Annotated in this window: 53 protein-coding genes, 1 other RNA gene and 1 other annotated feature (1 of these 55 running past the window's edge); of the genes, 31 read left to right on the top strand and 23 right to left on the bottom strand. The window is 54.1% G+C overall.

Features of this window, described 5'->3' with window-relative positions; translation table 11 throughout:
* Positions 1–165: 165 nt before the first annotated feature.
* The 8 genes from ACMV5I_RS20860 to ACMV5I_RS20895 all read right to left on the bottom strand — a co-directional run bounded on the left by ACMV5I_RS20860 (position 166) and on the right by ACMV5I_RS20895 (position 9,089).
* Entirely contained in the window at positions 166–1,530 is a 1,365-nt protein-coding gene (locus ACMV5I_RS20860) for an MFS transporter (protein ID WP_121606041.1), read from the bottom strand.
* Positions 1,531–1,732: 202 nt separating this feature from the next.
* Positions 1,733–2,623 carry a heme o synthase gene (gene cyoE, locus ACMV5I_RS20865; RefSeq protein ID WP_121606042.1) on the bottom strand — a complete coding sequence of 297 codons (891 nt, stop codon included), beginning with the start codon at positions 2,621–2,623 and terminating at the stop codon, positions 1,733–1,735.
* A 17-nt stretch (positions 2,624–2,640) separates the two neighbouring features.
* Entirely contained in the window at positions 2,641–2,979 is a 339-nt protein-coding gene (locus ACMV5I_RS20870; RefSeq protein ID WP_021180176.1) for a cytochrome o ubiquinol oxidase subunit IV, read from the bottom strand.
* A complete protein-coding gene (locus tag ACMV5I_RS20875) occupies positions 2,980–3,594 on the bottom strand; it encodes a cytochrome o ubiquinol oxidase subunit III (protein ID WP_024483940.1) in 615 nt (204 codons plus the stop codon).
* Positions 3,584–5,575 carry a cytochrome o ubiquinol oxidase subunit I gene (cyoB, locus tag ACMV5I_RS20880; RefSeq protein WP_021180174.1) on the bottom strand — a complete coding sequence of 664 codons (1,992 nt, stop codon included), beginning with the start codon at positions 5,573–5,575 and terminating at the stop codon, positions 3,584–3,586. The genes ACMV5I_RS20875 and cyoB overlap by 11 nt, the downstream gene beginning before the upstream one ends.
* A 4-nt stretch (positions 5,576–5,579) precedes the next feature.
* The gene (cyoA, locus tag ACMV5I_RS20885; protein ID WP_024483941.1) at positions 5,580–6,533 is read right to left on the bottom strand and encodes a cytochrome o ubiquinol oxidase subunit II; all 954 of its coding nucleotides are present in this window, start codon (positions 6,531–6,533) and stop codon (positions 5,580–5,582) included.
* 445 nt (positions 6,534–6,978) lie between these two features.
* On the bottom strand, positions 6,979–8,457 hold the full coding sequence (gene ampG, locus ACMV5I_RS20890; protein WP_284121134.1) for a muropeptide MFS transporter AmpG: 1,479 nt from the start codon (positions 8,455–8,457) through the stop codon (positions 6,979–6,981).
* 53 nt (positions 8,458–8,510) lie between these two features.
* Positions 8,511–9,089 carry a lipoprotein gene (locus tag ACMV5I_RS20895; protein ID WP_024483943.1) on the bottom strand — a complete coding sequence of 193 codons (579 nt, stop codon included), beginning with the start codon at positions 9,087–9,089 and terminating at the stop codon, positions 8,511–8,513.
* Between the two features lie 352 nt (positions 9,090–9,441).
* Between ACMV5I_RS20895 and bolA the strand changes: the two genes are divergently transcribed.
* From bolA to ACMV5I_RS20940, 9 genes are all read left to right on the top strand, one after another.
* Positions 9,442–9,756 carry a transcriptional regulator BolA gene (gene bolA / locus ACMV5I_RS20900; RefSeq protein WP_021805484.1) on the top strand — a complete coding sequence of 105 codons (315 nt, stop codon included), beginning with the start codon at positions 9,442–9,444 and terminating at the stop codon, positions 9,754–9,756.
* 364 nt (positions 9,757–10,120) lie between these two features.
* Positions 10,121–11,425: a trigger factor gene (gene tig / locus ACMV5I_RS20905; RefSeq protein WP_024483944.1), complete on the top strand. Its 1,305-nt coding sequence runs from the start codon at positions 10,121–10,123 to the stop codon at positions 11,423–11,425.
* Between the two features lie 421 nt (positions 11,426–11,846).
* Positions 11,847–12,470, top strand: coding sequence for an ATP-dependent Clp endopeptidase proteolytic subunit ClpP (gene clpP, locus ACMV5I_RS20910; protein ID WP_021180167.1), 624 nt, complete (start codon positions 11,847–11,849; stop codon positions 12,468–12,470).
* Between the two features lie 207 nt (positions 12,471–12,677).
* On the top strand, positions 12,678–13,949 hold the full coding sequence (gene clpX / locus ACMV5I_RS20915; RefSeq protein ID WP_021180166.1) for an ATP-dependent protease ATP-binding subunit ClpX: 1,272 nt from the start codon (positions 12,678–12,680) through the stop codon (positions 13,947–13,949).
* Positions 13,950–14,142: 193 nt separating this feature from the next.
* A complete protein-coding gene (gene lon, locus ACMV5I_RS20920) occupies positions 14,143–16,497 on the top strand; it encodes an endopeptidase La (protein WP_021805482.1) in 2,355 nt (784 codons plus the stop codon).
* Positions 16,498–16,714: 217 nt separating this feature from the next.
* Positions 16,715–16,987 carry a nucleoid-associated protein HU-beta gene (gene hupB / locus ACMV5I_RS20925; RefSeq protein WP_004954599.1) on the top strand — a complete coding sequence of 91 codons (273 nt, stop codon included), beginning with the start codon at positions 16,715–16,717 and terminating at the stop codon, positions 16,985–16,987.
* Positions 16,988–17,157: 170 nt separating this feature from the next.
* A complete protein-coding gene (gene ppiD / locus ACMV5I_RS20930; RefSeq protein WP_414825193.1) occupies positions 17,158–19,038 on the top strand; it encodes a peptidylprolyl isomerase in 1,881 nt (626 codons plus the stop codon).
* Between the two features lie 211 nt (positions 19,039–19,249).
* Positions 19,250–19,627 carry a ComEA family DNA-binding protein gene (locus ACMV5I_RS20935; protein WP_414825194.1) on the top strand — a complete coding sequence of 126 codons (378 nt, stop codon included), beginning with the start codon at positions 19,250–19,252 and terminating at the stop codon, positions 19,625–19,627.
* A gap of 196 nt (positions 19,628–19,823) precedes the next feature.
* A complete protein-coding gene (locus ACMV5I_RS20940) occupies positions 19,824–20,237 on the top strand; it encodes an acyl-CoA thioesterase (RefSeq protein ID WP_024483947.1) in 414 nt (137 codons plus the stop codon).
* 509 nt (positions 20,238–20,746) lie between these two features.
* On the opposite strand, the gene queC is transcribed toward ACMV5I_RS20940, so the two are convergent.
* Together queC and ACMV5I_RS20950 are read right to left on the bottom strand one after the other, a co-directional pair.
* Positions 20,747–21,445: a 7-cyano-7-deazaguanine synthase QueC gene (gene queC / locus ACMV5I_RS20945; protein ID WP_024483948.1), complete on the bottom strand. Its 699-nt coding sequence runs from the start codon at positions 21,443–21,445 to the stop codon at positions 20,747–20,749.
* Between the two features lie 162 nt (positions 21,446–21,607).
* Complete coding sequence (locus tag ACMV5I_RS20950) at positions 21,608–23,314, bottom strand: SgrR family transcriptional regulator (RefSeq protein ID WP_414825195.1); 1,707 nt, start codon at positions 23,312–23,314, stop codon at positions 21,608–21,610.
* 132 nt (positions 23,315–23,446) lie between these two features.
* Here ACMV5I_RS20950 and cof point away from each other — a divergent pair, with 132 nt between their 5' ends.
* Positions 23,447–24,268, top strand: coding sequence for an HMP-PP phosphatase (cof, locus tag ACMV5I_RS20955; RefSeq protein ID WP_414825196.1), 822 nt, complete (start codon positions 23,447–23,449; stop codon positions 24,266–24,268).
* An 87-nt stretch (positions 24,269–24,355) separates the two neighbouring features.
* Here the strand turns inward: cof and ACMV5I_RS20960 are convergent, their stop codons facing one another.
* Entirely contained in the window at positions 24,356–25,405 is a 1,050-nt protein-coding gene (locus ACMV5I_RS20960; RefSeq protein ID WP_414825197.1) for a PLP-dependent cysteine synthase family protein, read from the bottom strand.
* Between the two features lie 166 nt (positions 25,406–25,571).
* Between ACMV5I_RS20960 and ACMV5I_RS20965 the strand changes: the two genes are divergently transcribed.
* The 5 genes from ACMV5I_RS20965 (at position 25,572) to amtB (ending at position 31,596) form a co-directional block, all read left to right on the top strand.
* Positions 25,572–26,033, top strand: a complete 462-nt coding sequence (locus tag ACMV5I_RS20965; RefSeq protein WP_021180156.1) for an Lrp/AsnC family transcriptional regulator — start codon at positions 25,572–25,574, stop codon at positions 26,031–26,033.
* An 80-nt stretch (positions 26,034–26,113) separates the two neighbouring features.
* On the top strand, positions 26,114–27,889 hold the full coding sequence (locus ACMV5I_RS20970) for a SmdA family multidrug ABC transporter permease/ATP-binding protein (protein ID WP_414825198.1): 1,776 nt from the start codon (positions 26,114–26,116) through the stop codon (positions 27,887–27,889).
* On the top strand, positions 27,882–29,660 hold the full coding sequence (locus ACMV5I_RS20975) for a SmdB family multidrug efflux ABC transporter permease/ATP-binding protein (protein WP_202811459.1): 1,779 nt from the start codon (positions 27,882–27,884) through the stop codon (positions 29,658–29,660). Before ACMV5I_RS20970 ends, ACMV5I_RS20975 begins: the two co-directional genes overlap by 8 nt.
* Before the next feature lie 273 nt (positions 29,661–29,933).
* Entirely contained in the window at positions 29,934–30,272 is a 339-nt protein-coding gene (gene glnK / locus ACMV5I_RS20980) for a P-II family nitrogen regulator (RefSeq protein WP_004949337.1), read from the top strand.
* Positions 30,273–30,309: 37 nt separating this feature from the next.
* Positions 30,310–31,596 (top strand): ammonium transporter AmtB, encoded by a 1,287-nt coding sequence (gene amtB, locus ACMV5I_RS20985; RefSeq protein WP_121606053.1) that lies wholly within the window; start codon positions 30,310–30,312, stop codon positions 31,594–31,596.
* A 53-nt stretch (positions 31,597–31,649) separates the two neighbouring features.
* Here the strand turns inward: amtB and tesB are convergent, their stop codons facing one another.
* The gene (gene tesB / locus ACMV5I_RS20990) at positions 31,650–32,513 is read right to left on the bottom strand and encodes an acyl-CoA thioesterase II (RefSeq protein ID WP_024484389.1); all 864 of its coding nucleotides are present in this window, start codon (positions 32,511–32,513) and stop codon (positions 31,650–31,652) included.
* Positions 32,514–32,747: 234 nt separating this feature from the next.
* On the opposite strand from tesB, the gene ACMV5I_RS20995 reads away from it, so the two are divergent.
* Positions 32,748–33,236: a YbaY family lipoprotein gene (locus ACMV5I_RS20995; RefSeq protein WP_121606054.1), complete on the top strand. Its 489-nt coding sequence runs from the start codon at positions 32,748–32,750 to the stop codon at positions 33,234–33,236.
* Positions 33,237–33,287: 51 nt separating this feature from the next.
* Here ACMV5I_RS20995 and ACMV5I_RS21000 read toward each other — a convergent pair whose 3' ends face one another.
* Positions 33,288–33,602 (bottom strand): MGMT family protein, encoded by a 315-nt coding sequence (locus ACMV5I_RS21000; RefSeq protein WP_141131408.1) that lies wholly within the window; start codon positions 33,600–33,602, stop codon positions 33,288–33,290.
* 231 nt (positions 33,603–33,833) lie between these two features.
* On the opposite strand from ACMV5I_RS21000, the gene ffs reads away from it, so the two are divergent.
* Positions 33,834–33,930, top strand: an RNA gene (gene ffs, locus ACMV5I_RS21005) — signal recognition particle sRNA small type.
* Positions 33,931–34,003: 73 nt separating this feature from the next.
* Here ffs and ACMV5I_RS21010 read toward each other — a convergent pair.
* Positions 34,004–35,791, bottom strand: coding sequence for an adenine deaminase (locus ACMV5I_RS21010; protein WP_414825199.1), 1,788 nt, complete (start codon positions 35,789–35,791; stop codon positions 34,004–34,006).
* Between the two features lie 135 nt (positions 35,792–35,926).
* Between ACMV5I_RS21010 and ACMV5I_RS21015 the strand changes: the two genes are divergently transcribed.
* Complete coding sequence (locus ACMV5I_RS21015; RefSeq protein ID WP_024484393.1) at positions 35,927–36,853, top strand: LysR family transcriptional regulator; 927 nt, start codon at positions 35,927–35,929, stop codon at positions 36,851–36,853.
* Between the two features lie 81 nt (positions 36,854–36,934).
* Here the strand turns inward: ACMV5I_RS21015 and ACMV5I_RS21020 are convergent, their stop codons facing one another.
* The 3 genes from ACMV5I_RS21020 to ACMV5I_RS21030 all read right to left on the bottom strand — a co-directional run bounded on the left by ACMV5I_RS21020 (position 36,935) and on the right by ACMV5I_RS21030 (position 38,068).
* A complete protein-coding gene (locus ACMV5I_RS21020; RefSeq protein ID WP_021180142.1) occupies positions 36,935–37,138 on the bottom strand; it encodes an HHA domain-containing protein in 204 nt (67 codons plus the stop codon).
* A gap of 50 nt (positions 37,139–37,188) precedes the next feature.
* Complete coding sequence (tomB, locus tag ACMV5I_RS21025; protein WP_021180141.1) at positions 37,189–37,557, bottom strand: Hha toxicity modulator TomB; 369 nt, start codon at positions 37,555–37,557, stop codon at positions 37,189–37,191.
* 157 nt (positions 37,558–37,714) lie between these two features.
* A complete protein-coding gene (locus ACMV5I_RS21030; protein ID WP_024484394.1) occupies positions 37,715–38,068 on the bottom strand; it encodes a hypothetical protein in 354 nt (117 codons plus the stop codon).
* A gap of 379 nt (positions 38,069–38,447) precedes the next feature.
* Here ACMV5I_RS21030 and ACMV5I_RS21035 point away from each other — a divergent pair, with 379 nt between their 5' ends.
* The 3 genes from ACMV5I_RS21035 to ACMV5I_RS21045 are packed head-to-tail and all read left to right on the top strand — an operon-like array spanning position 38,448 to position 40,901.
* Positions 38,448–39,140: a metal ABC transporter ATP-binding protein gene (locus ACMV5I_RS21035; protein ID WP_414825200.1), complete on the top strand. Its 693-nt coding sequence runs from the start codon at positions 38,448–38,450 to the stop codon at positions 39,138–39,140.
* Positions 39,140–39,997: a metal ABC transporter permease gene (locus ACMV5I_RS21040; protein ID WP_260512603.1), complete on the top strand. Its 858-nt coding sequence runs from the start codon at positions 39,140–39,142 to the stop codon at positions 39,995–39,997. The genes ACMV5I_RS21035 and ACMV5I_RS21040 overlap by 1 nt, the downstream gene beginning before the upstream one ends.
* 25 nt (positions 39,998–40,022) lie before the next feature.
* Complete coding sequence (locus tag ACMV5I_RS21045) at positions 40,023–40,901, top strand: metal ABC transporter substrate-binding protein (protein ID WP_121606058.1); 879 nt, start codon at positions 40,023–40,025, stop codon at positions 40,899–40,901.
* 109 nt (positions 40,902–41,010) lie between these two features.
* Here the strand turns inward: ACMV5I_RS21045 and ykgO are convergent, their stop codons facing one another.
* The 4 genes from ykgO to sdeX all read right to left on the bottom strand — a co-directional run bounded on the left by ykgO (position 41,011) and on the right by sdeX (position 45,926).
* Positions 41,011–41,151: a type B 50S ribosomal protein L36 gene (gene ykgO / locus ACMV5I_RS21050; RefSeq protein WP_071784952.1), complete on the bottom strand. Its 141-nt coding sequence runs from the start codon at positions 41,149–41,151 to the stop codon at positions 41,011–41,013.
* Positions 41,152–41,163: 12 nt separating this feature from the next.
* Positions 41,164–41,421, bottom strand: coding sequence for a type B 50S ribosomal protein L31 (locus tag ACMV5I_RS21055; protein ID WP_024484398.1), 258 nt, complete (start codon positions 41,419–41,421; stop codon positions 41,164–41,166).
* A gap of 159 nt (positions 41,422–41,580) precedes the next feature.
* Positions 41,581–44,727, bottom strand: a complete 3,147-nt coding sequence (gene acrB / locus ACMV5I_RS21060) for a multidrug efflux RND transporter permease subunit AcrB (protein ID WP_121606059.1) — start codon at positions 44,725–44,727, stop codon at positions 41,581–41,583.
* A gap of 17 nt (positions 44,728–44,744) precedes the next feature.
* Positions 44,745–45,926 carry a multidrug efflux RND transporter periplasmic adaptor subunit SdeX gene (gene sdeX / locus ACMV5I_RS21065; protein WP_121606060.1) on the bottom strand — a complete coding sequence of 394 codons (1,182 nt, stop codon included), beginning with the start codon at positions 45,924–45,926 and terminating at the stop codon, positions 44,745–44,747.
* A 142-nt stretch (positions 45,927–46,068) separates the two neighbouring features.
* Between sdeX and acrR the strand changes: the two genes are divergently transcribed.
* From acrR to mscK, 3 genes are all read left to right on the top strand, one after another.
* Complete coding sequence (gene acrR, locus ACMV5I_RS21070; protein WP_024484401.1) at positions 46,069–46,716, top strand: multidrug efflux transporter transcriptional repressor AcrR; 648 nt, start codon at positions 46,069–46,071, stop codon at positions 46,714–46,716.
* A gap of 21 nt (positions 46,717–46,737) precedes the next feature.
* Positions 46,738–47,091 carry a DsrE/DsrF/TusD sulfur relay family protein gene (locus ACMV5I_RS21075; protein WP_024484402.1) on the top strand — a complete coding sequence of 118 codons (354 nt, stop codon included), beginning with the start codon at positions 46,738–46,740 and terminating at the stop codon, positions 47,089–47,091.
* A 97-nt stretch (positions 47,092–47,188) separates the two neighbouring features.
* Entirely contained in the window at positions 47,189–50,581 is a 3,393-nt protein-coding gene (gene mscK, locus ACMV5I_RS21080) for a mechanosensitive channel MscK (RefSeq protein ID WP_121606061.1), read from the top strand.
* Positions 50,582–50,611: 30 nt separating this feature from the next.
* Here mscK and rsmS read toward each other — a convergent pair whose 3' ends face one another.
* Entirely contained in the window at positions 50,612–50,791 is a 180-nt protein-coding gene (gene rsmS / locus ACMV5I_RS21085; protein ID WP_021180129.1) for a pleiotropic regulatory protein RsmS, read from the bottom strand.
* A 132-nt stretch (positions 50,792–50,923) separates the two neighbouring features.
* Entirely contained in the window at positions 50,924–51,460 is a 537-nt protein-coding gene (gene priC, locus ACMV5I_RS21090; RefSeq protein WP_024484404.1) for a primosomal replication protein PriC, read from the bottom strand.
* 147 nt (positions 51,461–51,607) lie between these two features.
* Between priC and ACMV5I_RS21095 the strand changes: the two genes are divergently transcribed.
* From ACMV5I_RS21095 to htpG, 7 genes are all read left to right on the top strand, one after another.
* Complete coding sequence (locus ACMV5I_RS21095) at positions 51,608–51,988, top strand: DUF454 family protein (protein ID WP_414825201.1); 381 nt, start codon at positions 51,608–51,610, stop codon at positions 51,986–51,988.
* Between the two features lie 147 nt (positions 51,989–52,135).
* Complete coding sequence (gene apt, locus ACMV5I_RS21100) at positions 52,136–52,687, top strand: adenine phosphoribosyltransferase (protein WP_021180126.1); 552 nt, start codon at positions 52,136–52,138, stop codon at positions 52,685–52,687.
* A 190-nt stretch (positions 52,688–52,877) separates the two neighbouring features.
* A complete protein-coding gene (locus ACMV5I_RS21105; protein ID WP_414825202.1) occupies positions 52,878–53,828 on the top strand; it encodes an Rpn family recombination-promoting nuclease/putative transposase in 951 nt (316 codons plus the stop codon).
* Between the two features lie 325 nt (positions 53,829–54,153).
* Complete coding sequence (gene dnaX, locus ACMV5I_RS21110; RefSeq protein WP_284121123.1) at positions 54,154–56,106, top strand: DNA polymerase III subunit gamma/tau; 1,953 nt, start codon at positions 54,154–54,156, stop codon at positions 56,104–56,106.
* Positions 55,439–55,503: a sequence feature (DnaX frameshifting element), on the top strand. It overlaps the preceding gene by 65 nt.
* A 40-nt stretch (positions 56,107–56,146) precedes the next feature.
* Positions 56,147–56,476: a YbaB/EbfC family nucleoid-associated protein gene (locus tag ACMV5I_RS21115; RefSeq protein ID WP_021180123.1), complete on the top strand. Its 330-nt coding sequence runs from the start codon at positions 56,147–56,149 to the stop codon at positions 56,474–56,476.
* Complete coding sequence (gene recR, locus ACMV5I_RS21120) at positions 56,476–57,081, top strand: recombination mediator RecR (RefSeq protein ID WP_024484410.1); 606 nt, start codon at positions 56,476–56,478, stop codon at positions 57,079–57,081. The genes ACMV5I_RS21115 and recR overlap by 1 nt, the downstream gene beginning before the upstream one ends.
* Positions 57,082–57,225: 144 nt before the next feature.
* A protein-coding gene (gene htpG, locus ACMV5I_RS21125; protein ID WP_037375256.1) for a molecular chaperone HtpG crosses the window boundary here: on the top strand, positions 57,226–57,671 show its beginning. The gene runs 1,420 nt beyond the window's last position; 446 of the gene's 1,866 nt are visible here — the first part of the coding sequence; its start codon is at positions 57,226–57,228; the stop codon falls past the right edge of the window.

Raw genomic sequence — 57,671 nt, forward strand, 5'->3', positions numbered from 1 at the left:
AACTGTTTGTAAAGGCACGATGAGGTCTCTTCTGTTTTGTTAGCGCAACCAGTAGATCACACTTCATCGTGCCTTTCATTTTTTTCTGGGGATTCCTCAGCCCTGTGGGAGAGGGTTGGGGTGAGGGGGAACAACAGACGATCAAGCCAAAGTAGATGGGCATCCTTAAAGCGCTGCGATCAGGGCTTCCAACTGACCGCGATTGGTCTGTTTGGTATCTACCTTCACGTAAGCGCTGCGCTCCTCGGGAACCACAACCGCTTCCGCTACGCCCGGCTGAGCCAGCAAACGGCTTTGTAACGCCGAATCTTTTACCGCCAGTTCAGACAACGTGATACGCAGGCTGCTGACGTAAGGCGGCTCTTTCATGGTGCTGCTGACCACAAACCAGACAGCGGCAAGTACCGCACCGGCGATAAACACCAACCCTGCTCCCTGAAAACCATATAACCAGCCGCCCACGCTGCCACCGATGGCCACGCCAATAAACTGGCTGGTGGAGTAAACCCCCATCGCCGTGCCTTTATAACCCGCTGGGGCCTCTTTGCTGATCAGCGAAGGCAGAATGGCTTCCATGACGTTAAACGCCATAAAGAACAACTGCACTCCGGCAATGATGCCCCATAGATTCTGGCCAGAAAACCATAGCACTACCTCGGCGCAAAACAGCACTGCCACGCAACCCATAAAGACCTGCTTCATACGGCGGTATTTCTCCGCATAAATGATAAACGGCACTACGGCAATGAAGGAAACCAGCATGGTGACCAGATAGACTTTCCAGTGGTCCGCAGCGGCTAGCCCGGCCTTTTCCATCGCCAACGGTAAGGCAACGAAGCTGGACATCAACAAGATATGCAGGCACAGGATGCCAAAGTTGAGTTTCAACAGCCGCGAATTGTTCAGCACCTTGCTAAAACTGCCCCGCACGATGCTCGATTCCCGGTTCAGCACGTGTTCGTCGGCAGAAGGGACGACCAGCAAGGTAATCGCGATACCGGCTAGTGACAGCACGGCAATCATCCAGAACAGCGCATGCAAACCGAAAGCATGGGTCACTATCGGGCCCACCACCATGGCGATAGCAAAGGTGATACCGAAGCTGATACCGATAAACGCCATCGCCTTGGTTCGGTTCTGTTCGCGGGTTAAATCCGACAGCAGCGCCATTACCGCAGCGGCTATCGCCCCGGAACCCTGCAATGCACGGCCCAGAATGATGCCCCAGATAGAGTCGCTTAAGGCTGCGATCACGCTGCCAAGGGCGAATATCAACAGCCCACCGACGATCAGCGGCTTACGGCCAACGCGGTCCGAAATCAGGCCGAAGGGGATCTGAAATACCGCCTGCGCCAGGCCGTAAATACCGATAGCCAGGCCAATCAGCGCCTCACTGGCACCGTGCAGCGCCATCCCATAGGTGGTCAGTACCGGTAACACCATAAACATGCCAAGCATGCGCAGTGAGAATACGGTTCCCAAGCCCCAGGTCGCACGGCGTTCTTGGGGCGTCATTATATTGTCGTTCATTTTGACCTCAGTAAAGCCTATTCCAACGGGGTAAGTAGGAGGACTTAGCCCGTTGGAATAGCCTCGGCAAAGTTGCGTCATTCTAGTGCGTAGGGCAGGGGGGGTAAATCGAATGTTGTTTAACAGATATTACAGTTGGCGTGCTTTTCTCCGAAACAAATAAAATGGGCCGCTAAGCGGCCCATTCGCAGATTACCGCTGTTTACCAAGCGTAGGTTAACAGGGTTTCTGGTGTAGCACTGGCACTGAAATCGATCGACATCATTACGCTGAGTGAAGTAATGGCCACGATTGAGAACACAAACAGTTTGCGCGCCCAGACGCTGTCATTTTCCGCTTTGTAACCGCGTAACGCCATGCCTAGCCACCACACGCTCACCGCCGCTGCGACGATCAGGTATTTGTAGCCAGCATAACCGCCCAGGGTCAGCATCAGCGTGGCGATCATAAACGCCAGGATGTAGAGCGTGATGTGGTTTTTGGCAACGGAGATGCCTTTCACCACCGGCAGTACCGGGATATTGGCTGCCTGGTAATCTTTAAAGCGGAAGATGGCAATCGCATAGGAATGCGGCATCTGCCACAGGCTGAAGATAGCCAGCAGGATCAATGCACCAGCATCAAACTCGTTGGTGACTGCGCAGTAGCCAATCACCGGCGGCGCGGCCCCAGACAGGCTGCCGATCAGCGTGCCGTATACCGAGTGGCGTTTCATGTACAGGCTGTAAACGCCGACATAAACTACAAAGCCCATCACCGCCAGCCACATGGCCAGCGGGTTGGCCACGATATACAGCAGTGCAAAACCAGCAATACCCAGCAAGGTAGCGTAAACCAGGCTCACACTCGGCGCGATCAGGCCTTTTACCAGCACCCGGTTCTTCGTTCTCTCCATTTTCTTGTCGATGTCGCGGTCAATGTAGTTGTTAAATACACAGCCCGAGGCAACCACCAACGAGACCCCTAACAGGGTGGCGAGAAACAGGGGATAGTCGATGCTCCCTTTGGAAGCGAGCAGGAATCCCCCGACGACAGAAATTAAATTACCGAAAATAATTCCTGGTTTAGTTACTTGCAGGTATTGCTTAATCATCACGTCCAGCTCTGCTCTTAATCGACCATCATGTTGATGTTTAGGTTGTACATAATCCAGAGTGAACCCACAACAACGATACCGATGATCATAACGGTGAACAGCAATGCCACCAGGTTCCAGCGCTCTTCCGATGAGGTGTTCATATGCAGGAAGTAAACCAGGTGAACGATCACCTGGATAACCGCCATGCCGACCACAACCGCCAGGATGGTTGAGTGAGAGGCGCTGCCGCTCATCACCATCGCAAATGGAATTACCGTCAGGATGACCGACAGAATAAAGCCGGTCAGATATGACTTCACGCTACCGTGGCTTGCGCCGCCGTGAGAGGTATCATGGGATGAATGGCTCATTTACATTACCCCCAGCAGGTAGACAACGGTAAATACGCAGATCCAGACCACGTCCAGGAAGTGCCAGAACAGGCTCAGACACATCAGACGGGTTTTATTGGTTGGGTTCAGGCCACGCTTGCTCACCTGAATCATCATGATGATGATCCAGATCAGACCGGTGGTTACGTGCAGACCGTGAGTACCTACCAGCGCAAAGAAGCTGGAGAGGAACGCACTGCGGTCTGGGCCGTAACCTTCGGCGATCAGGTGATGGAATTCATAGATCTCCATCGCCACGAAGCCGACGCCAAACAGGAAGGTCAGGAACAGCCAGGTGTTAACGCTGCTTACCTTGCCCTTGTTCATGCCGATCATCGCCATACCGTAGGTGATGGAGCTGAACAGCAGGAGGAAAGTTTCAACCAGTACAAAATTCAGGTCGAAGATATCTTTCCCAGTGGGACCGCCAGCGGTCCCGTTCACCAGTACTGCATAGGTTGCGAACAAGCTCGCAAACAAAATACAGTCGCTCATCAGGTAAACCCAGAATCCGAAGACCTTGGTTTCTCCTGCGTCGTGGTGCCCATGCTCGGCATGGGCTGCGCTATGGTTGGTCAGAGTATCAGTTGACATGTTTCACGCCTGCTTTGCTGATTTGTTCATAGTGTTGGTTTTCAATGCGCTCGATCTCATCAACCGGCACATAGTAATCAACATCTTCATCGAAGCTCTTGACGATCCAGGTCACGATCATGCCGACGAAGCCAGCAATCGCCATCCACCAGATATCCCAGATCATCGCGAAACCAAATACCAGGCTGAAGCCAGCAATAATCACACCGGCACCGGTATTCTTCGGCATATGAATCGGCTCGTACTTCGCGGGTTTCTTATAGGCTTCGCCTTTTTCTTTCATGTCCCAGAACGCATCACGATCGTGAATTTCTGGCACTACGGCGAAGTTATAGAACGGAGGTGGTGAAGAAGTTGACCACTCCAGCGTACGTGCACCCCATGGGTCACCGGTCAGATCGCGGTTTTGCTCGCGGTCGCGGATACTGACGTAAACCTGGATCACTTGGCACAGGATACCGCAGGCAATCAGCGCTGCACCGCCAGCCGCAACCAGCAGCAGAGGGTGGAACTCAGGATTGATATTCTGGCTGATACGGCGGGTCATCCCCATGAAGCCCAGTGCATACAGCGGCATAAAGGCGACGAAGAAACCGATGATCCAGAACCAGAATGCGCGGATACCCCAGGTCTCATTCAGACGGAAGCCGAAGGATTTAGGGAACCAGTAGGTCAGGCCAGCGAAGCAACCGAACACCACACCACCGATAATCACGTTATGGAAGTGGGCAATCAGGAACAGGCTGTTGTGCAGCACGAAGTTAGCACCCGGTACCGCCAGCAGTACGCCGGTCATCCCACCGATGGAGAAGGTGATGATGAAGCCCACGGTCCACAGCATCGCGGAGTTAAGCTGAATACGGCCTTGGTACATGGTGAACAGCCAGTTGAAGATTTTCACCCCGGTCGGGATGGAAATGATCATCGTGGCAATCCCGAAGAAGGCGTTAACGTTGGCGCCTGACCCCATGGTAAAGAAGTGGTGCAGCCAAACGATAAACGACAGGACGGTGATCGCAATGGTTGCCCATACCAGTGAGGTATAGCCGAACAGACGTTTCTTCGAGAAGGTGGCGGTCACTTCAGAGAAGACACCGAACACTGGCAGAACCAGGATATACACCTCTGGGTGACCCCAGGCCCAAATCAGGTTGATGTACATCATCATGTTGCCGCCCATATCATTGGTAAAGAAATGGGTGCCCAGATAGCGATCCAGGGTCAGCAACGCGACGGTGACGGTCAGAATTGGGAAGGAGACGATGATCAGCACGTTGGTACACAGTGCTGCCCAGGTGAATACCGGCATCTTCATCATCGGCATGCCAGGGGCACGCATCTTCAGGATGGTGGCGAAGAAGTTCACACCGGTCAACAGGGTACCCAGACCGGAAATCTGTAGACTCCAGATCCAGTAATCGACCCCGACGCCAGGGCTGTATTCCTTACCTGATAACGGCGGATAGGCCAACCAACCGGTCTGCGCGAATTCACCGACACCCAGCGAGATGTTGATCAAGACCACGCCGACCACGAAGAACCAGAAGCTCAGGGAGTTCAGGAACGGGAAGGCAACGTCGCGCGCACCGATTTGCAACGGGACCACCACGTTCATCAGACCCACGACGAAAGGCATCGCCATGAAGAAGATCATGATGACGCCGTGCGCGGTAAAGATCTGGTCGTAGTGGTGCGGCGGCAGGAATCCGGCCTCACCGGCAGACGCGAGCGCCTGCTGGCTACGCATCATGATGGCATCAGCAAAACCACGCAGCAGCATAACCATGGCCACGATGATGTACATGATACCAATTTTTTTATGGTCGACCGAAGTCAGCCATTCGCTCCACAGCCACTTCCATTTGCCGAAATACGTGATCAGCGCCAGCAGGGCTAGCCCGCCAACGATGATTGCAGCAACGGTGACCATGATGATCGGTTCATGCAACGGAACCGCATCAAGTGTTAATTTTCCCAACATCAGATTATTCCTCGGCTCCGGCGTGAGCATGTTCACTCATGTCCATACCCTGGCTCATATCCATGCCCTGGTGCGCGGAAGCTTCTGCGCCTTTGTGCATGTGCATATCACCCATGAATTTGCCAATAGTCTCTTTGAACAAATTCGGTTTGACACTGGAGAAGTACTCAACCGGGTTGTTTTCACTCGGCTCTGCCAGTTTGTTAAAATCGCTGGTGGCGTTAAGGGTATTAGACGATTCTTTCACCTTGGCTACCCACTGATCGAAGTCGCCTTCGGTCGGGGTGACAATGGCGGTGAATTTCATGCCGGAGAACCCGCGGCCACTGAAGCTGCTGGAAATACCGTCGTATTTGCCTGCTTCGTTGCCGATCAGGTGCAGTTTGGTCTGCATCCCGGCCATCGCATAAATCTGCCCACCTAACTGAGGAATAAAGAACGAGTTCATTACCGAGTTAGAGGTGACTTTGAATTCGACTGGAACATCTTTCGGGAAAGCCAGCTCATTAACGGTCGCGATACCCTGCTCTGGGTAGATGAACAGCCACTTCCAGTCTAACGACACCACTTCGATGGTCATTGGCTTTTTGTCGGCGACAATCGGCTTGAATGGATCCAGCGCGTGGGTTGTTTTCCAGGTTATGGTGCCAAGGATGGCGATGATAATGATTGGAATGGTCCAGACGACCGCTTCAATCTTGTTGGAGTGTGACCAATTCGGACTGTACTTGGCGCTCTTGTTGGAAGCACGATACTTCCAGGCAAAGGCAAATGCCATGAAGATCACTGGCACCACAACGATCAGCATCAAGCCGATTGCCGTGAGGATCAGTCTTCGTTGCTCAACACCTATTGCTCCTTTGGGATCCATCAACACCATATCGCAACCGCTTAGCATAACGGTGGCGACAATTAAGGATAACATCCCAATACTTTTATTGTATTTCTTAAGTCTCATCTAACGACCCCAATTACCAAGGCTCTATATTGTCGTTTCATGTGTGCGGGCATTTTACGGGAAGGTTGCAGTACTGTAAACATACTTAAGAGAGTGTCAGCGGCTTGTTGACACTTTCTGTTAAGGGGGTCACACATGTAACGTAAGGTGACAATTTACTAATGGCAACAACGTGTTGGCGAGCTGAATCGTTCCGGGGGGATGCTATGTCATGGAAAACCAAGGGTATGTCAGGATATTGCGTCAGCGGTGGCGATGTTTGAATAGGCGCAAAAAGGTTTATTTAATGTAAAATTTTTGTTTTGTTGAGGTGAATTAAAATCTATTTCCGAGCGTTTTACTCGGGTAAAAAAATAGCTTTGGCGAAAATATTAAATTTTTAACGAAATAAATTCGTTTTTCTGATGCTTTTTTGTTGGCCGAATTTTATCGGCCAACAAAAAAATCACGCTAATTGCGTTCGGCGCAACGCCAGGTAGTCCAACAGGCTGCCCATGATAATCCCCACCAGGCTCAGCATGGCACCGGTTTGCAGCAGCTGCACGGCGAGGTTGGGCCAGTCGGTCCAATCCAGCGCGTTGGCGATCAGCAACAGCAACCATATGCCTAGCAGCGAGCAACCGGCGCCCAGCAGACGTAATGCCCAGCGGTAGGCGGCACGAAACTCGGTACGTGGCATAAAGTTGTCGGTGCGTTGCGTGTATTCCAATGTCTGGCGGCAGATTAACAGCAGTAGCAGGCCTGGAACCGCAGCCGCGATGGAGAACAGGTAAAACAGTGGCCAGCCATGAGCGGTCACGAACCAACCGGCAATCGGCCCGACGTAAACACGGCCAACGGCGGAGAGCGCCGAGAGCAGGGCAAACTGGGTGGCGGAGAAGGATTTGTTGCACAGGGTCATCAGCAGAGCGACAAAGGCTGCCGTGCCCATGCCGCCGCACAGGTTTTCCAGGAAAATGGCACTGCCCATTGTGAGGATGTTTTTAGCGGTGATCGCCAACAGCCAGTAACCAATGTTGGAAACCGCCTGTAAAATGCCGAACAGCATCAGCGCCCGGAACAGGCTGAGACGCTGCATCAAGACGCCGCCGAACAGGGCCCCGACGATGGTGGCAAACAGACCGAGCGTTTTATTTACCAGACCGACCTCGCCGGCATCGAAGCCGACGCCGCGGATCAGAAAGGTGGTGCTCAAACTCCCGGCAAAAGCGTCACCCATCTTATACATCACGATCAGCAACAGGATCAGCCAGGCATTGTTACGGGCGAAGAAGTCACGCAGCGGAGCGACTACCGCCATCTCGAGGGTGCGCGGCGCAGGAATGCCGTCGTCCGGTTCTGGTGCCATCAGCGTAGCGGCTACGCCAATTAGCATCAGCCCGGCCATTAACCAGTAAGTCGCCTGCCAGCCGAAATAGCGATCGGCCAGCCACAGGGCCAGCCCGCCGGAAACCAGCATCGCCAGGCGATAACCCAGTACCGACACTGCGGCCCCGGCACCGCGTTCTTCGGCCGTCAGCAGATCGGTTTTGTAGGCGTCAAAAACAATATCCTGTGAGGCAGAACAGAATGCTACCACCACCGCCAGCGTGGCCAGCCACCACAGATGCTGTGACGGATTCATAAACCCCATCGCCACGATGGCCACTACCAGCAGCAACTGGCTGATCAACAACCAGCCACGCCGCCGCCCAAGGAACGGGGGAGTGTAGCGATCCATAAACGGTGACCAGAGGAACTTGAACACGTAGGCCTGACCTACCAGCGAAAAGATACCAATGGTTTTCAGATCGAGGCCTTCGACGGTCATCCAGGCTTGCAGCGTGCCGGAGGTTAATGCCAACGGCAGCCCCGAGGCAAAGCCCAACACCAACAGGATGACGGAATTACGCTGGGTAAAAATATTCAGATACTGTTTCGACATGAGATCCCGATCTGCGCTGCCCTGTAAACCGAGCAGCGCGAGGCATTGCCTGATTAACGTGCGTTTTGCTTGATAAAGTCGTTGACGCTGGTGTCTTGAGCCATATCGGCGATGACGTCACCTAGCACGGTGTTGACCGCATCGGTGATTTTTTCATTGCTGGCGGTGAAGGCACCCTGCACGTTATAGGTAGAACGGTAGTTCTTCACCTGCTTGTTGCCGTTTTTGGCCTGCGCGATGATTGAAATATCCGCTTTGGTGGTGATGTTGTAGCGCAGGTTGCCTTGGGAAACGTCGGCAAACAGCGTATTGACCACGATCTGCAAATCAACCGCACCAGATGGCCCAATCATATAGCCACGCGCGCCCATTTGCTTTTCCAGCACTTCTTGTAGCAGGAAGCGCAGATCGCGTGATGGGGTCAGGGTGATCAGTTGGCCGTCACGGTTCACTTTTGCCAGTGCCTGATCGGGGCGTTGGTCTGCACCGTTAATGCTGATGGTGATCCCTTGCAGGGTGGGATCCTGCTGTGGCAACACGATCTTAGGGGTTACGTTCAGCGTATTGGTGCTGGTAGCACAGCCAGCCAACAGAAGTACAGCCAGCAGCGGAAGACAAAGTTTTTTTAACATTATTACTGTCTCATCAATCGTGGTTTTATACCCGGTGCTGTTCAAGCCCGCGGGCAGGGTTGTGGGTGCTTGATAATCAAAGCGCTAGAGTCAACGATAAATTGCCGCCATCATAGCATTGCCAACAACGGGGGGAAGTGTTGAAGGTGGCCGTGACGTAAATTTTTCCTCAACCAGGATAAAAACAGGCTTTTTCGTGAGGCTCAATCGGATAAACCTCAACTGAGCCGCTTTATTGATGCTTTTTACAGCGAAGAGCGGTGCGATTTACGATAGCCATGTTCTGGCGAGGGCAAAACCGACTAATATTAAAGTAGAACCTGGTAGCCTGCCGGTTTTGTAAGGAGATCCTATGATCCGCGAGCAAATAGAAGCAAAGTTAAGGGCGGCGTTTGAACCCGCGTATCTGGAAGTGACTGATGAGAGCTATCGGCATAACGTTCCTGCTGGATCCGAAAGTCATTTCAAAGTGGTGTTGGTGAGCGACCGCTTTGTCGGCGAACGGTTCCTGACCCGGCATCGCTCCATTTATGGCGTGTTGGCGGAGGAACTGGAAAACGGCGTACACGCGCTGGCATTGCATACCTATACCCTGAAAGAGTGGGAAGGGTTGCAGGATACGGTTCCTGCCTCACCACCTTGTCGTGGGGCGGGCACATTGGCTTAATACCTAAAATTTACGGTATCAGTGGAACTTTTACCCGTATTTAAGGTATTACTACTGACGAATTTTGCAACGGCCTGCGGGCCGTTGCTGTTTTTGACGACGACAAAGCCGAAGGCGTTTGCAGCTCTGATGGCCATGGCATCAAGGTATTTGGGCGAAAAATCGGCAAAAGTGTGATTTTTAACGCGCCAGTGCTGCCTTGCCATCCTCGACTAGCTACGCTTGCGCCGCTATAATGTCGCGTCTATTTTTTCCGGAATGGTTTCGGAACGCTCTCGACATCAGGGAACTCGGTTTTTAATGTAGCCGTCCTGGTTCTTGGAACGGAGTTGACCGAGCACTGTGATTTTTTTGAGGTAACAAGATGCAAGTTTCAGTAGAAACCACTCAAGGCCTTGGGCGCCGTCTCTCTATTACTGTACCCGCTGATGTTATCAATCAGGCAGTAAAGAAAGAGCTGATCAACGCAGCTAAAAGCGTACGTATCGACGGTTTCCGTAAAGGCAAAGTGCCGATGAACATCGTCGAACAGCGTTATGGCGCCTCCGTCCGTCAGGACGTGCTGGGCGATCTGATGCAGCGCAACTTTGTTGACGCGATCATCAAAGAGAAAATCAACCCGGCCGGCGCACCAAACTACGTACCGGGCGAGTATAAAGAAGGCGAAGATTTCGCTTTCACCGTGGAATTTGAAGTCTATCCAGAAGTTGAGCTGAAAGGCCTGGAAAGCATCGAGGTTGAAAAACCTGTGGTTGAAGTTAACGACGCCGATGTGGATACCATGCTGGAAACTCTGCGTAAGCAGCAGGCGACCTGGAAAGACACCGACGGCGCAGCCACTGCTGAAGACCGCGTGACCGTTGATTTCACCGGCTCTATCGACGGTGAAGAGTTTGAAGGCGGTAAAGCTGCCGATTTCGTTCTGGCTATGGGCCAGGGCCGCATGATCCCAGGCTTCGAAGAAGGTCTGGTGGGTCATAAAGCCGGTGAAGAGTTCACCATCGACGTCAACTTCCCAGAAGATTACCACGCAGAAAACCTGAAAGGGAAAGCGGCCAAGTTCGCTATCGTGCTGAAGAAAGTTGAACAGCGCGAGCTGCCAGAACTGACCGAAGAATTCATCAAGCGTTTCGGCGTGGCTGATGGTTCTCTCGCCGGTCTGCGTACTGAAGTGCGTAAAAACATGGAGCGCGAACTGAAAGGCGCCGTGCGTAACCGCATCAAGACTCAGGCTATCGACGGTCTGGTCAACGCTAACGAAATCGACGTGCCAGCGGCACTGATCGACGGCGAAGTCGACGTTCTGCGTCGTCAGGCTGCACAGCGTTTTGGTGGCAACGAGCAACAAGCGTTGGAACTGCCACGCGAACTGTTCGAAGAGCAAGCCAAACGTCGCGTTGTGGTCGGTCTGCTGTTGGGCGAAGTGATCAGCACCAACGATCTGAAAGCCGATGAAGATCGCGTTAAGACCCTGATCGAAGAAATGGCTTCCGCCTACGAAGATCCGAGCGAAGTTGTTGAGTTCTACAGCAAAAACAAAGAGCTGATGAACAACATGCGTAACGTTGCTCTGGAAGAACAAGCGGTAGAAGCCCTGTTGGCTAAAGCGAAAGTGACTGAAAAAGCCACTACCTTCAGCGAGCTGATGAACCAGACTCAACAAGCGTAATGCTGGTTGATGCCAGGAGCGACCTGATGGCAGGTCCATTGCCGTAGCTGGGAGTTCCTTATAAGGCCCGTAACTTTGGTTACGGGCTTTTCTTTTGCCACGTGACTGATTAATCTCGGCTTAACTGTGGCAATATGCACTATATTTATTGGGTCGAGGATGAATGGCGGCGGCGGAAGGACAGTGGTTGTGACCTTGCCTGCCACACAGGGATGTTGGTGAAATTGTTCACCGGGCTTGAAATTCGCTCTGTGACCCCCCAATTCCTACAACAGTATGGGCCGCTTTATCCGCCTGGCGGAATGATAGCGCCGTCAAATCAGTGTGGAGCCTGTCGATGGCTTGAACGTAGTCATGATGGCCGTTCTCAAGTAGAATCGACAGACAATGGCGCCAAGGCAATTTCTATTAGGAGACGGTAATGTCATACAGTGGCGAACGAGACCAATTTGCACCTAACATGGCACTGGTGCCGATGGTGGTAGAGCAGACTTCGCGCGGGGAGCGTTCTTACGATATTTATTCCCGCCTGCTGAAAGAGCGCATTATCTTCCTGACCGGCCAGGTTGAAGATCATATGGCTAATCTGATCGTGGCGCAGATGTTGTTCCTCGAGGCAGAAAGCCCAGAAAAAGATATTTTCCTGTATATCAACTCACCGGGCGGCGTGATCACGGCTGGCATGTCAATCTATGACACCATGCAGTTTATCAAACCGGACGTCAGCACCATCTGTATGGGGCAGGCGTGTTCCATGGGGTCGTTCCTGCTGACGGCAGGCACCAAGGGCAAGCGTTTCTGCCTGCCAAACTCCAGAGTGATGATCCACCAGCCGCTGGGCGGCTACCAGGGTCAGGCAACGGATATTGAAATCCATGCGCGTGAGATCCTGAAGGTTAAGGCTCGCATGAATGAGTTGATGGCACAGCATACCGGCCAATCGCTGGAACAGATCGAACGTGATACCGAACGTGACCGCTTCATGACGGCGGAAGAATCGGTAGAATACGGTCTGGTCGACAGCATTCTGACGCACCGCAGCTAAAACTATACCCAAAGGGTCGCAAGCTGCAGTGCGTACCTGCCGCCTGAAGGGTGATGGGTAGCGCGCGGCTTGCGGGCCGATAGACTATAGTATTCAGAGCGGGCCTGGCTCGCTTTAAACAGCGTTATCGGCGTTCCCGGTATAAAGTTTGGGCGCATTGTCGCCGCGTAATGGTGCGGGACAAAGACAAAAGAAGAGGTTTGACTCATGACAGATAAGCGCAAAGACGGTTCAGGAAAGCTGCTGTACTGCTCTTTCTGCGGCAAAAGCCAGCATGAAGTGCGTAAGCTGATTGCCGGTCCGTCAGTGTATATCTGCGATGAATGTGTTGATCTGTGTAACGACATTATTCGCGAAGAGATTAAAGAGGTTGCGCCGCATCGCGAGCGTAATTCATTGCCGACACCGCACGAAATTCGTCACCACCTGGACGATTATGTTATCGGCCAGGAACAGGCGAAAAAAGTTCTGGCTGTGGCGGTCTATAACCATTACAAACGCCTGCGTAACGGCGATACCAGCAATGGCATCGAACTGGGCAAAAGCAATATTTTGCTGATCGGCCCAACCGGCAGCGGCAAAACTTTGCTGGCAGAAACGCTGGCACGTTTCCTGGATGTGCCTTTCACCATGGCCGATGCCACGACGTTGACCGAAGCTGGTTACGTGGGTGAGGACGTGGAAAACATCATCCAGAAACTGTTGCAGAAATGCGACTACGACGTGCAGAAAGCCCAGCGCGGCATCGTCTATATCGATGAAATTGACAAGATTTCACGTAAGTCAGACAACCCGTCCATCACCCGTGACGTTTCGGGCGAAGGCGTGCAGCAGGCGTTGCTGAAGCTGATCGAAGGCACGATTGCGGCGGTTCCACCACAGGGTGGGCGTAAACATCCGCAGCAGGAATTCCTGCAGGTGGACACCTCCAAGATCCTGTTTATCTGCGGCGGTGCGTTTGCCGGCCTGGATAAGGTGATTGGCCAGCGCGTTAACACCGGCTCCGGTATCGGTTTTGGTGCCACGGTGAAGGGTGAATCTGAAAAAGCCACCGAAGGCGAACTGCTGTTGCAGGCAGAGCCGGAAGACTTGATCAAGTTTGGCCTGATCCCGGAATTCATCGGTCGTCTGCCGGTGGTTGCCACCCTCAGCGAACTGAGCGAAGAGGCACTGATCCAGATCCTGAAAGAGCCGAAAAACGCCCTGACCAAGCAGTATCAGGCGTTGTTCAATCTGGAAGGGGTAGATCTGGAATTCCGTGAGGAAGCGCTGAATGCCATTGCCAAGAAGGCTATGACGCGTAAAACGGGTGCCCGTGGTCTGCGTTCGATTGTCGAAGGCGCGCTGCTGGACACCATGTACGATCTGCCGTCGCTTGAAAGCGTAGATAAAGTGGTGATCGACGAATCTGTGATCGCTGGCCAATCCAAGCCGTTATTGATTTACGGCAAGCCGGAAGCGCAGGCTTCTGGCGAATAATTAGCCAGTCAAACCAGAAAGTTAATCGTAAAAGGGGGATTTTATCCCCCTTTTCTTTTTCTCTACATTGTTACCGTTGAATGTCAGAGATTCATCCCCATATACTCATAATCCAGATTTTGTGAAACGTTTGATGCTTGCGTCTCATGAGATCCCCCTAATCCTGGCGGAAATTAAACTAAGAGAGAGCTCTATGAACCCTGAGCGTTCCGAACGCATTGAAATCCCCGTGTTGCCATTGCGCGACGTGGTGGTTTATCCGCACATGGTGATCCCGTTGTTTGTTGGCCGGGAAAAATCGATTCGGTGCCTCGAAGCCGCAATGGATCACGATAAAAAGATCATGCTGGTGGCGCAGAAAGAGGCCTCGACGGATGAACCTGGCATTAACGATCTGTTCTCGGTCGGTACCGTTGCATCGATTTTACAGATGCTGAAACTGCCGGACGGCACGGTCAAGGTGCTGGTCGAAGGTTTACAGCGTGCGCGTATTACCACGCTCTCCGACAGCGGCGAGCACTTCGCTGCCCAGGCTGAATATCTTGAATCACCGGCTATCGACGAGCGTGAGCAGGAAGTCCTGGTGCGCACGGCGATCAATCAGTTTGAAGGCTACATCAAACTGAACAAAAAAATTCCACCGGAGGTGCTGACTTCATTGAACAGCATCGACGACGCTGCGCGCCTGGCGGATACCATCGCCGCGCATATGCCGCTGAAGCTCAGCGACAAGCAGTCGGTGCTGGAGATGTTCGATATCACCGAGCGTCTTGAGTACCTGATGGCGATGATGGAGTCGGAGATCGACCTGTTGCAGGTTGAGAAGCGTATCCGTAACCGCGTCAAGAAACAGATGGAAAAGAGCCAGCGCGAGTACTATCTGAATGAGCAGATGAAGGCGATTCAGAAAGAACTGGGCGAGATGGACGACACGCCGGATGAACATGAGGCGTTGAAGCGCAAGATCGAAGCGGCCAAAATGCCGAAAGAAGCGCGTGAGAAAACCGAAGCGGAACTGCAAAAGCTGAAAATGATGTCGCCGATGTCTGCGGAAGCGACCGTCGTGCGTGGCTATATCGACTGGATGATCCAGGTGCCTTGGAATGCGCGCAGCAAGGTGAAAAAAGACCTGCTCAAGGCGCAGGAAGTGCTCGATACCGATCACTACGGCCTGGAACGCGTCAAAGACCGCATCCTTGAGTATCTTGCAGTGCAGAGCCGCGTCAGCAAAATCAAGGGGCCAATCCTGTGTCTGGTAGGGCCTCCTGGCGTGGGTAAAACCTCGCTGGGGCAGTCGATCGCTCGTGCGACCGGCCGCCAATATGTCCGTATGGCGCTGGGCGGCGTACGTGACGAAGCGGAGATTCGCGGTCACCGCCGGACTTACATCGGCTCCATGCCGGGTAAACTGATCCAGAAAATGGCCAAGGTTGGGGTGAAAAACCCGCTGTTCCTGCTCGATGAGATCGACAAGATGTCATCCGACATGCGTGGCGATCCGGCTTCAGCCCTGCTGGAAGTGCTGGATCCGGAACAGAACGTGGCGTTTAACGATCACTATCTGGAAGTGGATTACGATCTGTCCGACGTGATGTTCGTGGCGACCTCGAACTCGATGAACATCCCGGCACCGCTGCTGGACCGTATGGAGGTGATCCGTCTTTCCGGCTACACCGAAGACGAAAAGCTGAATATCGCCAAACAGCACCTGTTGCCAAAGCAGCTTGAACGCAACGCGTTGAAGAAAGGCGAATTGACGGTAGATGACAGTGCCATTATCGGCATCATCCGCTATTACACCCGTGAAGCCGGGGTGCGTAGCCTGGAGCGTGAAATTTCCAAGCTGTGCCGTAAAGCGGTCAAGTCGCTGCTGATGGACAAGAAGCTCAAGCACATCGAGATCAACGGCGAGAACCTCAAGGACTATCTGGGCGTTCAGCGTGTTGATTACGGCCGTGCAGACACCGAAAACCGCGTAGGCCAGGTAACCGGGCTGGCGTGGACGGAAGTGGGCGGCGATCTGCTGACTATTGAAACCGCCTGCGTACCGGGCAAAGGCAAGCTGACCTACACCGGTTCTTTGGGTGAAGTGATGCAGGAGTCGATCCAGGCTGCGTTGACCGTGGTACGTGCACGTGCAGAGAAGTTGGGCATCAACGCCGATTTCTATGAAAAACGTGATATCCACGTCCACGTGCCGGAAGGGGCGACGCCGAAAGACGGCCCAAGCGCCGGTATTGCCATGTGTACCGCGCTGGTTTCCTGCCTGACAGGCAACCCGGTGCGCGCCGATGTGGCGATGACCGGTGAGATCACCTTGCGTGGTCATGTGTTGCCGATTGGTGGCCTGAAAGAGAAGCTGCTGGCGGCACACCGTGGCGGTATCAAAACCGTGCTGATCCCTTACGAGAACAAGCGCGATTTGGAAGAGATCCCGGACAACGTCATTGCCGATCTGGAGATCCATCCGGTACAGCGAATCGATGAAGTTTTGAACATTGCACTGGTCAATCCGGCCTTCGGCGCACAGCCGGTAGCGGTAAAATAGTGACGTATAGCAAAAACCATTGATAAAACTCATGCTGGCAAGCCAATTCGGACTTGCCAGTATTTTTTTGTGCCGCTAAGTTAGATCCCTGTCGGCTAGCGTTTCGCCGCATTTTGGTGGCTTGCCAAGGCACGACGGGATTGATATAACAGCAGCGCTGTCGTAACCGTAGGGATTTTTTCGGTGCGACGTTTTGAATTCTAGAGGGGATGATAGAGTGAATAAGTCACAACTGATCGACAAAATTGCCGCGGGTGCTGATATTTCTAAAGCGGCAGCAGGGCGTGCTTTGGACGCAATTATTGCTTCCGTTACCGATTCCTTGAAAGAAGGGGATGACGTGGCTCTGGTTGGTTTCGGTTCTTTCACCGTGCGTGAGCGTTCAGCTCGTACCGGCCGTAACCCGCAAACGGGTAAAGAGATCAAAATCGCGGCAGCCAAAGTTCCGGCTTTCCGTGCAGGGAAAGCCCTGAAAGACGCAGTAAACTGATTACCGCGTTTAATCGCATCGCGTCGCCGGTAAACAATCACCTGACGCAGCGGTATTGGTAAGGTAAGATATAAGGCGCATCAGGTTGATGCGCTTTTTTTATTTTTGTCGCAGGGAACGCGCCTGCACAAGGGTTGTTAATCCACATCACAGCGGAGTGTTGTCACACTATGATGGACAATTTACGCGCGGCTGCTAACCACGTCGTGCTAAAAATCATCCTGGGGCTGATTATCTTGTCATTTCTTTTGACTGGAGTGGTCAGCTATCAGGGAAGTGCCGGCGATTACGCTGCGAAAGTAAATGGCCAGGTGATCGAACGTGCCCAGCTGGAACAGGCTTTCCAGAGTGAACGTAGCCGTATGCAGCAGGAACTGGGCGACCGTTTCTCTGCCATGGCTGGCAACGAAGGTTATATGCAGCAGATGCGCCAGCAGGTGCTGTCTCAACTGATCGACAAGTCGCTGCTGGATCAGTACGCGAAGACGCTGGGCCTGAGTGCCAGTGACGATCAGGTGAAAGATGCCATCCGTCAAGAAGCCTATTTCCAGACTGACGGCAAGTTCGACAACGCCAAATATCTCGACTTGATTAACCGTTCGGGCTTTAGCGCAGATCAATATGCGCAATACACGCGCCAGCGGTTAATCAACCAGCAGATGATCCAGGGCTTCGGCGGTTCCGATATCGTCCCACCAAGCGAAGCACAGTCTATGGTTGCCCTGGTTCTGCAAGAGCGCGACGTGCGTCTGGCGACGATCGATCTCAATGCCATGATGGCCAAGCAAACCGTCACCGACGAAGAGCTGAAGGCCTTCTTCGAGCAGAACAAGAACAGCTTCATCGCACCAGAGAAGGTGAAAGTGAGCTTTATCCCGCTGGATGCCGCAGCATTGCAGGATAAAGTGACCGTTACCGAAGCGGATATCAGCGCCTATTACGACGAGCATCAAAGCAGCTTTGGCCAGCCGGAACGCAAAAAATTCAGCGTGATCCAGCTGAAAACCGAAGCGGATGCCAAAGCGGTATTGGAAGAGCTGAAAAACGGTGGTGATTTCGCTGCGTTGGCGAAAGAGAAATCCACCGACATCATCTCGCGCCGTACCGGTGGCGAAATGGACTGGATGGAGCCAGACACCACGGCTGACGAACTGAAACAGGCTAACCTGACCGAGAAAGGCCAACTTTCTGGCGTAGTGAAGTCTTCAGTGGGTTACCTGATCGTGCGCCTGGACGATATCAAGCCAGCGCTGGTGAAGCCATTGAGCGAAGTGCATGATGCTATCGCCAAGCAGCTCAAGCAGGAAAAAGCGGTAGATGCCTACTATGCGCTGCAGCAGAAAGTCAGCGAGGCGGCGACCAGCGATAACGAGTCCCTGGCCTCAGCGGAAGAAGCTGCGGGTACCAAGGCGGCTAGCACCGAATGGTTTACCCGTGACTCGGTTCCAGCTGCGTTGAACTTCAAGCCGGTTGTGCAGGCCATCTTCGATGGTTCGCTGATTGGCGAGAACGGCGCACCAGGCAGCAACTCTGACGTCATCACCGTTGACGGTGACCGTGCGTTCGTGGTTCGCGTTGTGGCCCATCAGCCGGAAGGGATTGAACCTTTCGACAAGGTGAAAGATCGCGTAACCGCGATGGTCAAACACAACAAGGCACTGCAAGAAGCCAAGCTGCAGGGTGAAAAACTGCTGGTTGAGTTGAAGCAGGGCAAAGGCGATGAGGCGATGAAAGCCGCTGGTCTGAGCTTCGGCAGCGTACAGAAAATGGCGCGCGCCCCGGAAGACAGCCAACTGGTGGAAGCCGTATTCGCTCTGCCGCACCCGGAAGCCGGTAAAGTGGTTTACGGCATGTCACAGGATGCTCAAGGGAACGTGGTGTTGATCGCCCTGGATAGCGTTAAGCCAGGCACGTTGCCAGCAGACGAAATGAAAACCTTCGTCAGCAACATGGAGAAAGGAAGCGCTAGCGTAACCTTCGATGCCTTGCTGACTAACCTGCGCAAAGAAGCCAAGATCAAAATGGGTGCCGCTGAGCAGCAACAGCCGTAATCTCCGTTCTCTGGTTTTGTAGAGGGGCAGCATCATGCTGCGCCCGTACTCCTCCCTAAGTGGGTGGGAATAAGCACCGCATTTCTTTGCAACAGCTTGCAATACTCAAAGGCCGCTTTCGCGGCCTTTTCCACATTTAAACTCTGCCATTTGCCGATCTTCCGCCGCTGCGGCAAGGTAACCTTGCTGTCAAACACAAGGAGGATACAGCATGCAACTTAGCGAAAATAAAGCCATTATCTGTTTTACCGTTATCCGCCAGCTACTCTTGGCGGCGGCGCTGTTTGGCCTGATAGGGAGCTCGGCCATTGCCGCAGAGAAACCCTCTCAGGGACAACCACAGGCCGCTGCGGTATCGCCTAAGGTCAGCCCTGAAGCGCAAAGCGAGGGTGAAGCCCAGGTCAGCATTAACCAGGCAGATGCAGAGGCGCTAGCCACCGTGTTGAACGGCGTAGGGCTGAAAAAGGCAGAAGCCATAGTGCGCTACCGCGAACAGAACGGGCCGTTTAGCGAAATTGACCAGCTACAGGAGGTGCCGGGGATCGGCCCTTCCCTGGTGGAAAGAAATCGTGATCGGCTGAAAATGTGATCCCGCTCGCGGCTGCGTGGCAAAGTGCCCTCGCAGCCGCGCTGCTCTGCTACATTTTACAGGTCATACCAGTCATCCATCGCAAACTCTTTGCCAAGCCCTGCGGTATAAGCATGCTGCCAGCAAGGAGGGATAACACTGAACGGGTATGCCGGTATTAATTCGCTATCACCAGAGCAGGAGCGGTTGTTTCACTATGCAGACTTATATCAAAGTTCGTGGCTATCATCTTGATGTCTATCAACACGTTAATAATGCCCGGTATCTGGAGTTCCTGGAGGAAGCGCGCTGGGAGTGGCTGGAGGATCTGGATGCTTTCCACTGGATGACGCAAAACAACATCGCGTTTATCGTGGTGAACATCAATATCAATTATCGTAAGCCTGCCGTATTGGGGGATAAGCTGCGTATCGATAGCCAGATGCTGCAACTCAATGGCAAGAGCGGTGTACTGAGCCAGCAGGTATTGCTGGAGCCGGAGGGGACAGTGGTTGCCGACGCGACGCTGACCTTTGTCTGTATCGATTTGAAAACCCAGCGGGCACTGCCGATTGAAGGCGCACTGCGTGAACACCTGGTGGCACTACAGCAGAAAGATGCTGAGGCCTGATTAAGCATCGTGCTGGTCATGGCCCCTCACCCTAGCCCTCTCCCACAGGGAGAGGGGACCGAACGTGCCAGCGGGTATTTCTTTCACGGCCTGACCATCGGTAAATGAAAGGGTCGGTGCTACAGGGATAACTCAGTACCCGATGACAACATCGTACATGGCACATGTAAGAGATAGCTCTTGCCTTGATGGCAACTCTGTACCCTCTCCCTCTCCTTTAACAGGTGTCCATGTAGACCCCTGTCTTTACATTGGGAGAGGGCTGGGGTGAGGGGATCTTGCAATTACTACAGATTAACTCCGTTCCCAATTCCGGCTCTGCACTAGCTCCCTCTCCCTGTGGGAGAGGGCTGGGGTGAGGGGATCTTGCAATTACTACAGATTAACTCCGTTCCCAATTCCGGCTCTGCACTAGCTCCCTCTCCCTGTGGGAGAGGGTTGGGGTGAGGGGACCCAACGATGGCTTAATCTGACTTATTGAGCGGCACTGCAGCCGCCCATAAACTGGCTTAAACCAAGCCGGTTTTCCGCTTCAGGCTGGCCATCACGCCGACCTTGTCCTGCTGATACTGCTGCAACCCGTTGGCGCGCAGGTGGCAGGCCGCACATTCACCACAACCGTCGCCTTGAACGCCGTTATAACAGGTGAGCGTCTCATGGCGGATACGTTCCAACTGTTGATAATAGTCCGCCAGCGCCCAGGTCTCAGCCTTGTTGAGCCACATCAGTGGAGTTTCGAAGCGAATATCACGTGCGATCCCCAGCACGATGGCCTGATTCAAGGCCTTAACAAACTCGTCGCGGCAATCCGGATAGCCCGAGAAATCAGTCTCGCACACGCCAGTGATCACGGCTTCGGCTTCCACCTGGTAGGCATAAATTGCCGCCAGGGTGAGGAACAGGATGTTGCGCCCCGGCACAAAGGTGCTTGGCAAGGCATCGGTCTGTGAACTGTCGTAGGCGGGTACTGGAATGTTATCGCGAGTCAGGCTGCTGATGGCCAACTCATTGAGCAACCCAACGTCCAAAACCTTGTGCGCCTTGGCTCCCAGAGTTTGGCATAAGGCTTGGGCCACCTCGATTTCGGCGCGATGACGCTGGCCGTAATCGAACGTGATGCAGTGAACTTCATCATATTGTTGCAATGCCTGGATCAAGCAGGTCGTGGAGTCTTGTCCACCGCTAAAAACGACGACTGCGCGTTTCATAAATCTACCTTCTGGCTAGGGCCATTCCCGATGCACATTCGGGCGGCCGGTTTATGCCCTTTGTTGTCAGGCTACAGTGTTGCCGGTCTGAGCCTGACGCTATTGGGCTTCATGACACATGTGGGGATGCTATCAGAAATGCTCGCCACAGCGTAGGGCAACCTAATCATCCAGCGGCGGTGGCAGCCAAGCCTGGCAAAAATCAAACCAGCCGTAGGCGGTGAGCATCACACCATGTATGCGGGGAGGGGCACTGACCTGATACTGATAGTTGAATAGGGGAGTGAGGATCGCGGCCCCCATCAACTGTTGATAATACGCTTTTAGCTGGCTGTAGCGTTGCTGTGGTGCTGGGCATTGCTGGATCTGTTGCAGGGTCCGCTGTTGGTGTTGCCAATCCTCTTCTCGCAAAATCCCTTGCCACAGCAAATCGCGACGTAGCCAACTTTCTAACGTCGCTTCCGGAGCTTCACCAATCAGGTTATCGGCCAGCAACAGATCGGCTTGGGCTATCTGCTCGGTGCTTTGCCAACGTTTGCCGGAATAATAGCGGATCTCTAATTGGCAGCCATGCTCCGCCAGCAATTGTTGCAAAGCCTGAGTCACGCTCTCTAGCTCGATCGGCGGATGGTACAGCAGAGTCAACCGAGGGGGGAGCTCAACATCCTGTCTGACATCATGCTCAGGGATCGCCCAGCCGGGCAGCATTTCATGGCTTGGCATGATCACGCCCTGCTGGATGGGCAAGCTGGCCAGCAGGCCGGAGCGCTGGATCAGCATCAGCAGCTTTTGCCCTTGGGCCTCAGTCAGTACGCCACGACGCTGGTTAATCGCCAGATAGCACCACCCTTGGCTCATACTGCGTTGTACCGGCCGCGCCTGTGCCAGTTCTTCCTGCTGGCCGATGGTGATGCGTACCGGATGCTGGCAACTGGTGTCGGTACTGCGGGTTGGTAACTCTGGCGTGATCCAATATTCGATGCTTTCCAGATAAGGATGTTGCAGATGGTAGTAAGGATGTTGTTCCAACCGCACCATATGCGGCTCGTTTAGTGCCAGCTTAAAGGGACCTGCACCGAGGTTCGGTAACTCTGGGTGCGTCATCAGGCAGGGCAGTTCTGCCAGCCGGTGCGCCAGCCAATAATCGGGCATTTGCAGATCGAACTGGATGCATAGCGCATGCGGCAGGCTGATTGCCGCCACGCTGCTCAATAATGGCTGGCTGCGCGGATGGTGTTGCAGGGCGTTGAGGGTTTGCAATAGCTGTTGGCCCGTTAAGGCCTCACCGTTATGCCATCGCAACTGACTACGCAGAAAGAACTGCCAACGCAGGCCGTCTTCGCTAATCTGCCAGTGATGGGCAAGATCGGGCTGCGGTTCTGGGCAACCGGTATTGAAGCGCGTCAAACCGGCATAGACGGTCGCGACCAGATGCTGCTCCGCACGGCCACTTAGCGTCAAAGGATCAAGCTTTTCCAACGTACGGTAATAAGGGATACGCAGCGTAGGGCTGCCTTCCTGCCATTGGCCGCCGAGGTGGGGGCTCAGCAACTCTTGCAGATGCTGTGGCGCCAGCTGCGCCATTTCCAAGGCTCCCTGGTGATCGCCCAGTTGCAGTAAACGTTGGAGATGCGCAGTCCGCAGTTCATCGGGGGTTTTCAGGCACTGCAACTGCGCGCGTTTCCCCCTCCCGGCCTGTGACTGCCAAGTTAGCCAACCTTGTTGCTGTAACTGCTGCACCAGGGTGCGAGCATGCCGCTCGCTGCAATAGAAGATCGCAGCTAATTCACCGATCGTGATCGCCACTGGCGCGCTGCCTAGCTGGTGGTACAAACGTTGATACTGACCGAGGCGATGAACCAGGCGCATAGCGGTATCCTAGGTGTTGCAAGCGATGAAAGATAAATCAGGAAGCGTTTATGCAAATTGTTCACTATTACTTCCGCAAATACCACCCCATACTGCGGTGATTGCCATTGTGCTCACATTTACGAGGTTCCTATGTATCGCCTGGCCGCTTTCGATATGGACGGCACCCTGCTGACTCCCGATCACCGTGTCGGGCCGGAAACGCTGAGCGCGTTAAGGCAGCTTATCGACAGGGAGATGGTGGTGACCTTTGCCACCGGGCGGCATTACCTCGATGCCCAGCCGATCATGGCGCAACTGGGACTGCAAGGTTACCTGATCACCGGTAACGGTACTCGCGTCTATGACCAGCAAGGGCAGCAACTGCATGCTACCGACTTACCGGCGGAGATTGCCGAAGAGGTGCTGCACACCCACTGGCGCACCTCTGCCAGCATGCATGTGTTTCGTGATGAGGGGTGGTTGACCGAAACCGCGGTGCCGGAAATGCTGGCTGCACATCATCTCAGTGGCTTTCATTTCCAACTCACCGACTTGCGCCGTTTGCCCGCGTTTGGCAACAGCAAGGTCTGTTTCTGTGCCCCCCATGAAGAACTGGTCAAACTGCAGGCACAGTTGAGTGAACATTTCGGCACCCGTGCCGACCTGTGCTTCTCGGCCTATGATTGCCTCGAAGTGCTGCCAAAGGGGTGCAACAAGGGGGCGGCATTGGACAGGCTGAGCCACCATCTGGGGCTGACGTTGGCTGATTGCATGGCCTTTGGCGATGCGATGAATGATAAGGAAATGCTGGCGGGAGTAGGGCACGGCGTGGTGATGGGCAATGCTCTGCCACAGTTGAAATCGTTACTGCCCCAACTACAGGTTATCGGCCACTGCGAACAGCAGGCGGTGGCTCACTATTTACAACATTGGCTGCGTTCACCACACCTCACCTATTCCCCCGAATTCTGAGGTATTACTATTACAGCCGGCCGGGTATGACTACCCGGCTTTTTTTATCCCCTGAACTTCGCCTTAATAAGTTGGCAACCTAATAAGTTATTTACCTGACAAGTTAGCCAACTGAGCGCTATATGGCGTCAGATCGCCGATATTGTTGTTGACCCAGTCGCTATTGTAATAGGTATCCAGATAGCGCTCGCCGCTGTCGCATAGCAGGGTGACGATGGCACCTTGCTCGCCTTTGTCCCGCATTTGCTTGGCCAGTTGCAGCGCTCCCCAGACGTTGGTCCCGGTTGAAGCACCTACCTTGCGACCCAGAATGTTTTCCAACCAATAAATGGTGGCGATACTGGCGGCATCTGGCACGCGCAGCATGTTGTCGATCACCGAAGGGATAAACGACGGTTCGGCGCGTGGGCGGCCAATCCCTTCGATGCGGCTGCCGCAGCTGCCGATGATGGTGCGATCGCCATGATGGAAACAGTCGTAAAACACCGAGTTTTCCGGATCGACCACCGTGAGCTGGGTATCATGCCCTTGATAGCGAATGTAGCGCCCCAGCGTTGCCGAGGTGCCACCAGTACCGGCACTCATCACGATGTGTTTCGGAACCGGGTGCGGTTCTCGCTCCATCTGGCGGAAAATACTGTCGGCGATGTTGTTGTTGCCACGCCAGTCGGTAGCGCGTTCGGCAAAGGTGAACTGATCCATATAATGGCCGTTCAGCTCTTTGGCCAACTCCTCTGACACCGCATAAATCTGGGCCGCATGATCGACAAAATGGCTGTGGCCACCGTAAAAGGCGATTTGCTCTACCTTACGTTTAGCGGTGCAGGAAGGCATCACCGCGATAAACGGCAGGCCGAGCAGGCGGGCAAAATAGGCTTCAGATACCGCCGTGCTGCCCGAAGAGGCTTCAATAATCGGCGTGTTCTGGTTGATCCAACCGTTACACAGCCCATAAAGGAACAGCGACCGCGCCAGGCGGTGTTTCAGACTGCCGGTGGGATGGGTGCTTTCATCTTTCAGGTAGAGATAGATGCCTGGAAATTCCGGCAGGTTCAAGCGGATCAAGTGCGTATCGGCGGAGCGTTGGAAATCCGCTTCTATTTCACCAATAGCATATTTTACCCAAGCGTTTGTCATAATCTGGCCTCAAAATAGGGGGCTTAAACCCGCCGCTTTGCAAGCTGTAGCTTGAAATCCAGCAGGGATGTTTGAGGTGTAGCATAGCGGTTCAGCGAGAAAAAAGGATTGCCATTTTTCCTGTTTAATCGCCTAATGGGAGAAATTTTTTCTATGAAATCACCTTATGTTGGATAAAACTGACCGTAAACTGTTGTGCATGCTGCAACAGGACTGTACGCAATCGCTGCAAGTGCTGGCCGAAGCGGTGAATCTGACCTCAACGCCTTGCTGGAAACGGCTAAAAAGGCTGGAAGATGAAGGTTACATTCGTGCGCGTGTCGCGCTGCTGGATAATGAAAAGCTCGGGCTTGGCCTGACGGCGTTTGTGCTGATAAAAACCCAGCAGCACAGCAGCGAGTGGTATCAGAAATTTGTCGATCTCACCGCGCAGATGCCGGAAGTGTTGGCGTTTTACCGTATGGCGGGGGAGTATGATTACCTGATGCAGGTCGAGGTGGCGGACATGAAAAGCTATGACAATTTCTATAAACGCCTGGTGACCGGCGTGCCGGGGCTGATTGATGTCACTTCCAGCTTCGCGATGGAAAAAATCAAATACACCACGGCGCTACCCGTGCCAGAGTGAAATCGTCACTCAACTGTTGAATGTTAAGGTTGCAGGGCTGCAGCCGGTAATTTGTCGGATACTGTCTGGAATAAAACTGCGTGAGACTCTTTGCTCAAATCGGCTGGTATTTCCGCCGCGAGTGGCGCCGCTACCTCGGGGCCGTGGTGCTACTGATTGCCATTGCCATACTGCAATTGCTGCCGCCTAAGCTGGTTGGCATCATTGTTGATGGTGTCACCAAGGATCAGATGTCCAGCAAGGTACTGATGGCCTGGCTGGGGTTGATGATTGGTACCGCCATTGTGGTTTATCTGCTGCGTTATGTGTGGCGAGTGCTGCTGTTTGGGGCTTCCTACCAGTTGGCCGTAGAACTGCGGGAAAACTTCTATCGCCAACTCAGCCGTCAGAACCCGGCCTTCTATCTGCGTCACCGTACCGGCGATCTGATGGCCAGAGCGACCAATGACGTCGACCGTGTGGTGTTTGCCGCCGGTGAAGGCGTGCTGACGCTGGTGGACTCTCTGGTCATGGGGCTGGCGGTGCTGATTGTGATGAGCACCCAGATCAGTTGGCAATTGACCCTGCTTTCCCTGATCCCGATGCCGATCATGGCGATCGTCATCAAATACTATGGCGATCAACTGCACCAGCGTTTCAAGTCGGCGCAGGCCGCGTTCTCCAGCCTTAACGATCAGGCACAGGAGAGCATGACCAGCATCCGTATGATCAAGGCTTTTGGCCTGGAGGATCATCAGTCCAACCAGTTTGCCGAAGTGGCCGCGCAGACCGGCGCGAAGAATATGCACGTGGCGCGAATTGACGCGCGCTTTGACCCGACGATTTACATTGCTATCGGTGCGGCCAACTTGCTGGCGATCGGCGGTGGTAGCTGGATGGTGGTTAACGGTTCCCTCACGCTGGGCCAACTGACCAGCTTTGTTATGTACCTCGGCCTGATGATTTGGCCGATGCTGGCACTGGCCTGGATGTTCAACATCGTCGAGCGCGGCAGTGCCGCCTATAGCCGTATCTGCAGCCTGCTTGAAGAGGCACCGGCCGTGAAGGATGGTGAACTCGATCTGCCCGCCGGGCGCGGCAACCTGAGTGTGGAAATCAACGCTTTCCATTATCCGCAAACCAACAAACCCGCGCTGCATGACGTGGCGTTACAGCTGCAGCCTGGGCAAATGTTGGGATTGTGTGGGCCTACCGGCTCGGGTAAATCGACGTTGCTTTCGTTAATCCAGCGTCAGTTCGATATTGATGACGGCCGTATCAGCTATCACGGCTTGCCACTTACCCAGATCAAGCTCGACGAATGGCGTTCACGCCTGTCGGTCGTTAGCCAGACGCCGTTCCTGTTCTCCGATAGCGTGGCCAATAATATCGCCTTGGGCAACCCGGCGGCCACTCAGGAACAGATTGAACAGGCAGCGCGCCTGGCCAGCGTGCATGAAGATATTCTGCGTTTGCCCCAGGGTTACGAGACCGAGGTGGGTGAGCGAGGCGTGATGCTTTCTGGTGGCCAGAAACAGCGTATTTCCATCGCGCGGGCGCTACTGCTGGAAGCGGAAATTCTGATCCTCGACGATGCTCTTTCGGCGGTGGATGGGCGCACTGAACACCAGATCCTGCATAACCTGCGCAGTTGGGGGCAAAATCGCACGGTGATCATCAGTGCGCACCGCCTTTCGGCCCTGACGGAAGCCAGCGAAATCCTGGTGATGCAACACGGCTCGGTGGTACAGCGTGGGCAGCATGGGAAATTGGCTACAGAGCCTGGCTGGTATCGCGACATGTATCGCTATCAGCAACTGGAAGCTGCGTTGGATGAGGCTCCTGATAGCACCGAGGAGGTTTTGGCCGATGAGTAAGATACAAACTATGTGGCCAACGCTGAAACGTTTGCTGGCCTATGGCTCGCCTTATCGTAAACCCCTGGGGTTGGCGGTATTGATGTTGTGGGTAGCGGCGGCGGCGGAAGTAGCCGGGCCAATTCTGATCGGCTACTTTATTGATAACTACGTTGCCAAAGGGCAGCTGCCGCTGATGATTGTCAGCTCCCTGGCGGTGGCTTATATCCTGCTGGAACTGCTCGCTGCGGCGTTGCACTATTTCCAGGCCATCCTGTTTAATCGGGTGGCGGTTGGGGTGGTACAACGGTTGCGCACCGACGTGATGGACGCAGCCCTGCGCCAACCGCTGAGCGCCTTTGATACCCAGCCTGTCGGGCAATTGATCTCGCGGGTAACCAACGATACCGAAGTGATCAAAGATCTGTATGTGATGGTGGTGTCCACGGTACTGAAAAGTGCGGCGCTGATCGGGGCGATGCTGGTGGCGATGTTCAGCCTGGACTGGCGCATGGCGCTGGTGGCGATCTGCATCTTCCCGGCGGTGCTGGTGGTGATGGGGATCTATCAATATTACAGCACGCCGATCGTGCGGCGGATGCGTAGCTACCTGGCGGATATCAACGACGGCTTCAACGAAGTGATCAGCGGCATGGGGGTGATCCAGCAGTTCCGCCAGCAGATGCGCTTTGGTGAGCGCATGAGTGCGGCCAGCCGCTCGCATTATACCGCCCGGATGCAGACGCTGCGGCTGGATGGTTTCCTGTTGCGGCCGCTGCTTAGCCTGTTCTCTGCCCTGGTACTATGTGGCCTGTTGATGCTGTTTGGCTTCAGCGGTGAGGGCGCGATTGGCGTGGGTGTGCTGTATGCCTTTATCAACTATCTTGGCCGTTTGAACGAACCGTTGATTGAGCTGACTGCCCAGCAATCGATTTTGCAGCAGGCCGTGGTGGCCGGTGAGCGTATTTTCGAACTGATGGATCGCAGCCAGCAGAGCTATGGCAGTGACGATCGTCCGCTGGCGAGCGGCCGTATCGATATCAGCGACCTGAGCTTTGCCTACCGCAGCGACAAGAAAGTGCTGCAGCATATCTCTTTGCAGGTACCGTCACGGGGTTTTGTTGCCCTGGTGGGGCATACCGGCAGCGGAAAGAGTACCCTGGCTAACCTGTTGATGGGCTATTACCCGCTGAGCGAAGGGGAAATTCGTCTGGATGGTCGTCCGTTGTCCAGCCTTTCACATCGCACCCTGCGCCAAGGCATTGCTATGGTGCAGCAAGATCCGGTGGTAATGGCGGAATCGGTGCTGGCAAACGTCACGCTTGGTCGCTCCATCGGTGAAGAGGCGGTCTGGCAGGCGCTGGAAACGGTGCAACTGGGGGAACTGGTACGTAGCTTGCCTCAGGGCATCCATACGCGCCTGGGGGAGCAGGGGAATAATCTGTCCGTAGGACAGAAGCAGTTGTTGGCTTTGGCGCGCGTGCTGGTCCAGGCACCGCAGATCCTGATCCTGGATGAAGCGACCGCAAACATCGACTCTGGCACCGAGCAGGCGATCCAGCGTGCCTTACGGCTGATCCGCGAGCAGACGACGCTGGTGGTGATCGCCCACCGCCTTTCAACCATTGTGGATGCCGACTCTATTCTGGTACTGCATCGCGGTCATGCCGTGGAGCAGGGGAACCATCAGCAGTTGTTGGCACAGCAGGGCCGCTACTACCAGATGTATCAGCTACAACTGGTGGGCGAAGAGTTGGCAGCCACGACTCGCGACGAAACTCAACCCGCATAACTTTAAGCAAGGGCTCCGCTCCAGGAGCCCGCACCACCAACAGGCAATAGCGCTTTTCAACTCCCTCCTACTGCACTTTCCCAACGCGTAATGCACCAAAAAGGTGCGCCATCCCCAGACTGCGATCTCTGCTTTCGTCTAGCGCTGGCCTCTGACTGTGGGTGTTTCTATGTAATCATTTGAATTTAAATAAAAAATAATTTGTGGCACAGCCTTTGCTTTATATGACTCGTACCGGGGGTAAGTTTTTGGGCTTAATCGTGGAGAGGCAATATGAAGCTGGTTACCGTGGTGATCAAACCATTCAAGTTAGAGGACGTGCGTGAAGCCTTATCCTCTGTAGGTATTCAGGGGCTGACCGTAACCGAAGTCAAAGGCTTTGGCCGCCAGAAGGGGCATGCCGAGCTCTATCGCGGAGCAGAGTACAGCGTCAATTTCTTACCTAAGGTCAAAATTGATATCGCTATTGCCGATGACCAACTGGATGAAGTGGTTGATGTGATTAGCAAGGCGGCCTACACCGGCAAGATCGGTGACGGCAAAATTTTCGTTGCCGAATTGCAACGTGTGATTCGAATTCGTACCGGCGAAACCGACGAAGCGGCTCTGTGATCGCAGGCTCAGTCAACTGAATGGGGATGGATTGATAATGAAAAGACTGTTATCCACGTTGGGCCTGAGTTTGGTAACCCTGGTTCCTTCTTTGGCTCTGGCCGCTCCGGCGGTGGCAGACAAGGCGGACAACGCCTTTATGATGATTTGCACCGCGCTGGTGCTGTTTATGACCTTACCGGGCGTGGCGCTGTTTTACGGCGGCCTGCTGCGCTCCAAGAACGTCCTGTCAATGTTGACTCAGGTGACCGTCACCTTTGCCCTGGTGTGTGTGCTGTGGGTCATTTACGGCTACAGCCTGGCGTTCAGCGAAGGTAACGCCTTCTTCGGTGGCTTCCAGACGGTGATGCTCAAAGGGATCGGGATAGACAGCCTGACCGGCACCTTTAGCCAGATGATCCACGTGGCGTTCCAGTGCTCCTTCGCCTGCATTACCGTGGCGTTGGTGGTGGGCGGCTTTGCCGAACGCATTCGCTTCTCTGCGGTGGTTATTTTTGCCGCCATCTGGTTCACGATTTCCTACCTGCCGATTGCGCATATGGTTTGGGGCGGTGGTTTCCTGGCAGCTGACGGCGCGTTGGACTTTGCGGGCGGTACCGTAGTGCATATCAACGCCGCCAGTGCTGGTCTGGTAGGGGCCTATCTGTTGGGTAAACGTGCTGGCTATGGCAAAGAGGCCTTCAAGCCACACAACCTGCCGATGGTATTTACCGGAGCCTCTATCCTGTATATCGGCTGGTTTGGCTTCAACGCCGGTTCGGCCAGTGCGGCCAACGGTATTGCGGCGCTGGCGTTCCTCAACACGGTAATAGCCACTGCCGGTGCAATCCTCTCCTGGACCTTTGCCGAGTGGGTCGTGCGCGGTAAACCTTCTCTGCTGGGAGCCTGCTCGGGCTGTATCGCGGGTCTGGTTGCGATTACGCCAGCGGCGGGTACCGTGGGTGTAGGTGGTGCGCTGATTATCGGCCTGGTAGGCGGTGTTGCGGGGCTATGGGGCGTGGTAACGCTGAAGAAATGGCTGAAAGTAGACGACACCTGCGATGTGTTTGGTGTGCACGGGGTGTGCGGTATCGTTGGCTGTCTGTTGACCGGCGTCTTTACCGCTTCATCACTGGGTGGAACGGGTTACGCCGCTGGCGTCACCATGGGGCATCAGGTGTGGATCCAGTTGCTGAGCGTTATTGTGACGCTGGTGTGGTCAAGCGTGGCCGCGTTTATCGCCTTTAAGGTCGCCGGGGCCGTGGTGGGGCTGCGCGTACCGGAAGAGCAGGAACGCGAAGGCCTGGATGTGAACAGCCACGGCGAGAATGCTTATAACCAGTAAAATATGTTGAATTAAACTCTGAGGGGGCGATGGAAACATCGCCCCTTTTTCAATTAAACATCGCGCTTGCGGATCACGCCTTCTTGCACCGTCGTCGCTACCAGCACACCGTCGCGGGTGTAGAACTGGCCGCGCACAAAGCCACGGGCACCGGAGGCTGAGGTGCTTTCTACCGCATACAGCAGCCAGTCGTCCATGCGGAACGGGCGGTGGAACCACATGGAGTGGTCAATGGTGGCAACCTGCATGCCCGGCTCAAGGAAACCGACGCCATGCGGCTGTAGCGCCGTCAGCAGGAAGTGGAAGTCAGAGGCGTAGCCAAGCAGATACTGATGGATCCGCAGGTCGTCCGGCATGGTGCCATTGGCGCGGAACCAGACATGGCGATAAGGCTCTTCCACGCTGCCCTTCAACGGGTTGTGGAATTTCACCGGGCGCATTTCGATCGGCTTCGGGCCAATGAACTTGTCGCGCACTTTTTCCGGCAGCATATGCGACAGCTTTTGTGCAATTTCTGACTCCGACATCAATCCTTCTGGCGGTGGGACATCCGGCATGGTGTTTTGATGTTCAAAACCCTGCTCTGGGCTTTGGAAAGAGGCCGTCATGTAGAAAATGGGTTTGCCATTTTGAATGGCGCTAACGCGGCGCGCGCTGAAGCTATTGCCGTCGCGCAGGGTTTCTACGTCATAAACAATCGGTTTACTGCTATCCCCAGGACGCAGGAAATAGCTGTGGAAGGAGTGAACGATACGCTCCGCAGGAACGGTTTGCTTGGCAGCATACAGCGCCTGGCCGACCACCTGACCGCCAAAGACCTGGCGTAACCCCAGATCTTCGCTTTGGCCACGAAATAAACCTTCTTCAATTTTTTCCAAATCCAGCAGTTCGAGGAGGTTGTGCAGTGCCTGGCTCATAAAGTGGCGATCCTTTTAGTCATCATGTTGCGCAGTGTGCTGAATATGATGGCAGGACGTCAATATATTGCGTTATTTCTGCGGCGGCAGCTGTCGCAGCCAGGGTCTTTGTCATGAGGCCTTAGGGCTATTTAGGCCTAGTCCGATAGGCAGTTGTTAGTATTTTGTGCTAGGTTTAATCAGTGTAGTGGTTTAAGCCACCAACATGTGACTAATAATAAAGGAGACCGACCCATGAAACTCTGGCAAATGGTAGGGGGAGCAGCCGCATTGACGATCACACTGGCAGGCTGTGCCCACAAGAATGCGGATGTGCCAACGCAGACGGCTAACGCTGCGGCCTCGCAAACGCAGATCCAAGGCCCGGTGGTGAAGGGCTCAGTTAATATTCGCCAGCGTATCGCGCTGCCACCGGATGCGGTACTGACCGTGACCCTGTCCGATGCATCACTTGCTGATGCCCCTTCACGAGTGATTTCACAGCAGGCGATGCGTACCGAAGGTCTGCAGAGCCCGTTCCGCTTTACGCTACCGTATAACCCTGCGGACATTCAGCCTAATGCGCGTATCATCCTGAGCGCGGCGATTACGGTGAATGGCCAGTTGATGTTTATCACCGATACCATTCAGGAAGTGATCAACCGCAACGGGACCCAGGCCGATCTGCTATTGGTACCGGTACAAAACGTTCCGGTTCAGGTCGCACCTACCCCAGCTCCGTAAGCAGCAATGCCTGCATCTGACAGCCTTTGTGCCTTTGGCCAAAGGCTGTTTTTACCAGTGCCAGCCATACAGTTCAAAATCAACCGTGCTCTGCGGGCCGAAAATAATTCCCTCTGCCAGTAACGCCTGCCGTTGGCGCTGAAAATCTTCACCCTGCTGTGAGATCTGCCCGTGGCGGTTAATGACCCGGTGCCAGGGCAGGGTGCTGCCCTCTGGTAAACGCCGTAATACACCACCAACCTGACGTGCTGCACGGGGTGAGCCTGCCAGCCGCGCAACTTCGCCGTAGGTGGTTACCTTGCCAGGAGGAATGGCGGCCACGATATGGAATACGCGTTGGCTGAAGGTAGCATCTTCTGGTTGCATGGCTGTTTATCCTGTGTGATGTGTGGAAACGCTGCATACAGCAAAATGGGCGCAGCATGCGGCGCCCCTACCCATTGAGCAATATCTCCACTGGGTCATCAATATTAACTAGTGTGCCACAGGCGAGATGGGTAAGAAAACAGCGGTTGCTCCCGGTTGGCTTGCTATTTGCCTGGCCATCACCGATAATGCCCACCGCTTCGCAATTCAAGAAGCCGTCAATGGGGGCCCTGTTGGTTCTCCCGCAACACTAACTGGTGAACTCGGTCAGATCCGGAAGGAAGCAGCCGTAGCGAGTGACGTGTGTGCCGGGATGTAGCTGGCAGGGCCTCCACCAATTTCTAGCCTCCCCCCCCAAAAAAAAGCACCGACAATCTGCCGATGCCTTACCTATTTGATGTTTATGCCTGGGTTTCCCAGCAGGCAACCAGCGGATCGACGATCTGGCGTGTTGTGCCGTCGGTCAGGCCCAAATCCGTTAGGTGCGGTCCGGCATTGCATGCCAGGCAGGTGCCCTCAATCGCCTTGAACACCCGGTAGGGCGGCTCCCAGTCTGCAACCTTGGCACTCAGATCGCGCAGGTTTTTAAACTGCTGCGCCAGCTGTGCGGCGGGGAGATCGGAAAGCATACCGGCGATCGGCATGGCCACCTGCGCCAATATTTCACCGTTCTGGCTGAGAGCCATGCCGCCGCCGGTAGCGATCAGCGCGTTGGCGGCCAGCGCCATATCATGAGGATCGCGGCCCAGCACCACCAGGTTATGCGAATCATGAGAGTAGCTGGTGGCAATCGCCCCCCGTAATTCGCCCCAACCTTCCAGCAATGCCAACTGAGGCTTGGCTGGGTGCCGGGCGTGGCGATGCTGTACCCAAATCAGACTGAACCCCGGCGGGAGCTGTACCTTGCCGTCGCGCACTTCTACCGTGGTTTCATTCCATTGGGTGAAACGTGCCCCTTTGATATGGCGCAACGTGGCCTGGCCGTGACGAATGGCGGCAACGCGCATAATGAAATCATCTGCGGCCAATGGTGGCAGATGGAGCGTGTCACGCGGTGCTGATACGCCAGGTGCGGCTTGCACTGGAGCCAGCATTTTTCCCTGCTCTGCCAGACACTGGCCAGCAACGTAAACCCGCCGGGCCTGGAGGTGTTCCAGGGAATCAAAGACGACCAGATCGGCGATCTTTCCTGCGGCAATCAGGCCCAGATCGTTACGTTGCAAGCGAATGGCGGCGTTGAGCGTAGCCATCCGTAGCGCATCGGTGGCCGGTAATCCGTGTTCAATCAGCAGATTGAGCAGGGCGATAATGCCGCCTTTCTCCAGCAGCATATCGGGTGGCACATCATCGGTGCAGAGGGTGATTTGGGAGGAGAAATGCGGTAGCGATTTTAATGCCGCAACAATTTCAGGCAGCAGATAAGGATGAGAGCCCCGGATCTCCAGCGTCAACCCGGAGCGTAGTTTCTCCAGAGCATCGGCAGCAGAGGTCAGTTCATGATCGGAGGTCACGCCTGCGGCCAGATAGGCTTGCAACTGCGGGCCGCTTAAACCGCGCGCATGGCCTTCGATCAATTTGCCGCTGTTAAGCCCGGCATTGAGGATCTCCTGCATCCGTTCGCTGCCGTGCAGCACGCCGTGCATATCCATCACTTCCGCCACGCCGCCCACTTCCGGCCAGGCTAACATGGTATCCATCTCATTGCCGCCAAAGTCGGCACCGGACATTTCCAGCCCAGGCGTCGAAGGCACGCTGGAAGGGGCCGCACAGATCACCCGCAGAGGCAGGTTGCGGCTGGCATCCACCGCGTAGCGCACTCCCGCTACGCCAAGCACGTTCGCCAATTCATGCGGATCCCAGAAGATAGTGGTGGTACCTTGCGCGACGACGATCTCGGCATAGCGTTCTGGCAGCAGGTGGGAGCTCTCAACGTGCACATGGGTATCGATCAGACCTGGGCTGAGGTAGGCACCCGCCAGGTCTTGTGTCCGATGTGCTGTTGGCAAGGAGCCACAAGGATGAACGCTGGAAATCAGCGGGCCGACAATGCCAATATCAACCAGGCGGATTTCCCCGGTGACCATGTCGATCAGGTTGGCATTGGTCAGCAAGAGATCAAACGGCGTATTACCCAGCGCAGCCTGTACGGCACGCTGGCGCTCACCGTTACTGACAGAAAAGGTGGTCATGATAATCCCCGGAATAGAGTAAGGGAGTTACTGTAGGCGGGGGCGTAAGCTTTGCACAGATGATTTAATTTATTGCGTGATAAGAAACGTTTATGCTGTGGCAAACGTTTACCTCTTTTCCTGGCAGGTTAGGCTATGTCCGAGCCATGGCGACGGTTACCCGCGCTTTCCCTCAAGCAAATTCAGTACTTTGTGACCCTGGCGCAGTTACGACATTTCACCGATACCGCCAGCCGTCTGGCGATCAGCCAGCCCGCGTTAAGCAGTGCGCTGCGGCAAGTCGAAACCGTGCTTGGCGGGAAGTTAGTCAATCGAACGGCCTCTGCGGTGACCCTGACGGAACTAGGCACGGCGATCTTGCCGCATGCGCAACGGCTGCTGAATGTGGCTCACGCTACCTTTGATGATATGCAGCGCGTCATGTTGGCCGGAGGGGATGGCACGTTACGTATCGGTCTGGTGCCTTCGGTGAGCAACCTGCTGTTTCCTGCGGTACCGCGATTGCTGGCGCAACATTTCCCGCGTTTACGCGTAGAATTCCACGACCAAACCAATGATTCCCTGCTACTACAGTTGGAAAATGGGCAGATAGATTTTGGCATAGGGGCTTTGGACAGCTCGGTGCCAGATCGGCTTGAGATTTATCCATTGCAGGAAGATCCGTTTGTGGCGGTGATGCGCCGGGACGATCCCTTGGCGGATCCACATCATCTGCCCTGGCGGCAATTGGCTAACAGAGATATTGCGGTATTTTCGAAAGGGAATAGCAGTCGATTAGTGTCGGCACTGGCGGAAAGCCATCGTCTGAACTTAACGGCACGTTATCAGGTGGATTTTCTGGAAACGCTGTATGGTTTGGTGCGGTCACAATTAGCGGTGGCTATTTTGCCGCAGCTTTATACGACGCATTTAAACGATGAAGAATTAACCGTTATTCAATTGCAACAGCCATTACTTAGCCGCACTGTGGCACTTATGCGCAGCGCAAAACAAAATCACTCGCCTTTAATTGAAAACTGTTTCCAGTTGCTACTGCACGATTTTCAGCTCAGAGGCAAGTAAACTTGAATTTTTAAGATAATGCTTAATCTGCGCGACCATTGAAGCCGATAATATTATCGGCTCAACGCAAGGCTACTTTGATTATCTTACAAATTTCCAAACGGCGACCGGAATTTTATCGTACAGCTTGTTCATGGTCAGTTCGGCCAGGCGATGATCAGCGGCAGAGTAGAACAGCTCTAGCTCATCGTCAGAGAGTTCGTACTTATTTTTCTCGATCACTCGCTCAAGGGTTTCAATCGTGGTGCATTTACGCAAACGCATCAGATAGTCAATTTTTGTCATGATAACCTTTAGTCTTATTAACCATAAAATTATTTGAGGATAATTATCCCCTAAGTTTTCATCGTGGTACAGACGCCCTCTCCTGAGAACAATCTGAATGTGCGTGCCTTGGTTTTTTGCCAGCGACGCAAATCGGAGTCATTAATACCGTAGCTGCTAAACAGGGTATAGGTATCGTCGAGGTACTCTTCGACCAGTTCCGATAAATCACCTTCGTCCATGTATTTAATTTTAAAACTCATTACAAACGAAGCAATATGTTCGATCAGCTCATTAAGCTGCAGATTGACGGCGGACGTTGGATCGTTAACCCAGCCATGGTGGCTGTCACCCAAGGTAGCGATGCCTTCGTCGTACAAATTTTCACATAAGAATTTGAGTTGAGCAATATCGTGCCTTTTAGGCGAATACTCATCCATATCATCCCCCGTCAGTCTTAATTTCGGTGTTGATAACACTCTGTGAGTACATTGACTTAACATCATATGCTGTAAAGCTTAGCTCAGGCTTAATAAACTTTCAGCATATTAAATATAAATCATTTTTTGCCATCTAGCTTGTTACTATTACCGAAACTTACAATTCGTCAGCGGTTGATGGCCGTGAGTTGTCGATAACCTCAAACACCAAACCCTTTTCCGTCAGGGTAAAAGTGACAGAATCATTTATGTATTCGTCACCACTGATATCCAGGCATGCGTTAAAAATCGACCACTGATAGCGGTAACTCATTGAATACTCGCTATTACCGATGCAGTTAATCTCAATGATTTCTAATGAGCCTTCCACATAGCGTGCATTCTCGGAGTAAAAGCTTAGCCCACTGGTGAGCGCCGGTACCAAGTCAGATAATTGATTACCGACCACTTTCCTTAATTGTTTCACAGAAAGTGTGTCTACTTCGGAACAACGACTTAGCGTCACTAGCATTTGGATATCTGGTTGTATCACATTCTATGCCTCTATCTTACTCCTTTTCCAGCCTTGATGGGCAAACTTTTCACTGAATAACGCTTTTTTACCCAGCTTTGAGATTTTTACCGTTCGATAGTTCTGCCACTCACCCAGCAGCACCGGCTCGATAGCCTGAAAATGTTACGTTCCGTTGCATTATTGGCACTTGAACGACTTGAGGATCTCTAGTTTATGTGATGTTATATTATTACACTTGTGTAATCCTTATGGCGATCACCATGCTGCCTTTCCTTCCCGTTACCCTGTTTACCTCAGCCGCGATTTTGCGCTGCGCAGCCGTTGGCGTATTGCTGGCCTTACTATGGCTAGCCATTGCGTGGGCGGTTGTGCTGCCATGATAACGTTGCAAAATGCCATCGTGGGTTATGGCCGTACCCCTTTGTTTCCACCGTTATGCGGTTGTTTTGCCGCCGGTTCATTAACGGCGGTGATTGGTGTTAACGGCGCCGGCAAATCTACGTTATTGAAGTCGTTGGCCGGGTTGCATCCGCTGCTGGGCGGAAAACTACATTTTGCGGGCGGGAAGGCTCCGGCGATGGCCTATTTGCCACAACTGGCGGAGTTGGATCGTCAATTCCCTATTCTGGTTCAGGATTTGGTCGCTATGGGTTGCTGGCCGCAAAGCGGCCTGTTTGGCGGTGTGAATAAATGCTCCATGCAGCAAATTGCAGGTGCGTTGGACACCGTGGGCATGAGTTCCATGGCGCGTGAGGCGGTAGGGGAGTTATCCGGTGGGCAGCTGCAACGCGTACTATTTGCCCGTCTGTTGGTCCAGCAAGCGCCACTGATTTTACTGGATGAGCCCTTCACCGGCATCGATGCGGCAACCACTCAACTTTTGCTGCAGGTCATTGCGCAGTTACACCGGCAGGGAAGAACGGTGATTGCCGTATTGCACGATATGTCTACCGTAGCCAACCATTTCCCCGAAGCGCTGTTGCTTACCACCGAACGCTGCCATTGGGATAACGCTGAGCGCGTGTTAGCGCATTATTCGACGGCGGCTAATCAGAGGGGGGCCGCGTAGTGACACTATTCCATCTGCTGCTCGATCCTTTTGTCTCTTTCGGATTTATGCGCCGTGCATTGGTTGCCTGCCTGGCAATATCGCTGAGCGCTGCACCACTAGGGGTGTTTTTATTGCTGCGCCGGATGAGCCTGGTGGGTGATGCGCTTTCTCATGCGGTATTACCCGGTGCAGCAATTGGCTATTTGATTTCAGGCATGTCGCTGGTAGCCATGGGCGTAGGGGGATTTATTGCCGGGCTGGCGGTAGCCATGCTGTCCGGGCTGGTGAGCCGCAAAACCCCGTTAAAAGAGGACGCCAGCTTTGCGGGTTTCTATCTGGGGTCGCTGGCGTTGGGCGTCACGCTGGTCTCTTTACGCGGATCGAGCGTTGATCTGCTGCACGTATTGTTTGGCTCGATCCTGGCGGTGGATGCGCAGGCGCTTGTTATGGTCGGCATTATCGCCAGTATTTCGCTGATGATGCTGGCAGTGCTGTATCGGGCTCTGGTGATTGAATCCTTTGACAACACTTTTTTACGCGTCAGTGCACCAGGCTCACTGGCGTGGATCCACGGGTTTTTTCTCGCCTTGGTGGTGATCAACCTGGTGGCCGGTTTTCAAATCCTTGGCACCCTGATGTCGGTGGGGCTGATGATGCTACCGGCGACCTGCGCCCGGTTCTGGGCGCGAGATTTGCCACAAACATTGGCCGTGGCGATGGGGATTGGGTTGCTCGCCAGCCTGGTTGGTCTGGAGTGGTCCTACTACGCTTCATTGCCCGCAGGCCCGGCGATTGTCCTCAGCGCCAGCGTGATGTTTTTAATTTCGATTTTGTTTGGGACGCGTGGCGGGATGTTGCGCCGTGCGCGTCATTGAGAAGTGCTATCTGCAAGGAGAAAACATGAAATCTTTACCCATAACGCTGGTGGCAGCTGCTCTGCTCGCCAGCCCGTTAGCGCAGGCGAAAACCGTTGAGGCCGTGGCCAGCTTTTCTATTCTTGGCGATATCGTCAAGCAGGTGGGGGGCGAACATGTGAAGGTCAGTACGCTGGTTGGCCCGGATGGCGATCCGCACAGTTTTGAGCCATCGCCGCAAGACAGCAAGCAACTGGCGCAGGCCGATGTGGTGTTTGTCAGCGGATTGGGGCTTGAAGGTTGGATGGATCGGTTGGTGAAGGCTTCCGGTTATCAGGGGCCGGTGATCACCGCATCCAAAGGGATCGACTCGCGCAGTATGGAAGAAGAGGGCAAACAGGTCACCGATCCACACGCCTGGAACAGCATGAACAATGGCGTGCAGTATGCGACCAACGTGATGAATGCGCTGATTGCTGCAGATCCTGAAGACGCCGCCTATTTCCGCCAACGTGGCGGTGAATATATTCAACAGCTTCAACAGCTCGATGGTTGGGCCAAAGCCCAGTTCGCGGCGGTGCCACAGCAAAAACGCAAGGTGCTGACCAGCCATGATGCTTTCGGCTATTTTGGTCAAGAGTACGGCGTCACCTTCCTTGCCCCGGTCGGTTTTTCTACCGAGGCTGAAGCCAGTGCCAGCGATGTCGCCGGGTTGATCAAGCAGATCAGGCAGGAAAAAGTCCATGCCTACTTTATTGAGAACCAAACGGATCCGCGTTTGGTGCGGCAGATCGCGGCGGCAACGGGGGCGAAAGCGGGAGGTGAGCTGTATCCTGAAGCACTATCCAAACCGCAAGGCCCGGCGGCCAGCTATGTGCAGGCATTCAAACACAACGTCGAGGCCATTGTTAGCAGCATGAAGTAGATTTTATGCCCACCGCGTGCGGTGGGCTTTTCTCTTTGCAGTGGCATTTGGCAATAAAAAAAGCCCCGTTGAGCAGCAACGGGGCTTTGGCTACTAATGACACTTTGGCTTAACGTTTCTTCTTACGTCCCTGTACCGCTTTAAAACGCGGGTTGGACTTACAAATTACAAAGATGCGGCCATGGCGGCGCACAACCTTGCAATCCGGATGGCGTTTCTTCGCCGAACGCAGTGAACTCAATACTTGCATCATCAACCCCGATTACTTTCTGCTGTTAACCAAATGGCCAAACCGCTGCTGGAAGCGCGCGGTACTGCCTTCTTTTGAGAACTCTTTCTGCTTGCCGGTGTAGTAAGGATGCGAAGCGGAAGAGACGTCTATGGTGACGTAGGGCCAGCTTTTACCCTCAAGCTCGATAGTGCGATCGGTTTTGATGGTCGACCCCACCTTGAAGTAGGTATCGGCGCTGAGATCGTGAAATACGACGGTACGGTAGTCTGGATGGATGCCTGTTTTCATGATGCTCTCAAATGTTATGTTATACTATAACAATTATTATGCACCTCTCTGGGATCGGGATCAACCCCCAAAATAGCGTTAATCAGAGTTGGACTTATTGGCTAAATGGCAGGCAAAAAAAAGGCCGCTTGCGCGGCCTTGGTTGTCAGCAGGAAAGCATCAGTGATGCTTAACCGGATGGGCGTGTTCCAGATCTTCAGTCTTTTTGCTGAAGCGGCGGCGAACCACCACGAAGAACACCGGTACAAAGAAGATTGCCAAGACGGTAGCTGTCACCATCCCGCCCATTACGCCGGTACCTACCGCGTTCTGAGCGCCAGAGCCTGCGCCGCTGCTGATAACCAGCGGCATAACCCCGAGGATAAAGGCCAGTGATGTCATCAGGATTGGACGCAGACGCATACGCACCGCTTCCAACGTTGATTCGATCAGCCCTTTACCTTCTTTATCCATCAGGTCCTTGGCGAATTCTACGATTAATATCGCGTTCTTCGCCGACAACCCAATGGTTGTCAACAGGCCTACCTGGAAGTAAACGTCGTTTTCCAGCCCGCGCATGGTCGCGGCCAACAGGGCACCGATGACGCCCAAAGGCACAACCAACATAACGGAGAACGGAATCGACCAGCTCTCATACAGAGCCGCCAGACACAGGAACACCACGATCAGTGAGATGGCGTACAGTGACGGAGCCTGGTTACCGGACAGACGCTCTTGATAGGACATACCGGTCCAGTCATAGCCGACGCCGTTTGGCAGTTTCGCCGCCAGCTCTTCCATCATGTCCATCGCTTCACCGGTACTCTTACCCGGTGCTGCCTGGCCGAGGATTTCCATCGATGGCAGGCCGTTGTAACGTTCCAGACGCGGTGAACCATATTCCCATTTCGCCGTGGCGAAGGAGGAGAACGGTACCATCTGCCCGGTGCTACCACGAACAAACCAGTTATCAATATCATTCGGCAGCATACGGAACGGGGCATCAGCCTGTACGTAAACCTTCTTCACACGACCGCGGTCGATAAAGTCGTTCACATACGAGCCACCCAGCGCAGTGCCGATGGTGGTATTAATATCGCTCAGGGAAACACCCAGCGTCTGTGCTTTCTCCTGATCGATGATCAGTTTGAACTGAGGCGTGTCTTCCAAGCCGTTCGGGCGCACGCCGACCAGCAAATCAGGATGCTCTGCTGCCATGCCCAACAGCTGGTTACGTGCTGCTGTCAGTTTTTCATGACCCAGGTTAGCCTGATCGATCAACTGGAAGTCGAAGCCGGTCGCCGTCCCCAGTTCCACAATCGCTGGCAGGTTAAAGGCAAATACCAAGCCGTCTTTAATCTGCGAGAAAGCTCCCATTGCACGGGCAGCAATTGCCGGCACCTTGTTCTCTTCACCTTTACGCTCAGACCAGTCTTTCAGGCTGACAAACGCCAAACCGGTGTTCTGACCCTGGCCGCTGAAGCCGAAACCATTAACGGTGAACACCGAGTTAATGTTGTCGCCTTCTTTCTCGTGGTAGTAGCGGTTAACTTCGTCCAGGACTTTCTGGGTACGTTCCTGAGTGGCACCCGCTGGCATTTGCACCATGGTCAGCAGGATGCCCTGATCTTCGTCCGGCAGGAACGAGGAAGGCAAGCGCATGAACAGTACTGCCATACCAACCACGATCAGCAGGTAGATCACCAGATAACGCCCGGTGCTACGCAGAATGTTCGCTACGCTATCGGTATAGTGATGGGTGCTCTTCTCAAACAGGCGGTTGAACCAGCCAAAGAAGCCGGTCTTGATGCCGTGATCGCCTTTCGGGATCGGTTTGAGCATGGTGGCACACAGCGCAGGCGTCAGGATCAACGCGACCAATACCGACAGCACCATGGCGGAAACGATGGTAATCGAGAACTGGCGATAGATTGCCCCGGTTGACCCACCGAAGAAGGCCATCGGGATAAATACCGCTGACAGCACCATGGCGATACCCACCAATGCGCCCTGGATCTGTTCCATCGATTTCTTGGTGGCTTCTTTTGGCGGCAGGCCTTCTTCGGCCATGACACGCTCAACGTTTTCTACCACCACGATGGCGTCATCCACCAGCAGGCCTATTGCCAACACCATGCCGAACATCGTCAGGGTGTTTATCGAGAAGCCAAACATTGCCAGGATGGCGAACGTCCCCAGCAATACTACCGGCACGGCGATCGTTGGGATCAGCGTAGCGCGGAAGTTCTGCAGGAACAGATACATCACCAGGAACACCAGGATGATCGCTTCAATCAGGGTTTTTACCACTTCGTTAATGGAAATCTTAACGAACGGCGTGGTGTCATAAGGGTAAACAACTTTCAGACTTGCAGGGAAGAACGGTTCCAGTTTGGCCAGTTCTGCCTTGACTTCTGACGCCGTGTTCAGGGCGTTGGCACCGGTTGCCAGCTTGATACCGATACCGGCAGCAGGCTTACCGTTATAACGAGCAATAACGTTGTAGCTTTCACCGCCCAGTTCAACTTTGGCCACATCACTCAGACGCACCTGCGAACCGTCCGGGTTGACTTTCAGCTGGATCTTGCTGAATTCTTCCGGCGAGGTCAGGCGGGTTTGCGCGATGATCGAGGCGTTCAACTGTTGGCCTTTCACCGGGGGAGTCCCACCGAGCTGGCCTGCAGCAACCTGGTTGTTCTGAACCTTGATCGCAGCGATAACATCGCCCGGGGTCAGTTGGTAGTTGTTCAGTTTGTTGGGATCAAGCCAGATACGCATCGCGTACTGGGCACCGAACAGTTGAACGTCACCCACACCAGAGGTACGGCTGATAGGATCCTTGATGTTGGAACCTACATAGTCCGCGATATCCTCTTGCGTCATGCTGCCATCTTCGGAAATAAAGCCCGCTACCATCAGGAAGCTGCTGCTTGATTTCTCAACGCTAACGCCTTGTTGCTGTACTTCTTGTGGCAGCAGCGGCATTGCCAGTTGCAGCTTGTTCTGTACCTGTACCTGAGCGATATCAGGGTCGGTACCAGAGTTGAAGGTCAACGTAATCTGGACGTTACCGGACGAATCACTGTTGGAGGACATGTACAGCAGGTTATCGATACCGTTCATATTCTGTTCGATAACCTGCGTCACGGTATCCTGCACCGTTTTGGCGTCAGCGCCCGGGTAGTTGGCGGCGATCGTGACTGCTGGTGGCGCAATGGTCGGATATTGCGCAATAGGCAGCTTCATGATCGACAAGATGCCCGCCAACATGATGATGATGGCGATTACCCATGCAAATATGGGGCGATCTATAAAGAACTTAGCCATGTATTACCGGCTCCTTTTTATGACTTCTTCTCGGGTTCAGACGCAGTCTGTGGCTTGCTATCAGCTTCTTGCGCTTTCACCTGAACGCCAGGCCTGATTTTTTGCAGGCCGGTGACAATCACGCGATCGCCCGGTTTCAAACCAGCCGTCACCAACCACTTGTCGCCAATCGCCTGCGCGGCGGTCAGCGTACGTACTTCCACTTTATCGTCCGCACCTACAACCATCGCGGTAGCTTCGCCACGCGGGTTACGGGTGACACCCTGTTGTGGAACCAGCAAGGCATCGGTACGTACGCCTTCGTCCAGACGGGCGCGTACGAACATACCTGGCAGCAAGGCATCGTTCGGGTTAGGGAAAATGGCACGAATAGTGATGGAACCGGTGGTTTCATCCACGGTCACGTCAGAGAATTCCAACGAACCTTCTTGTGCATATTCCTGGCCGTTTTCCAATAGCAGCTTCACTTTGGCCTTGCCGTTTTCCTGTTTCAGGGTGCCGTTAGCCAATTCCTGTTTCAGGCGCAGATAGTCATTGCTTGACTGGGTCACGTCGACATACATCGGATCCAGTTGTTGCACGGTAGACAGCGCATTGGCCTGACCGGAAGTCACCAGTGCCCCTTCGGTTACCGATGAAAGGCCGATACGACCAGAGATTGGGGAAGTCACTTTGGTGTAAGCCAGGTTGATACGGGCGGTTTCCACGGCGGCCTTGGCAGCGACCACGGAAGCGTTAGCCTGCATCAGGGTAGAGTTGGCATTATCGAAGTCTTGCTTACTGATGTAGCTGGTACCCAGTAAAGGCTTGTAACGGTTGACTGTCAGACGCGCGATTTCTGCTGCGGCCTGGGCTTTGGCCAGGTCGCCTTTGGCACTGTCATAAGCGGCTTGATAGGTCGCTGGATCGATTTGATACAGTGAAACACCCGCCTTGATGTCGCTGCCTTCAGTAAAGTTGCGTTTCAGGATGATGCCACTAACCTGAGGGCGAACTTCGGCGATGCGGTATGCTGCGGTACGACCAGGAAGATCGGTAGTAATATTGAGAGGTTCAGCTTTCAGCGTCACCACACCTACGGCAGGAGCCGGGTGTTGGGCCTGTTGCTGGGTTTCTTTATCATTACATCCTGTAAGCACTAAGCTGCCTGAAAGCATCAGAACTGCCGCCAGAGGCGTTAACCCTCTGTTTTTGTTCATAGAAAAACCTCAAGTGTCCGATTTCAAATTGATCAATGGATCACAAGCTTTAAAACCCATTGCTGCGTTAATTTTATCTGCGTGCTATGGTACATACATTCGCGAATGTATGTAAATCACACTCCCTGTAAAAAACAACAGCATGGCACGAAAAACCAAACAGCAGGCGCAAGAAACACGACAGCAGATCCTTGACGCTGCGGTGAGGGAATTCTCTGAACGTGGCGTATCAGCAACCTCACTGACAGATATCGCCACCGCTGCAGGGGTGACACGTGGTGCAATTTACTGGCACTTCAAGAACAAGGTAGACCTGTTTAATGAAGTTTGGGAGCTCTCAGAATCGAAAATAGGCGATCTGGAGTTAGAGTATCAGGCAAAGTATCCCGATAATCCACTGCGTATTTTAAGAGAAATTCTGATTTATATTCTGACCGCTACGGTAGATGACTGTCGGCGCCGGGCATTGATGGAGATCGTGTTCCATAAGTGCGAATTTATCGGCGAAATGATGCCGTTACATGACGCTCGCAAGGTGCTTTACCTTGAAGGTTATGATCGTATCGAACGCGTTTTACGCAATAGCATGGATCAGGGGCAACTCCCAGCCGATCTGCATACCCGCCGGGCCGCAATCATCCTGCGTGCTTACATCACCGGCCTGATGGAGAACTGGCTGTTTATGCCGGAAAGCTTTGATCTCAAAGCCGAGGCGAGTATCTTGGTCGACAGCTTCCTCGAAATGGCGCAGCTTAGCCCTTCTTTACGTGTGAACGCGCCAGTCCTGTAGACCTCGATAAGGAGAATCCCAATGTCATCTCTGTTACTGATTGCCAACGGTGCGGCTTATGGCCAGGAGTCGTTATTCAATGCGCTACGTCTGGCGATCACCCTGAAAGAACAGCAGCCCGAGCTGCAGTTGAAACTGTTTCTGATGTCCGATGCGGTCGTGGCGGGCATAGCCGGGCAGCAGCCGCGTGAAGGCTATCATTTGCAGCAGATGCTGGAGATTCTGACGGCGCAGCAGGTGCCGGTCAAACTGTGCAAAACCTGTGCCGATGCCCGTGGCGTCAGCCAACTGAAGCTGGCCGATGGCGTAGAAATTGGCACGCTGGTGGAATTGGCCCAGTGGACGCTGGCGGCGGAGAAAGTGCTGACTTTCTGAGTCCCTGGCGATTCATGTCCTGCAATGCTTTTCTTATTCATCGCCGACCTGCGATCGTGATAACCTTGACGCTTGATTGTTAAACCGACGCTAAATCATGAGTCGCAGGCGTATTCTCCCCGTAGTCCAAACTGTTTCCTTGTCTTACGCGGCGGATAAATTCCGCATTATTACGCTATGGTTTTTGTTGTTGGCGGCGCTGGTTCTGCCTTTGGGCGCGTTCGCGGCACAGAGCGGCGACCTCCCTGCGCGCAGTGACATTCAGAGCCAGATAGAGGCGCTGAACAAGCAAAAAAACCTGACGCCGGTTGAAAAACTATCCCTGCAGGATTTAACCCGCACGATGGAGTTGCTGGACGGCCTCGATCGCACCAAGCAAGAGCTCAATCAGCTTAAACAGCAGGTTCAGCAGGCACCGGCCAAATTACAGCAGGTCACGCGCGATCTGGAATCGCTGAAGAACCCGGCTGATGAAGCGGTGACGCGAGCCGAACTGTTGCCGCTGTCCCTGCGTCAGTTGGAAAGCCGCCTGTACCAAACGTTGGACGAACTGCAGGACACGCAAGAAAGCCTCTCCACCTACAACAGCCAACTCATCTCATTACAGACCCAGCCCGAACGTGTGCAAAGTAGTATGTACACCGCCTCCCAGCGCCTGCAGGAAATCCGTAATCTCCTTAGCGATCGCGCGCCGGGGCAAGAGGTGTTACGCAACACCCAACAGGTCATGCTTACTACGGAGCAGGTGTTGCTGAATGACGAGATAGACCTGCAACGAAGAAGGTTGGAGGCTAATACCACGCTACAGGATCTGCTCCAGAAGCAGCGCGATTACACCACTATGAACATCGACGCCCTGGATCGTCGGGTGCAGGTATTACAGGATGTGGTAAATAGCAAACGGCTGACGCTGTCGGAAAAAACGGCGAAAGAGGCGCAGAATCCGGAGGATGCCAGCGATATCCAGAGCGACAAGCTGGTGAGCAAAGAGCTGAACATCAACCGTCAAATCAGCCAGCGGCTGATCACCGCCACGCAAGAGAGTAATACCCTGTTCCAGCAAAATATTCAGGTGAAAAACTGGCTCGATCGCGGCCTGCAATCGGAACAAAACCTGAAAGAGCAGATCCAGGTGTTGAAGGGGAGCCTGGTGCTGTCGCGCATTCTTTATCAGCAGCAGCAAAACCTGCCGCCGGGTACATTGGTAGCGGATATGAGTACTCATATTGCGGACTTACGGTTGGAGCAGTTTGAGATCAACCAGCAGCGCGATGAGTTGTTCAAGGGCGATGACTTCATCAACAAACTGGTGGCGGACAGTAAGGAAAAGGCCAACGGTGACGTGCTTGACGCCTTGAATGAAATTGTCGATATGCGTCGTGAGCTGCTCGATCAACTGAATAAACAGCTCAATAACCAACTGTCGTTGGCTATCAACCTGCAGATTAATCAGCAGCAACTGACCAGCGTCTATAGCTCGGTACAGGACACGCTGACCCAGCAGATTTTCTGGGTTAACAGCAACAAACCTATCGATTTCGCCTGGCTCAAGGGGCTGCCCGGCGCGGTGAAAGAACAACTGGCTGGGCTGGATTTTAAATTCGAACCCGGGCAGTTGCTGTTAGGCGGGCTGCATGCCCTGGTGTTCCTGATCCCATTGCTGGTAGTGATTGGCCTACTGCGCTGGCGCTACCGCCTGATTGACAGGCATCTGCAAAAGCTTGCCAATGACGTCGGCCAGCTAAAGCGCGATAGCCAACTGCATACGCCGAAAGCCATTCTGCTCACCTTATTAAAGGTGTTACCGGGTTCTTTACTGCTGCTCGGTGCCGGGTTCTGGTTCTATCGGGCCGATTTCAGCATCAGCGACTTTATCTGGGCCTTGTCACAACAGCTGGCGCTGTTCTGGCTGGTGTTTGGCTTCACTTTCCGCATGCTGGCTCCGGGGGGTATTTCGCAGCGGCATTTTAATATCCCGGCCGATCGCTGTGCGCACTATCGCCGCCAGACCCTCAGGTTGGGGCTGGCCCTGTTACCGCTGATCTTCTGGTCAGTGCTGGGAGAAAAAGCACCGCTGAGATTGGTCGAAGATGTTATTGGCCAGGTGGTGGTGATCCTGACATTGGCGCTATTAGCGGTGCTGGTGTTCCCCATCTGCCGCGACCATTGGCGTGAAAAAGACTCCCATAAGGTGCGGTTGCTGATGGTCACCGCGCTGGCTGCCACACCGGTGATCCTGCTAGGGCTGATGTTTGCCGGTTACTTCTATACCACGTTACGTTTGGCTGGCCGTTGGATCGATAGCCTGTATCTGTACTTCCTGTGGAATATCGTTTATCTGGCAGCGATCCGTGGCCTGAGCGTCGCAGCTCGTCGGTTGGCCTATCGCCGTGCCCTGGCGCGCCGCCAAAACCAGGCCAAAGAGAAAGAGGGAGCCGAAGGCAACGAGCCGGTAGAGGAACCCCCTCTGGCGCTGGATCAAATCAACCAGCAGTCGCTGCGTTTGACCACCATGGTGTTGTTTCTGATCTTCGCCAGTGCGTTTTATGCGATATGGTCGGATCTGGTAACGGTGATCTCTTACCTCGACAGCGTTACCCTATGGCATTACTCCAGCAGTGTGGCGGGCAGTGTGATACCGCAGGCGGTAACGCTGGGCAATATGATGGTGGCCGTCCTGGCGGTGATCGTCGCTTATGTCATGACGCGTAACCTGCCGGGTTTACTGGAAGTGCTGGTGTTATCCCGCCTGCAGTTGCGGCAGGGGGCGTCTTACGCCATCACCACCATTCTGACCTATCTGATCACGGCGGTGGGGACCATCACTGCGTTAGGATCGCTGGGCGTCTCTTGGGACAAACTCCAGTGGCTGGTGGCGGCGCTGTCGGTAGGTTTGGGCTTCGGTTTACAGGAAATTTTTGCCAACTTTGTTTCCGGCCTGATCATCCTGTTTGAACGCCCGGTGCGGATCGGCGATACCATCACCATCGGCACGTACTCCGGGACGGTCAGCAAGATCCGTATTCGCGCCACCACCATTACGGACTTTGATCGCAAAGAAGTGATCATCCCTAACAAAGCGTTTGTCACCGAGCGGCTGATTAACTGGTCACTGTCAGACACCATTACCCGCGTGCTGATTAAAGTGGGGGTGGCCTATGGCTCCGATCTGGACAAGGTCAAGGCGGTGCTGTTGCAAGCCGCGCATGAAAACCCGCGCGTGATGACGGATCCTGAGCCGATGGTCTTTTTCCTCAACTTTGGCGCAAGCACGCTGGATCATGAGCTGCGGTTATACGTGCGTGAGCTGCGCGATCGTAGCTATACCGTGGATGAACTGAACCGGGCGATTGACCGCCTATGCCGTGAGAACGACATTAATATCGCCTTCAACCAGTTGGAAGTGTATCTGCATAATCAGCAGGGCAACGAAGTGCAGGAGGTCAAGCGGACGCAGGTTCCAGGCATCGGTGATCAACCCGCGGTGTAGGAACCTGACAAGAACGCTAGCGGGCCATGATCATTGGCCCGCGGGCAAATATGGTGAGGTGATGCCCGCACGCTGCATCTTTTCCTGATAGTCTTTTCTGACGATATCCAGCGCGGCCAGCGCCGTTGCCGGATCGATCTCGTTGCATTCCAGCAGGTAAATCAAGTCTACCGCCAGTTGTAATTCTGGGGAGGCATTCTCTAGCGACATAAGTCCAACGTTTGTGTTAGTAAAGGGTTCTTCCCGTGTTTTAAACGCGGGAGAGACGGGATTGTGCTTTGGCTGAGTATAGTGAACCTGGCGCGGGGAGGGGAATAATCATTAAAATAATGTGACAAATATTCAAAAACCGTTTTCTTTTCTCTCGATACTGCGCTCTATGCGCGCCAACGCTTGCCGACAACGCACTAATCTGCCCTCGAATGCGGCCAGTTCCTGTTGTAATTTCTTCTGCGCGGCGAAGGTGGTCTGTTGCCCTAACAGACTTTCACGGTCCTGGATCATGGCGATCAGGCGGCGTTCATAATCCTGATGTTCGGCGAGCTTATGGTACAAATCGACCACCGCCACTTCCTTTGGCTGATTTTTACGCCGTATTGTCTGGGTCGCCATCTCGCGTTGTAACGCGGTGAGCTGTGCCACCAGCTTTTCTGCCAGAAAGGCGACGTGAGCGGTACGGTTGTCTTTTACCGCCGTTTGTAGCTGGGCAAAGTTCTTTTGTATCTCGGCCAGATAATCTCGTAACCGCGTGCCGTGGTTGGAGAACAGGGCAACGTCAAACCGCGCCTGCGAGATAGGGGTATCACCTCGCGGTTGGATTTCGCTGGCCAGGGCGGCGATCTGTTGTTCAAGCGCCTGTAATAAGCGGTGCGTAGTCACGTGAGATCCTTCGATAAGGCAGTAAGTGCCTAAGCTTGCCCGTGAAAGGGCGATCAGACAAGCTCCGGATGGATAAAGCCGCCAACTGGCAGCATTATGGCCAAGGATGCTACAGTAAACGGGCCATCATGATAGGTAAGGACAGGCATGACTCGTTGGTTGTTGATTATACTGGGTTGGTTAGCCGTGGTGCTGGCAACGTTGGGCGTGGTGCTGCCACTGCTGCCAACGACCCCATTTCTGTTGCTGGCTGCCTGGTGCTTTGCACGTTCTTCACCGCGTTTTCATCATTGGTTGCTGTATCGCTCCTGGTTCGGTTCTTATTTGCGCCATTGGCAACAGCATAAGGCGTTACCGCCTGGAGCCAAGTGGAAAGCGGTGCTGGTTATTGTAGTGACGTTTGCCGCTTCCCTCTGGTTGGTGAACCTTTGGTGGGTGCGAGGTGTACTGCTGGCGATCCTGGTTATTTTGCTGGCTTTTATGCTCCGGCTGCCAGTTATTGACCTGCCGCAACAAAAACAGCGCTGATCGTGCGGCGTCAGTTGCATTTATCCGCCTTTTTGCATAGATTTGGGCGTTTTCGTGCGCAGGTTTCCTCCCGACGTTTTTTTGTTCAAAGCGTGGTGATTGAAGGCCTGTGTGGAAGTTATCAGGTAGTTTTATCAGGCAATAACTATGACCGCGACTGCGCAACAGCTTCAGTATATTAGAGACAGTATCAAAACCATTCCCGACTATCCGAAGCCGGGTATTCTGTTCCGTGATGTGACCAGCCTGTTGGAAAACCCGCTGGCGTATGCTTCCAGTATTGAACTGCTGGTCGAACGTTACCGCGATACGGGCGTCACCAAGGTGGTGGGTACTGAAGCGCGTGGTTTCCTGTTCGGCGCACCGGTGGCGTTGGCGCTGGGCGTTGGCTTTGTGCCGGTACGCAAACCGGGCAAATTGCCGCGTGCGACGCTGAGCGAAAGTTATGAGCTGGAATACGGCACCGACAAGCTGGAAATTCACACCGACGCTATTGTTGCTGGCGACAAAGTCCTGGTCGTTGACGATCTGCTGGCCACCGGTGGCACGATCGAAGCCACCGCCACGCTGATCCGCCGTTTGGGTGGTGAAGTGACAGATGCGGCATTTATTATCAATCTGCCGGACCTCGGGGGCGAAACGCGCCTGAATAATCTGGGTATTAATTGCTACTGCCTGCTCGACTTCGCCGGGCATTGATACCTTCGATAGACAACCCCGTGGTTCGCTGCGGGGTTGACGTATAACAGACACATCCCCGCGCGCTCTACTGCCTTCTATCCTCATAATTTCCTTACTGAAAACGCCAATATTTTGGCTCGCGACAACATTTTAACCTGCGGCTTCATATGATAAGGTTCATTCAGGTTTGGTTGAAAAGCGAGCGATTATGAAAAAAAACAGCAAACTCAATTTACACGATGCGGTATTCAAACAGTTTCTAATGCACCCAGGGACAGCACAGGATTTCCTCGAAATCCATCTGCCAGCAGAACTACGTAAGATTTGCGACCTCAGCACTCTGAAGCTTGAATCCGGTTCTTTTGTTGAGGACGATCTACGACAGTATTTCAGTGATGTTCTCTATAGCCTGAAAACGACGGCGGGTTATGGGTACATTCATGTACTTATCGAACATCAGTCAACGCCAGATCAACATATGGCCTTCAGGCTGCTGCGTTATTCCATCGCCGCCATGCAGCGTCATCTTGTGGCCGGGCACAAAAAGCTACCACTGGTTATTCCTATACTGTTCTACGCTGGCAAACGTAGCCCGTACCCGTATTCAACCAATTGGTTGCAGGAGTTTGACGCTCCTGAGCTGGCGAAAAAACTCTACGGTGCTGATTTTCCTGTGGTGGATGTCACCGTTATTCCCGATGATGAAATTATGAATCACCGCAGCATGGCCGCACTGACGCTGTTGCAGAAACATATCCACCAACGCGACATCACAGAACTGACCGACCGGCTAGCGACCATCCTGCTGGCGGGATATCTTTCTTCGCAACAGGTGATATCGTTGGTACACTATTTAGTACAGGCTGGCGAAACCGCTGACGCCGAAGCCTTTGTACGCGAGCTGGCACAACGAGTGCCCGAACACGGAGACGAACTAATGACTATCGCACAACAGCTGGAGCAGAAAGGCAGAATTGCAGGTCGAGAAGAGGGCCGAATTGCTGGGCTTGAAGAAGGACGTGAAGAAGGCCGCGAAGAAGGTGTTCTGCTAGGTAAGCTGGACGTCGCTCGTAGCCTACTCAAAATGGGCATGGCTCGTGAGGCCGTGCTTGAGGCAACGGGTTTGACCGAAGACGAGCTGGCCCAGATTCGTCACTAAAACTTTAACGGCTGGCGTTCGTTGGCCGTTTCAACTCGATAGCTCTTCCCTGTCAAACACAGTATAAATTCTTTCAGGTGGTTAACCTTCGCCAAGGTGTTTTCCTGTCATTGACTGGCCACCAAGCTCGCGTCTGGCAGGCATGATGCAAAGTTATAGGAATGACGGCGGGCGTACTGTTACACTAAAGTGTGAGTGTCCATCGGACGATAAAGGGTATCGGTTCAACCTCGGTACCCAGCAGGCTGCTCACATGGCAATGTCCTCGACGTTGTGATGTACTACTTGGGTTGAAATTACTCCATAAATCAGTGATGAAGTCTTAATGAGCTATCAGGTTCTTGCCCGTAAGTGGCGCCCCCAAACGTTTGCAGAGGTTGTCGGACAAGAGCATGTCCTGACGGCGCTGGCTAATGGCCTCTCTCTGGGGCGGATCCATCACGCCTATCTGTTCTCCGGCACGCGCGGCGTGGGTAAAACCACCATTGCGCGGCTGCTGGCCAAAGGTTTGAATTGCGAAACAGGCATCACCGCGACGCCCTGTGGCCAATGTGATAACTGCCGTGAGATTGAGCAGGGGCGCTTTGTCGATCTGATCGAGATCGATGCCGCCTCCAGAACCAAAGTGGAAGATACTCGCGATCTGCTCGATAACGTGCAATACGCCCCGGCGCGTGGCCGTTTCAAGGTTTACCTGATCGATGAAGTCCACATGCTCTCGCGCCACAGCTTCAATGCGTTGCTGAAAACGCTGGAAGAGCCGCCTGCACACGTCAAGTTCCTGCTGGCGACCACCGATCCGCAGAAGCTGCCGGTCACTATTCTTTCCCGCTGCCTGCAATTCCATCTTAAAGCAATGGACGTGGAACAAATCCGCACCCAGTTGGAAACCGTCTTGCTGGCAGAGCACATCACCAGCGATGCCCGCGCGTTGCAACTGCTGGCGCGCGCCGCAGATGGCAGTATGCGTGATGCCCTCAGCCTGACCGACCAGGCGATTGCCATGGGGCAAGGGCAGGTGACGACCGACACCGTCAGCCAGATGCTGGGGACGTTGGATGATGAGCAGCCGCTGGCCATCCTGGAAGCCCTGGTGAGTGCCGACGGCGAAAAAGTGATGGCGCAGGTCGCCCAGGCGGCGTCACGCGGCGTGGATTGGGAAAACCTGCTGGTGGAAACGCTGGCGCTGCTGCACCGCATTGCGATGGTGCAGTTGCTACCCGCGGTGCTGGACAACCATTACGCTGCGATTGAGCAGCGGTTACGTGAGCTGGCGCGCACCCTGCCGCCAACGGACGTACAGCTTTATTATCAAACCTTGCTGGTTGGCCGCAAAGAGTTGGCCTTTGCCCCGGATCGCCGTATGGGCGTTGAGATGACCCTGCTGCGCGCGCTGGCGTTTCACCCCAAAGCGGTGATCCCAGAGCCGGTGGCCATGGTGCAGACCGCGCCCGCACAGCCGCAGGGGAATATGGCCGTTGCGCCACCTTCACCCTATCCGGATGTTCCTCCTCCCTTAGGGCAGGCTGCGCCGCCGCAGAATACTCAACCAACAAATTTACCGGATGCTACCGCGCAGCTACTTAAAGCGCGAACCCAGTTGCTGCGGCAACAGGGGGCATCCACCGCAAAAAAGAATGAGCCGGCGGCGCCAGGAATAGCGCGGCCGGCTAACTCGGCACTAGAGCGTTTAGCCTCGGTAACCGAACGCAGCCAGAAGCGTCAGGCCGAAAAGATCGTGACGGAGAAGCCGGCCAAGCCGGAGGCCTATCGCTGGCGTGCGCTTACCGAACCTGAAGCCGCGCCGGAACCGCTGGCCACGCCAAAAGCGTTGCGTACGGCGCTTGAACATGAAAAAACGCCTGAGCTGTCGGCTAAACTGGTGGTTGAGTCCATCGAGCGCGATCCTTGGGCGGCAGAGATCGACCAGCTAAAAATACCGAAACTGGTGCAGCAACTGGCGTTAAACGCCTTTAAGCAGCAGTTGGCTCCGGACAGCATTTGTCTCCACCTGCGGTCTTCGCAGCGTCATCTGAATTCGCCTTCGGCGCAGAAGACGCTGGCGCAGGCACTCAGTGAGTTACATGGCCGCACGGTTGAACTCAGCGTGGTGGAAGACGATAATCCGGCGGAGCGGACTCCGCTGGAGTGGCGGCAAGCCATTTATGAAGAAAAACTGGCACAGGCTCGCCAGTCCATCGTTGCGGATACCAATATCCAGACCCTGCGTCGGTTCTTCGATGCAGATCTGGATGAAGAGAGTATTCGCCCTATTTAACGCGGCGCACAGTGCGCGGCCAATGCTATGAGAGACGACTATGTTTGGTAAAGGCGGTATGGGTAACTTGATGAAGCAAGCCCAGCAAATGCAAGAAAAGATGCAGCAGATGCAGGAAGAAATTGCCAAATTGGAAGTGACTGGTGAATCCGGCGCAGGCCTGGTGAAAGTGACCATCAACGGTGCGCATAACTGCCGCCGGGTAGAAATCGACCCAAGCCTGATGGAAGACGACAAAGAGATGCTGGAAGATCTGATCGCTGCCGCTTTCAATGACGCAGCACGTCGCATCGAAGAAACCCAGAAAGAGAAGATGGCGTCGGTTTCCAGCGGGATGCAGTTGCCGCCAGGCTTTAAGATGCCGTTCTGATGCAAACCAGCCCGCTCCTTGAATCATTGATGGAGGCACTGCGCTGCCTGCCGGGCGTTGGCCCGAAGTCGGCGCAGCGTATGGCGTTCCAACTGCTGCAGCGCGATCGCAGCGGCGGGATGCGGCTGGCACAGGCGCTGACCCGTGCCATGTCCGAGATCGGCCATTGTGCCGATTGCCGTACCTTCACCGAGCAGGATACCTGCACCATTTGCAATAATGTGCGCCGCCAGCAAAACGGCCAGATTTGCGTAGTGGAGAGCCCGGCGGATATTCACGCCATCGAGCAGACCGGCCAGTTTGCCGGGCGCTACTTTGTGCTGATGGGCCATCTGTCACCGTTAGACGGCATCGGCCCTGGCGATATCGGCCTGGATCGGCTGGAGCAACGGCTGGAGAAGGAAACCATCACCGAAGTGATCCTGGCCACCAACCCTACGGTGGAAGGGGACGCCACGGCCAACTACATCGCCGAGATGTGTGGCCAGTATGGCGTGCTTGCCAGCCGCATTGCCCACGGAGTTCCGGTAGGTGGTGAACTGGAAATGGTGGACGGCACCACGCTGTCACACTCCCTGGCCGGACGCCACGCGATCAAATTCTGATGATTCTGTACGGGGCAGCCCTCTGCCCCGTCATTCAGTTGACAAAAAATTCCCCCGCCAGCCGCTTGAAAAACCACAGAGTTAACCCCATCTGATCCTCATTGCATGATTTGGTCATTACTGTCTTTGAGGTAATCAATGAGTATGAAAGGTCAAGAAACCCGTGGGTTCCAGTCTGAAGTCAAACAACTGCTTCATTTGATGATCCATTCGCTGTACTCCAATAAAGAAATCTTCCTGCGTGAGCTGATCTCCAACGCCTCCGATGCGGCGGACAAGCTGCGTTTCCGCGCGCTTTCCAAACCGGAACTGTATGAAGGTGATGGCGAGCTGCGCGTGCGTCTGTCTTTCGACAAAGAGAAGCGTACTCTGACGATTGCCGATAACGGCATCGGTATGAGCCGCGAAGAAGTGATCGAAAACCTGGGGACGATTGCCAAGTCTGGTACCAAGGCCTTCCTGGAGTCTATCGGCTCCGACCAGGCGAAAGACAGCCAACTGATCGGTCAGTTCGGCGTGGGCTTCTACTCGGCGTTCATCGTGGCGGACAAAGTCACCGTACGCACCCGCGCGGCAGGTGCTGCGGAAGA

The sequence above is a fragment of the Serratia sp. T13T92 genome (assembly GCF_047530105.1).
GTDB classification, from domain to species: Bacteria; Pseudomonadota; Gammaproteobacteria; order Enterobacterales; family Enterobacteriaceae; genus Chania; species Chania fonticola.

Bases quoted from the DNA above. Each gene is read 5' to 3' on its own strand.
- recR (WP_024484410.1), top strand. From the start codon at position 56,476: ATGCAAACCAGCCCGCTCCTTGAATCATTGATGGAGGCACTGCGCTGC.
- ACMV5I_RS21045 (WP_121606058.1), top strand. From the start codon at position 40,023: ATGAAATCTTTACCCATAACGCTGGTGGCAGCTGCTCTGCTCGCCAGC.
- ampG (WP_284121134.1), bottom strand. From the start codon at position 8,457: ATGTCGAAACAGTATCTGAATATTTTTACCCAGCGTAATTCCGTCATC.
- ACMV5I_RS20875 (WP_024483940.1), bottom strand. From the start codon at position 3,594: ATGTCAACTGATACTCTGACCAACCATAGCGCAGCCCATGCCGAGCAT.
- ACMV5I_RS21030 (WP_024484394.1), bottom strand. From the start codon at position 38,068: ATGCTAGTGACGCTAAGTCGTTGTTCCGAAGTAGACACACTTTCTGTG.
- cyoB (WP_021180174.1), bottom strand. From the start codon at position 5,575: ATGTTGGGAAAATTAACACTTGATGCGGTTCCGTTGCATGAACCGATC.
- ACMV5I_RS20975 (WP_202811459.1), top strand. From the start codon at position 27,882: ATGAGTAAGATACAAACTATGTGGCCAACGCTGAAACGTTTGCTGGCC.
- ACMV5I_RS21010 (WP_414825199.1), bottom strand. From the start codon at position 35,791: ATGACCACCTTTTCTGTCAGTAACGGTGAGCGCCAGCGTGCCGTACAG.
- ACMV5I_RS21035 (WP_414825200.1), top strand. From the start codon at position 38,448: ATGATAACGTTGCAAAATGCCATCGTGGGTTATGGCCGTACCCCTTTG.
- ACMV5I_RS21105 (WP_414825202.1), top strand. From the start codon at position 52,878: ATGAAAAAAAACAGCAAACTCAATTTACACGATGCGGTATTCAAACAG.
- ACMV5I_RS20960 (WP_414825197.1), bottom strand. From the start codon at position 25,405: ATGACAAACGCTTGGGTAAAATATGCTATTGGTGAAATAGAAGCGGAT.
- cof (WP_414825196.1), top strand. From the start codon at position 23,447: ATGTATCGCCTGGCCGCTTTCGATATGGACGGCACCCTGCTGACTCCC.
- ACMV5I_RS20950 (WP_414825195.1), bottom strand. From the start codon at position 23,314: ATGCGCCTGGTTCATCGCCTCGGTCAGTATCAACGTTTGTACCACCAG.
- ACMV5I_RS20935 (WP_414825194.1), top strand. From the start codon at position 19,250: ATGCAACTTAGCGAAAATAAAGCCATTATCTGTTTTACCGTTATCCGC.
- tesB (WP_024484389.1), bottom strand. From the start codon at position 32,513: ATGAGCCAGGCACTGCACAACCTCCTCGAACTGCTGGATTTGGAAAAA.
- ACMV5I_RS20895 (WP_024483943.1), bottom strand. From the start codon at position 9,089: ATGTTAAAAAAACTTTGTCTTCCGCTGCTGGCTGTACTTCTGTTGGCT.
- amtB (WP_121606053.1), top strand. From the start codon at position 30,310: ATGAAAAGACTGTTATCCACGTTGGGCCTGAGTTTGGTAACCCTGGTT.
- ACMV5I_RS21095 (WP_414825201.1), top strand. From the start codon at position 51,608: ATGACTCGTTGGTTGTTGATTATACTGGGTTGGTTAGCCGTGGTGCTG.
- apt (WP_021180126.1), top strand. From the start codon at position 52,136: ATGACCGCGACTGCGCAACAGCTTCAGTATATTAGAGACAGTATCAAA.
- dnaX (WP_284121123.1), top strand. From the start codon at position 54,154: ATGAGCTATCAGGTTCTTGCCCGTAAGTGGCGCCCCCAAACGTTTGCA.
- ACMV5I_RS20995 (WP_121606054.1), top strand. From the start codon at position 32,748: ATGAAACTCTGGCAAATGGTAGGGGGAGCAGCCGCATTGACGATCACA.
- ACMV5I_RS20940 (WP_024483947.1), top strand. From the start codon at position 19,824: ATGCAGACTTATATCAAAGTTCGTGGCTATCATCTTGATGTCTATCAA.
- cyoE (WP_121606042.1), bottom strand. From the start codon at position 2,623: ATGATTAAGCAATACCTGCAAGTAACTAAACCAGGAATTATTTTCGGT.
- acrR (WP_024484401.1), top strand. From the start codon at position 46,069: ATGGCACGAAAAACCAAACAGCAGGCGCAAGAAACACGACAGCAGATC.
- sdeX (WP_121606060.1), bottom strand. From the start codon at position 45,926: ATGAACAAAAACAGAGGGTTAACGCCTCTGGCGGCAGTTCTGATGCTT.
- ACMV5I_RS21020 (WP_021180142.1), bottom strand. From the start codon at position 37,138: ATGACAAAAATTGACTATCTGATGCGTTTGCGTAAATGCACCACGATT.
- ACMV5I_RS21055 (WP_024484398.1), bottom strand. From the start codon at position 41,421: ATGAAAACAGGCATCCATCCAGACTACCGTACCGTCGTATTTCACGAT.
- clpP (WP_021180167.1), top strand. From the start codon at position 11,847: ATGTCATACAGTGGCGAACGAGACCAATTTGCACCTAACATGGCACTG.
- queC (WP_024483948.1), bottom strand. From the start codon at position 21,445: ATGAAACGCGCAGTCGTCGTTTTTAGCGGTGGACAAGACTCCACGACC.
- clpX (WP_021180166.1), top strand. From the start codon at position 12,678: ATGACAGATAAGCGCAAAGACGGTTCAGGAAAGCTGCTGTACTGCTCT.
- ACMV5I_RS20965 (WP_021180156.1), top strand. From the start codon at position 25,572: ATGTTGGATAAAACTGACCGTAAACTGTTGTGCATGCTGCAACAGGAC.
- lon (WP_021805482.1), top strand. From the start codon at position 14,143: ATGAACCCTGAGCGTTCCGAACGCATTGAAATCCCCGTGTTGCCATTG.
- cyoA (WP_024483941.1), bottom strand. From the start codon at position 6,533: ATGAGACTTAAGAAATACAATAAAAGTATTGGGATGTTATCCTTAATT.
- glnK (WP_004949337.1), top strand. From the start codon at position 29,934: ATGAAGCTGGTTACCGTGGTGATCAAACCATTCAAGTTAGAGGACGTG.
- ACMV5I_RS21075 (WP_024484402.1), top strand. From the start codon at position 46,738: ATGTCATCTCTGTTACTGATTGCCAACGGTGCGGCTTATGGCCAGGAG.
- ACMV5I_RS20860 (WP_121606041.1), bottom strand. From the start codon at position 1,530: ATGAACGACAATATAATGACGCCCCAAGAACGCCGTGCGACCTGGGGC.
- ACMV5I_RS21115 (WP_021180123.1), top strand. From the start codon at position 56,147: ATGTTTGGTAAAGGCGGTATGGGTAACTTGATGAAGCAAGCCCAGCAA.
- tomB (WP_021180141.1), bottom strand. From the start codon at position 37,557: ATGGATGAGTATTCGCCTAAAAGGCACGATATTGCTCAACTCAAATTC.
- tig (WP_024483944.1), top strand. From the start codon at position 10,121: ATGCAAGTTTCAGTAGAAACCACTCAAGGCCTTGGGCGCCGTCTCTCT.
- ykgO (WP_071784952.1), bottom strand. From the start codon at position 41,151: ATGCAAGTATTGAGTTCACTGCGTTCGGCGAAGAAACGCCATCCGGAT.
- ACMV5I_RS21000 (WP_141131408.1), bottom strand. From the start codon at position 33,602: ATGCAACCAGAAGATGCTACCTTCAGCCAACGCGTATTCCATATCGTG.
- rsmS (WP_021180129.1), bottom strand. From the start codon at position 50,791: ATGTCGCTAGAGAATGCCTCCCCAGAATTACAACTGGCGGTAGACTTG.
- ACMV5I_RS20870 (WP_021180176.1), bottom strand. From the start codon at position 2,979: ATGAGCCATTCATCCCATGATACCTCTCACGGCGGCGCAAGCCACGGT.
- bolA (WP_021805484.1), top strand. From the start codon at position 9,442: ATGATCCGCGAGCAAATAGAAGCAAAGTTAAGGGCGGCGTTTGAACCC.
- ppiD (WP_414825193.1), top strand. From the start codon at position 17,158: ATGATGGACAATTTACGCGCGGCTGCTAACCACGTCGTGCTAAAAATC.
- acrB (WP_121606059.1), bottom strand. From the start codon at position 44,727: ATGGCTAAGTTCTTTATAGATCGCCCCATATTTGCATGGGTAATCGCC.
- ACMV5I_RS21015 (WP_024484393.1), top strand. From the start codon at position 35,927: ATGTCCGAGCCATGGCGACGGTTACCCGCGCTTTCCCTCAAGCAAATT.
- mscK (WP_121606061.1), top strand. From the start codon at position 47,189: ATGAGTCGCAGGCGTATTCTCCCCGTAGTCCAAACTGTTTCCTTGTCT.